The organism is Agarivorans aestuarii (genome assembly GCF_019670125.1).
GTDB classification, from domain to species: domain Bacteria; phylum Pseudomonadota; class Gammaproteobacteria; order Enterobacterales; family Celerinatantimonadaceae; genus Agarivorans; species Agarivorans aestuarii.
Map to the genome: position 1 here is coordinate 171,584 of NZ_AP023033.1, position 57,671 is coordinate 229,254.

The following is a 57,671-nucleotide window of genomic DNA, read 5'->3' on the forward strand; positions in this document are numbered from 1 at the left end:
AGCTGGTAGAAATTAAAGCGAGCTTGGCAGAAGTTGCCCAACCAATGGTGTTTTTAGAAGTAGACGAAGTGCTAGTCGCCGAAGTTATTGCCGATTGGACTGGTATACCACTGGGTCGCATGCAATCAGACGAAGTGGAAACCATTTTAAGTTTGCCGCAAAAAATGGGCGAGCGAATTGTTGGTCAAGACCACGCACTAGAACTCATTAGTAAAGTGGTGCAAACAGCGCGTGCTCAGCTAAGTGATGAGCGCAAGCCAAACGGTGTGTTTTTGCTAACCGGACCAAGTGGTACTGGTAAAACAGAAACAGCGTTAACCCTAGCCGAGCAAGTATACGGCAGCGAAGATAACTTAACGGTTATCAATATGTCGGAGTTTAAAGAGGAGCATAAAGTTTCTCTGTTGGTGGGTTCACCTCCTGGCTACGTAGGTTATGGTGAAGGTGGTGTTCTAACTGAAGCCGTGCGCCGTAAGCCATACAGCGTAGTACTACTAGACGAAATGGAAAAAGCCCATCCGGGCGTGCAAGACATTTTTTATCAAGTGTTCGATAAAGGCACCATTAAAGATGGCGAAGGTCGAGACATCGACTTTAAAAATACCATCATCATCATGACTTCTAACGTGGGTACCGAAACTACCACCGGTTTATTTGAAGATGAAGAAACAGCTCCTGATATCGAAGGCCTAAAACACGCTCTAAGTGATGATTTACTCGCAGTATTTAAGCCAGCCTTTATTGGTCGCCTAAATCTTATCCCATTTGTGCCACTTAACCGCGACACGCTAAATCAAATTGTGCGTTTACAGCTAGGTAGAGTTGAGCAGCGATTTGCTCGAAATTACCAAGCAGAATTAAGTTTTTCTGAAGCGGTCATCGAACACCTAAACAGCCAGTCTCAAAATGCTGATGTTGGCGCAAGGGCAATTCAAAATAATATTCAAAATGAATTGTTGCCTGTGATCTCTAATAAGGTATTAGAAGCCATATCTCAGCGCCTTAATATAGAGAAAATTAGCGTAGATTTAGTTGAAGATGCTTATTGTGTCGAAATGTTGTAATTAGTGTTTTCACTATTGATCAAAATATTTATAATGTACCACTTAATTGGGTTGTGATTGTTATTCAGTTTTTGATGTTTTTGACATTTATTAAATTGTTTTACGGTTTCGACTAATAAAATTGCGCGTGTTAAAACGCTGCATTAAAACATACCCATTAGGGTTATTTTTACTTAATTAGCTAAAGGAAATTAGCATGCAAGCGAATACTTATTTGAAGTACGGCGATATCAAGGGTGAAGCGACAGCTGAACAGTACAAAGACTTAATTACTCTTTTGTCTGTAGATTGGTCAGTAGCACGTGAAATCTCTTCTCACACTGGTACTGCTCAAGATCGTGAAGCGAGTGCAACGCGTTTATGTGACATCAACATCACTAAAATGCAAGATAAAGCTTCTCCAGATCTTTTCAAAGAAGCCACTATTGGTAAGGGTAAGCCAGCGGTTTTCCACATTACTAAGCAAGGTGAGAAAATCGAAGAAATCATGAAAATTGAACTGACTGACGCAATGATTTCTAGCTACTCAGTATCAATTCAAGATGACCGCCCAGTTGAAAACATCACTATTTCTTACACAGAAATGATGATGACTGTTACACCTACCGATGACCAAAACAATGTTCAAGCTCCGCTTGTTTACGGTTACAGCGGTGTTAAAGGCCAACAAATGTAATTGGCTTTCTGCGGGGTAGTTAATCTATCCCGCTTATTTTTTTAACTAGCGTGAACATGAAGCATATGGAAAAGGCAAGTCAAAGTAAGAATATCATTCAAATAGAAACGCCATTGGGTAAAGATGTATTACATCTTACTCAGTTTGATATTCAGGAAGGTATATCTTCACCTTTCTCTATTAATGTTTCTTGTTATACAAATGGACAGATAATATCTGAGTCCGACGTTATTGGAAAACCGGTTACCATTAATTTAGATTATCTAAAAGGTAAAGCCAGTGTTACCCGTTTTTTTAATGGCGTTGTTGCCAGTATTACTTCTCTAGGTAGTCGTGTTCCTAGTGAAGCTGAAGGCGAAAAATACCAAGATTACCAACTACAGATCGTGTCGAATTTACACTTTCTTAAGCAGCGTAGTAATTGCCGAATTTTTCAAAGCTTAACCGCTGACGAAATCGTAAAAAAGATTTTTGCAGAACACGGCGTGCAAGTAAAAAGTGAACTTAAGGGAAGTTACCCAACTTTGGGTTACAAAGTTCAATATAACGAAAGTGATTTTGCCTTTGTGCATCGTTTGCTTGAAGAAGCAGGCATCTTTTACATTATTGAACACAGCAAGGCCAAGCACAGTGTTGTATTGGCTGATGCTTTGAGTGCCTACCGCGAAGCAGAAGAAAGCAAAGTAGCCTTTACCACCGGCTCATTGTCAGAATCACACGTGTTCTCTTGGAGTGGTAACCTAAACATCACTCCGGGTATTGCGAGTAAAGGCGGTTACGACTTTATAAAACCAAGCGCAAAACCAAAGGGTGAACAGCAAAATACGGCGTTAACCAAACAACAGCAAAATGGCGAAGTGTTTGAGTATTATGCCGGTTCTGAATTTAACCCTGCTTTGCAAAATGCTGCCAACGTAGCTTTAGAAGCAATGCAGCGAGATGCCTTAGTGTGCCGAGGTGGCAGTACTTGCGCTACTTTTAGCGCTGGTCAGTACTTTGGTTTTAAATCACATGAAGATCCCGCTCAGGTAGGGAAAAGCTACTTAATTACTCAACTTAGTTTGAGTGTTGCCATTACCAGCCAAACTGGCGCAGCTAAAAACAGCGGCCAAGTGCTACACAATCAGTTCTCTTGCATCCCGGCTGACGTATTGTTCAGACCATCCCAAACCACGGCTCGGCCGGTGATTCATGGCGCCCAAACAGCCTTGGTGACGGGTGATCCGGGTGAAGAGATCCATGTAGATAAATATGGCCGTATTAAGGTGCTATTCCACTGGGATCGTGAAGGCAAAAGTGACAGTAACAGCTCGTGTTGGATTCGGGTTTCGCAAAACTGGGCTGGCAGCCGTTACGGCGCATTCTTCTTGCCAAGAGTGGGCCAGGAAGTACTGGTTAGCTTTTTAGAAGGCGACCCTGACCAACCGGTGATTACAGGCGCGCTATACAACGGCGACCAAATGCCACCTTATGGCTTACCCAGTAAAAAATCGCAGTCTGGAATAAAGACTCGCTCAACCAAAGGCGGTGGCGAGAGCAATTTTAACGAAATTCGTTTTGATGACGATGCTGGTAAAGAGCTGCTTTACATGCAGGCAGAGAAAGATCTGCAAACCGAAATCAAACAAAACCAAACTGAAAAAATTGGTAAAGATCTTAGCATTGACGTTGCCGAAAACCAGTCTGAGAAAGTAGGTAAGAACCTAGTAATAGATGTTGGCAAAAATATCGATTTAGTGGCTGGCAGCAAAATCACCATTAAAGCGGGTGGCGCTTCTATCACCCTTTCAAGTGGCGGCAATATTGATATCAAAGGTACCTCGGTATCGATTAACGGCACCTCTATCGCGCTTAAAGCGCCAGCTATTTCACTGAACTAAGGGACATAATGGGTAAGCCAGTAGCAATGCTTGGGTCATTTCACGTATGTCCTAAAGTGCAAAATAAAGTACCGCATGTTGGTGGCCCGGTGGTTGGCGGCAACGGTACGGTAACCGCTGGCGGAATGCCGGTTGCTTGCGTGGGCGATAAGTTGGTGTGCATTGGACCGCCAGATACGATTAAGTCGGGTTCCTCTTCGGTTACGGTTGGTGGTAAAGCAGTAGCGCGATTAGGCGATTCAACCGCCCATGGCGGCAAAATTGTAGTAGGTAACCCTACGGTGTTAATAGGCTAGGCATGAACTTGCAGCTAGACATTGAGGCTCTGCAGCTTGGTGAATACAGCGATTCAAACGCTATTTTTGGTTTAAGCGATGATGAGATTGCTGCAACCGTAAGCATTAAGGGCGAGCAGGCTCTACGTCACTACAGCTTTAATGAAGCAGGTCGAGCCGAGCTAGCCAAGCTAAAAGTCGATGCTGATGCGGTGTTTGTATTGCTGCCTGAAGCGCCTCTAGAGCAGGCAAAAAGCCAAGTTTATCAAGATACTTTGGCATTGGTGCCTCAGTTAGCGCACAGCAAAAAAGTGTATTTGTTTCCCTATGGTCGCTGCGCCATGCAATTAGCGCTGCGCCAAGCGCTTAAGTTATTTAATCAGCAGTTGGCGGGCTCAATTCAGGTGCTGGCTTATCATCAAGATGAGCGTTTAGCTGCAACGCAAGCGCTTGAGCAAACCGCTAGCATTGCTAGTGAGTGTTTCATCGCTGCTCGGTTACAGCCAGCTAAGCGTGGTTTTGCTGTGCCTTGGGCCAGCTATGAGGTGCAAACCTCAGATAAAAGCATTGCTGCAACAGTGGCGGCGTTAATCCAACGTTATCGTGGCCAGTGCGGGCAAGAGCTAACTCAGTGCTATATGCCAAGTGCCTTAAGCAGTGAGTTAATGGATGGCTGGTTAGCGGCTTTTCAATGTTTTGAAAATAGCGTTGGTTCGCGCAGCCAAGTGATATTTGCTGACGCCAGAGTCGGGGACTTAGCGGCCTGTACTGGTTTGTTTAATTTGTGTCATTTATTTACTCACTATCAGCAGCAAAAACATGCTGGTTTGAGTTTTCAACTGGATATTTCTGATCAGACCTACCGCAGTGCAATGATGCTCGCGTGGGTCGCCTAGTGGTGTAAAACAGCAGTATGGATGGAACCCAAAAAGAAGTAGTCACAGGAATTGACGGCTTTGCTTATGACTTTTTTACCGGCAAACGTAATGTGGGTAACAAGCCTGCGTTTAGTGATGCCGAAAAAGCAGCAGCATTTTTAACTAACTTTGCAGGTGCTGCTGATAGCAACGGCAAAGGTTTACGCCGTTTATACCGTTTGGTCACTACCACGCCGGCTGGCGATCCGCATCAGAAATTAATTACCGCGTTAACGAATGGTGAGGTGTGGTTTCAGCGCCAAGCTGAAAAAGCTATTCCTCAACATTCTCCAGCTTCGAGGCCCTCTTGGAGTTCATCCGTCCCAAATGAACCCAAAGCTCCAGGAGGGCGCTCGAAGACCCAACAGCAAGGTAAAAACCAAAATAGCAGTGATGACGTCGCTCAAGCTGTTGACCACCCCGATACCCAAACTTGCGGTGATCCCATTGTAATGAGCAGCGGTGAAGAAGTGCTGCAATTAGACGATGTATGCTTGCAAGGTCATCGTGAGTTAGTTTGGCAGCGCACTTATCGCTCAAGTCTTTCGCATCAAGATGTGGGTTTAGGTTTAGGCTGGCGAAGTAATTTTCACTACAGTTTGGAACAGTTACAGGGTGAGCAAGCAGGTTGGTTGTTTACAGATGCACTAGGGCATCTGCAGCATTTTCCTTATGTGGTCGTTGGTGCTAAAAGTAGCCAGGTTAAATCGGGCATGGTGTTGCAACATCAGCTTGAAAACATTGTTATTAGCAGTGCCAATGGCAAAACTTTGCAGTTTTCTAAACAGCAAGAACAATGGTTGCTAACTAAAATAAGTGATGGTGTCGATACGCATTATCGACTTAGCTATTCTGTTGCGCCCCGCTTAACCCTTATTGAAATCAACCATAGCCAACAACTGTTCCTACGTTATAACCTAGAAGGTCGGCTGGTTGAATTACTCAGCTCTAAAGCCGAAACAGCGCAAAGCTATGCAAGTTATACCTATGATGAACAGGGGCATTTAAGTACTGCGACCAACCGTTTGGGTCAGCAAGAACAGTATCGTTATCAGCAAGGTTTATTGATTCAACGAACCCGCGCTTCGGGGTTTTCTCACTACTTTTCTTGGGATGGCAGTGAGCAAAATGCGCGTTGTATAGAACAATGGGGTGATAACGAGCATTATCACTATCGATTTGAGTATGAGCTAGAGCAAGGCCTTAGCCGCAGCTTTGATAGTTACGGAAACTGTTGGACTTACTGGCATAATTCACAAGGTCAGATTCTTAAAAAAGTTTCGCCCGACGGTGCTTGTTGGTTATTTGAATACGATGAACTACAACGCAAAATTAGTGAAACAGACCCAAATGGCGCAACAACACGTTACCATTACAATGCGCACGGCCAGTTAGACGCTGAGCTAGCGCCAAATCAAAATCTTACTCGTTATAGCTATAATCGCTTGGGTTTTGTCACACAGGTTGACTATGCCGACGGCTCATCGCTTAAGCGTGAATACAACAGCCTTGGTTTGTTAACCACAGAAACCGATGTACAAGGTGTTGTAACCGAATACCGCTACGATGCGCAAAGCCGTTTGGTGAGTAAAACTGCTAGTAACCAGCCCAATCAACAATTTTGGTGGAATGAGCAAGGCTTGTTGAGCGCCAAGCAAGTAGGTGATGCGTTAATTCGCTATAGCTATAACGCCATTGGTGAGTGCAATGGCGAAGTAGATGGAAAGGGCTGGGTTGGCCAATACAAACGTGATGAACGTGGCAACATTGTTGAGGTCTTGTCTTATCATCAGGATTCGCCAGAGCAATGTCAGCGTAGGGCCTATAGCTATGACGATGCGGGGCGAGTGACTAAGGTGACCGACTCGCTAGGGCGCAGTACAAGCTACGAATATCAAGGCTTGTCGCAGCCAGCTAAACAGATTAACCCCGACGGTTCATGGTTAGCTTTTTGTTACGATAAAGAACGTAATCTTACCGCCATTTCACGCAGTGACGAGCAGGTTTATCAACTGGAATACGACAGTTGCGAGCGTATTAGCAAAACCATTGGTTTTGATGGCCGCGAGCAGCATTATCAATACAACCTAGCAGGTCAGCTTACTCAAGTTGCCGAAAATAGTGAGCGGCTGATTCAGCTAAAACGCAATTCTTTAGGTCAGGTAACCGAGCAGCGCAGCACCGCTAATGGCATTACCCTGATTAACGATTTTGCTTATGACTTACAAGGTACGTTGAGCCAAGCCAACAATGCTGCGCGCAAACTACGTTTTAGCTACTTCGCTAATGGCCAGTTGCAAGAAAACTGGCAAGACAATTGGAAATCTATTTATCAATTGAACTCACAAGGATTGCGCAGCCATACTCAGCTTCCCGACGGCAATGCCCTAACTTATCGCTACGATGAACAAGGGCGTTTATCTGCGATATGGTTTAACCAGCAGCCTGTGATAAGTCGCAGCTTTAACGCTGCTGGTGAAGAAGTAAGCCGCGAGCTAAGCAAGCGCCACCAACAGCATCATCACTATGATACACAAGGTCGTTTGTTAAGCCAGCAATGGCAGTTAGAACAACCTGAACAAGCGCCAAGCTGTATTGAGCGTCATTACCGTTTTGATGCGGGCGATCAACTTTTAGGCGTGAGCGACAGCGAGCTGGGCGATAATAACTACAGTTATGATGCACTTAGCCAACTTACTAAAGCCACTAGCCACAATGCCAATAACCAGCAATTTGAGCTGGATAGTTTTGCCAACCCCAAACAAGCCGACATGTTGGGTGACAAGCTGCTGGGTGATGACCAGTGTAGCTACCGTTATGACCGCTACGGTAACCAAGTACTCGCCAGCCAAAGTAAGGTGCGTCAGCAACGCGTATTTAACGGCTTAAACCAATTAGTTAGGCTTAGCCAAGGCCGCGATAATACCGTTTACCACTACGATGCTCTAGGTCGTCGCAGCTGCAAAATTACCGCCCAAGGGCAAACCGACTATTTATGGGAAGGTAATCAACTAATTGGTGAACATAGCCAAGGCCAATTTACCTGGTATGTGTACGAGCCCAATAGCCATCGCCCTATAGCGATGATTAAACAGGGTCAGGTTTATCACTACCACTTAGATCATATTGGTACGCCTATTCGCTTAAGCGACAAGCAAGGCAATATAGTATGGCAAGCCCATTACCAAGCTTATGGTTCGATAGAGCAATTAAGCGTTAAGCAAATAGACAACCCGCTGCGCTTTCAAGGCCAATACTTTGATGAAGAGAGCGGCCTGCACTATAACTTTCACCGCTACTACTGCCCGCAGCAGGGCAGGTACATACAACAAGACCCAATTGAATTGCTGGGTGGTTTAAACCTTTATCGATACACCCCAAGCCCAACTAACTGGGTAGACCCCTTAGGTTTAGCCTGTAAAGAGGGTAACAAAAACATTGGCCGAGTACGGAAGCCTAGCAAGCCTTATGCGCCAGGTGAAAGTCCCTTAGCTAAAGCAGGCCAAGCAATATTTGATGGCTTAGATGCGCTAGAAATAGAAGCCCTAAATGAGGTATTAGATGATGCGCTCGATGTTGCTGTTGAACATGGTGCTCAATACCCTGAAGGTAGCTTTGGTAGAGTAGCGACTGGCCTTGCTTATGCGAGTTTAGCGGCAGTGATGCCGACCAGTGCTTTAGATGTAGTACCCGGCGGTAAGGCCGCTAAGTTGCGTAAAGCGGCTAAAGCCGTTGATACGGGTGGTGATGCAGCACAACTAACAAGTAAAACAAGAAAGACTAGACGACCAAGAGACATTGCTCATCGGCCAGCCGATAGCCGTTCACCGGATTCATTTGCCGATGAGTTTAGTTCACTTAACCACCGAAAAGCGGCTTCGGGTGAGTATAATGCCCATGCCTTGTTGGTAGAAAAAGGTTATAAACCGCTTGGTAATACCAATGGTAAGTACACGCCGGGTAAGCAAGGTATTGATGGTATTTACCAACACCCCAACCCGCCGCCCGACTTTGTGATTACGGAAGCGAAGTACGGCAAGTCTCGCTTGGGTAAAACTAGTGATGGCAAGCAGATGAATGATAAGTGGGTGAATGATAAACGCTTGAAAGATGCAGGTATGGATGAAGATCAAATTGATGACATACTAGATGCTCTTGAATTTGAAGATGGTTCGGTTGAAAAATTATTAATCCGTAATAAGCCAGATGGTTCATTGGTGGTCAAACAACTAGATAAAAATGCAAGTATCGCTAGTAGCGGATTGCAACTGTAGGGAAATTTTTATGTTAAGAGATACTTTAAAGGATAAAACGTATTTTGATGAGCGTATTGATTTCAAAATTAATGCGATAGAAAAGAGAAAGGCTAAGCTACTCGCCTCACCACAGGTGAGAGCTTTTGTATCGTTGAAAGTTCATTTCACAATGGTTGATTACTCGATGTCTATAATGCACCTATGCTACTCGCGTGGTGATGAGCTCAATGAATTGAAGCTTCATTTAGAGAATGCTCTTGAATATCGTCGAAAACAAAAATATTTTGCTGATGCTTTGCCCCCCGAAGAGCAAAAGAACCGCATCGATTGGGAAGAGTTACATTTAAGTGACTTGGAACGCACTCTTAAATGGTTTGCTTTTGCCTACTGCCTAAACATGGGTCAAGCCTACTACCAAGAGGTCTTAGATTTAATTGGAAATCAAGGCCGAGACGCCTTGTTTGACCAAATCGCGGTTAAGCTGGGCGATACCGAGCGCGAAGTGGCAGAGAGTGTATTGTTTAAGCGCCGTTTCAATAAACTGTATAAAGTGATTGAGGCAGAGCCTGCGCAGCGCCCTCAGCTGATGTTGGCTTACTTAGAGGCGTGGTACAAGTTAGAAGGAAGTCCTGACTATCATCTAATGGATACTGATGCTTACGATGGTTACTGGTGCTGGGAAGCGGCTTTGTTCACTAAGCTTTATGAAATAGACGACAGCCTCTATATCGACCATCAGTACTACCCTAAGGATTTGGTTCACTGGAGCGAGCAGTGATTCGAGACCAACGCCGTGACGAAGCCTATTTTAGCGAGCTGATAAGCGATTTAGATGAAGCCTTAGCGGAAACTCAACAAGCTTTAGATAATGAGGTTTTTACCTCGCTGAGTGAACAAGTTGATGTTACCCAGCAACTCTACCAACTCGCGATAATGCGTGCAGTAGCGCATTACTCTTATGGTAGCGATATGGCCTCGCTTAAGTCATCGGTGTTGGCGATATTGACTTATCGTCAACAGCTAAGTGCTACTGCAGATAAACTGCCCGCAGCACACCAGTGTTACCGCCATGACTTTGAGCGTTTAGGTGGTGTGGGTGAAGCTTGCGGTTCGGCTAATGTTAATCGCTATGTTTATGTTTTATGGTGGTTAGCCTTGTTGGTTGCTGTAGGCGCAGAGCAAGCACATATTCAACAAGCTTTAGACATAATTGGTGAACAGGGAAATGATGCACTTTTAGATAGCATTGCCAGCAGGCTAGGTGATACAGACCGCCCCATGTCTCCCACACTTTATTACCCCACTGTTTATCAACCTTTATTGGATGCCATCAACAGTGATGGAGAGGTTCAGGCAGAGCATCTTAATGTGTTTATTCGACAGTGGTACGACAGCCTAGAAGATGCAGATTGGTATGATAATCATTTGTGCGATTGCGAATTTGAATATACCGACTATTACGTTGGTTACTGGTGCCTTGAAGCAAGCTTAGTTGCCTCGCTTTTCTGTATTCCAGAAGATGCTATTCGTGAGCATGTGATGGTGCCAGTTGAGCTAGTAAGTAACTAATTTTTAGATAACTAAGGAGATCTATATGTCGGCAGGAAGCTTTTCTTTTAAGAAGCCAAGTAGAAGCGTTCATTCAGTATTTTTGCATTGTAGCGCTTCAGATAACGCCGCTCATGATAACGTAAAAACGATGCAATCTTGGCACGTAAAACGTGGCTTTAGTGAAATTGGGTATCATTTCTTTATTAGTAAGAATGGAGATATTCATGAAGGACGCAGTATAGAAAAAGTACCTGCTGCACAGAAAGGTCATAACACTGGAAGTATTGCTATTTGTTTGCATGGTTTAGATGTAGCAAAATTTACCGAAGCTCAATTTTCTTCACTAAAGTCTTTATGCTCACAAATAGAGAGTAGCTATGGAGAAAAGAAAATAGTGTTCCGAGGACACTGTGAAGTGTCAGCTAAAACATGCCCTGTATTTGATTACAAAAAAGTATTGAGCCTAGATGAGAATGGCAAAATAACTAAGACTTCGGGAACCATCTCAAGTTACTTAAGTAGCCAATTTATCTTCAATGGTATTCTGGAGTTATTTGCGAAAGGACAAAAAGTTCAGGAGCTACAAACCTTCTTAAATGATGCTGGCTTTCCAACAAAAAAAGATGGTGTTTTTGGTCAAGCTACTCAGCAAAGTGTAGAAGCGTACCAGAAATCAGTAGGTTTAAAAGCTGATGGAATAGTAGGACCTAAAACTCTAGAAGCAATGGGGACTCTGAAAAAAGGCTGTAAAGGTAATGCGGTGAAGTTACTACAAAAACAACTAACCGTAAAAGGCTACAAACTGTTGGCGGACGGTAAATTCGGTCTTGGTACAGAAAAACAAGTTAAAGCATTTCAGTTAAGCAACAAGCTAAAGAATGATGGAATTGCAGGGAAGAAAACTAAAGAAAAGCTTTTTGGTCGTTCTGCTGGTCAACTAATTTAAGGTTTATAGTATGAGAAAAGTCGTATCTGTTCTAAGCACTTGTCTAGGACTTGTGGTCCTAAGCTTCATGGGAGTAGCGTCGTCGAGTGCGACCCAATTGCAATGCTTAGGTACTGAGCCTTTTTGGGGTTTAGATGTAGAAGATGGAGTGATTAAATATAGTGACATTGATGACAATATCACCATGTTTGAACTAAAGGAAAAGCTAGCTTCGATCAATCACACTAATCGTTGGATTATACAGGGTGCTGATTCTAAAGAAGGTAAAATTACAATTTCACTTAATAAAACAGAGCAGTGTTCAGATGATATGTCTGATTTTGCTTATGAGTATGATGTTACGTTTGTTATGGGCGAGAAAGCCTTTAGCGGTTGTTGTAATCGCATGAAATAACAATTGCCCTAGAGCAACAAGTAGTGGTTGCTCTAATTTGATTTTCAGTCAATATGCAAAAACTACAATTAGGCTTTAGCTTTAAGCTAAACAGCGCCTAAAGGCGCTCTACTGTTGGAATATTAAAGTAGGCATCGGGATCGCTTTCTCTTAGCTGCTTGAGTTGATTTTTGCGCTTGAGCCTTTCGCTAACGCTTTCACCAAATACCGCTTGGTGTTCTGATTCTATGATGGCGTTTGCTTGGTCTGCGGTAAGTAACCCCAGTAGCTTTGCCGCGTGAAATAGGCCTTCAACGCGGTACTTAAGTTTGTCATTTGGCTTACCTGCCTTGGTGTTTTCAAACACGCTACGCAGTTCTGCTTTACAAAATGCTAAGTAGTTTTCTTTGTCCATGTTTAGACCATTCCTAAAATTAATTAACAATCTAGGCCGCAGGCTACGCCGCTGGCCCATGCCCATTGGAAATTAAAGCCCCCCAGCCAACCGGTTACGTCCATTACTTCGCCAATAAAGTAGAGGCCTTCTACATTATTGGCTTGCATGGTTTTGGAGCTGAGTTCGTTGGTGTCTACGCCGCCTAGGGTCACTTCGGCGGTGCGGTAGCCCTCGGTGCCATTCATGGTGATTTGCCAATTGTTTAGCTTGGCAGCAATACTGTCGCGTTCGCCATGGCCTAGCTGATTAAGCGCTTTGGCTAGCGTTGTTTCGTCAAATAATGCTTCTACCAAGCGTTTAGGCAGCCATTGGCTCAAGGTGTTTTTTAGGCTTTGCTTGGGATGTTGCAATAATACCTGTTCGATTAAGGAGGCGGCATCTTGCTTGGGTAATAGGTTGATGCTTACCGCTTCACCGGGTTGCCAGTAGTTAGATATTTGCAATATAGCCGGGCCTGATAAGCCGCGGTGGGTAAATAATAGCGCTTCGCTAAATTGCTTGCCGTTAGCGGCAGTAATGCAACTTGGCACCGCGATACCCGAGAGGGCTTCAAAGCGCTCTTTTTGATCGCTATGCCAAGTAAATGGCACTAAACCGGCTCTAGTGGGCAGCACCCTTAGGCCAAACTGTTCTGCCAATTTGTAGCCAAATGGAGTGGCACCCAGTTTAGGCATAGAAAGCCCGCCAGTGGCGATTACCAAGGAGCTGGTTTGGTAACATTGACCGCCAGCGTGCACTTCAAACTGTTGTTCATCGAGCTGTTTTACGTATTTGATTTCGCTACGTAGGCTAATGGTAACGCCCGCCCAATCGCATTCGGTGAGCAGCATGTCTACGATGTCTTTAGCACTGTCGTTACAGAACAATTGGCCATGATCGCGCTCGTGGTATTCGATGCCGTGGCGTTCGACTAACTCTATAAAATTGCTTGAGGGGTAGCGTGCAAGAGCGGATTTAACAAAGTGCGGGTTACCACATAAGAAGTTGTCTGGGCTAACACTTTGATTAGTAAAGTTACAACGACCGCCGCCACTAATAAGGATTTTTCGGCCTGCTTTTTTGGCGTTATCAATCACTAATACCGAGCGCCCGCGATAGCCGGCGGTAGCCGCACACATTAAGCCTGCGGCGCCTGCACCAATAATGATAACGTCGAATTGCTGTGTCATAACCTGCCCCTGAAAAATCAGGGGCATTGTACCGCTAGCCTTGGTATTGAGCTAGCAAATGATGTGAGCTTAGTTTAACGCTCGTCCGGCTCCTTTGCTAAAGGCTTCTGCATGGAAGGTAATCCCGCTTACTGGCGCTGGCTGTGGTGCGTCTGGTTGCATGCTTGGGTTAAGTGGGTAACTTAGGCCGTCGAAGCGCAGTAAACGCAGACCTGGAGTGGCTCCGCCGCCAGATACTTCTAGTAGTAAGTCTTGCCAGCGAGCATTGCTAGACGTAGCCAAAAAGAAGGGGCTGTGCACCAGTGTGGTTTTGCTTAAGAAACGGTGATTGTTATCTTTGGCTTCAAATATCAATAAGCTACATCCGCCACTACCGCACCAGTCTACATAAGTAATGATTTCGTCTTTACCATCGCCATTTAGATCAAACTTCCACCATTGGTATTTGGTGCCATTTAGTTCGGTGCGGTGCAACTTAAAGTATTGTTTTAAGGCTGCTTCAACTTCAGGGGCGTAGTCGCTGCTGGCCATTAAGGTGGCAGGTTCAAAGGTACGTTGGTGGTAGACTTTTTTGCTGGTGCCTAAAGCTACTGCGGGGCCATCCATTTTCATCATGTTTAGCCCAGCACTGCCTTGCTGTTGTGATTCTGGATTACGTAAACGCAGTAGTCGTCCGTCCCAGTCAAATATCATGTCGCTTTTCACTTGCTGGTGGTTACTTTGGCTTAAGGTTAAGGCCAAGCTGGATTCATTAAGCGGGTACCAGTAGCCTTTCTCGCTAAAGGTTTTTTCTTCTTCAAGGTAGGTGTTTTGCAGTTCGGCACTAAAGTCGGCGTTTAGGCTTAAATCTACTACGCGACCAGAGCCAGATGCAGTGGGAAGCTTAACTTTGTAGTAGCCAGCAAGTTGCTCCACATTCTGTTGGAATGGGCGTCGTGCACAACCTTGGTAGATTTTGCCCTTATAAGTTAACTCGGCGCTATAGGAGTAAACACTGTCCGCCATGGTATCTAAACACTGTTGTTTAGAAACGCTGAGGTAGAGTTCGCTGCCGGCTTGCCAGTAGTGCAGGCCCTTATCAATGCCACTGCGAGTAATGGTTTTATTGGCTGCGCCCGACAGTGTGCTGAGTAACAACTTGTTGTCTTCAATATCTATTCGCCAGCCTGGCTCATTGCCCCAAGCACTAAGCTCGGCAATATCAAGCTTGCAGCCTGGGCCTTCAGAAGCTAAGTATTGCCATTCATCAGGGGTGATCTTGGCCAAGTAATCGGCTTGAGGCGCTTGCTTGCCCACGTTGGCAAAACGGCCCATCAGCTCTACGTAGATGCTTGCGTTGTTTGCAAAACGGCCAAGTACTTGTTTATCTGCTGAAGACAGCTCAACCCAGTATTGTTTATCCCCCTGACAAGGAGTGAAGATAGCGCCTGGTGCGCTTAGGGTGAGGTTCCCTTTTAGCGGAGTAAGCGGGTTAAGTTTTACTGGTACCTTAACGGGCTCTACTTTTTTTGGCGGTTCCGGCGGAGGCGTTTGGGAGCACCCTAACAATGTGATACAACTAAAAATTGCTAAGCTAAGTGTTTTAACAAGCCTCATTACCTTTCCTTAAGATGACAACTACAACTTAAAAGTGCCGATTAAATATTCAGCAACTCCATTTTCTTTGTTGCTAAGTGTTTGTTCTAAATGAGGTAAAGTCAACTTCAAACGGTCATGCGCGTTGGCCATGATCACACCTTTTCCTACTAGACTAAGCATTTCTTTATCATTAAGGCCGTCACCAAAGGCAATACAGTGCTCTGGCGCTATCGATTTCTGTGCCAGTACCGCTTTTAGCGCCTCGCCTTTATTGGCTTTTTGCGCCATTACTTCTAAGCAATCGGGTAGTGAAAAGGTGATATTTAGGCTATCGCCAAAGGCTTCGATGAAGTCTTTTTCTAGCTTGAGCAATACCTCGTGCTCGGCCACAAAAAACAACTTGCAAATATGTTGGTGTTCTAAGGTGGAGAAGTCGGTTAACTGATAATCAAAGCCAGAGTGTTGATTAAACGAGCGGACATATTCGTTTTCTTGTTCAACGTACCAGTTATCTTCATGGTAAATATTTCGATGTAGTGTGTATCGAGAAGAAATATCCAAAATGCGGTCGATTTCTTGTGAGTTTAAGTCGGCCCTAAATAGCACTTCACCTTGCTTATTGTGCACTCTGGCACCGTTAGAAGTGATTAAATACATCGGAAAATCAAACTGTTCGGCAATGGGGCGCACATCTATGTAATGGCGACCGGTGGCGATTAAAAATTTAACGTTTTGCTGATACAAACGGGTAATGGTTTGCAGCGTGTATTCTGAGATTTGGTGCTCGCCGTTGAGCAATGTGCCATCGAGGTCGGTGGCTATAAGCTGATACATAATGATGCTCCTTAGCTAGCCCGCAAAAGCGACCTAGCTCTTAATTAGCGTGCTGTTCGAAGAAGTTGAGAATACTGCTTAAAGCAGGGTTTCGCATCGAGTCGCTTTCGAACAGTATTTCGTGTTTTGCGCCAGCAATAATCTTGAATTGTGCCGATGCCGCGCTTGCAGGCCCTAGTGCTTGAAAAAAAGCGCGCTGGCCCACAGCGGTTACAATTTCATCTTGTTCTGCTTGTAATAATAGTAGTGGAACGCTGATCGTGTTGGCGCGTTCGATGATTTGTTGCATAGCGGTAAAGCTTTGATCTAACCAGCGATTGGTTGGTCCGCCTAGCTGAATTTTGGGATGGGCCAAGTACACGGCTTGCATCAGCTTAAAGCGCTGCTCACTGTGAGTTAAGTGGTTATTATTAAAGCTGCAGTGTTTGTAATCTGATTGGCCAACCGCATAGTAGGGGCCGCGTTTAAATTGCCGTTCAAGTTTGCTCATAATCGCTGCTAAGCTGGTGGCAATCGGCTTAGGTAGCATGCCTAGATTAATGCCAAACATTGGCGCAGATAGAGCGGCGGCAGTAAAGGTATTAGGAAATTGTTGTAAGTAATGAGCAGCGATAGCGCCGCCCATCGAGTGTGCCAATATAAACCGCTGTTGGTAATTAGCTAGCAAATCTTGTTGTTCAATAAGCGTGGCTAAATCATCAACGTAGTATTGAAAACTAGCTACATCACCGGGTTGCCAGCGGGCGCTTTCACGATCAGATAAACCTTGGCCGCGGTGGTCGATGATAAACACGTCGTAGCCTTGTTGGGCGAGATCGTAAGCTAGTTCATCGTATTTTAAATAGGCTTCGGTTCGCCCTGGTGAAACCACAATTACCTTGTTGTTGGGTTCGGCGGCCGTTAGTTTTAGATACTTTATGCTTAAGCCTTGCACGCCAACAAAACTGGCTTCGCTGGCATGTTTAGCCCAGTAAGGTTGAATTTTTTCTGGGTACACCGTGGCCAGCTCATGCTCTTGGCTGAGTTGATAATTGGATGTACTCATAGTGCTAACCCCTGCTGGCTAAATATCAGCATTTATCTATACAACAAGCGTATGAATAAGAACAGAAATATCTAGGGGCTGTTGCTCATTAGTGGTGTTTTGGTGGTGGCCAGTTGGTTCAAATACAAGCTAGCTTAAGCAGGGCTGCGGTGTTCTCGCAAGGTAACTAAAGAAGGCTCTTAGCTGCCAAAACCGGCACGTGCTAGCGTAACTAGCATTGGGATTAGTAACAATACACCTAGCTCAAGGCGAATTAACCAAATAACCGAGGAGTGTTGGCGATAGCTAATCATCGAGGGTTTGCCTTGTTTTAAGGCTTTGCGCCATCGATAAAAGGTGGCCGAAGGATAGAGTGACAGCAATACCACCACAAAAAACAACAGCATTTTCAGGGCGAAAAAGGGGTTATCGAGATAGGTATGGCTAGTGCTGTGGAATAAAAACAGGCGTAAAGAGCCGGTGATAAAAATCAATACTGTAGAAAAAGCGTGGGTGGCGTCGGCCAGCAGCAGCTTTTTCACATCATCTTGGGTCATTCCGCGGCGGAACAAGAAGGCTTCAGAGTACAGCGCACCTGCCAGCAAAATAATTGCTGTTACATGCAGTCCTGCATTAATCGCCTCTATTAGACTCATTGAACGTTATCCATGAAATAGTATTGTTTTAGAAAGCGCTACCGCGCGATGGCGGATAGTACTGCAAAAATCAGCCTGATGCTATACCCTAACAGCCCTAAGTCCCTGACGTCTAGGGTAGAAAAGGAAGGTTTTATGAAAGGAAAGCTACTGGCCTATGGCTTACTGGTTCTACCGCCACTATTCTGGGCCGGAAATTTTGTAACAGGTCGCTATATTTCTGATCAGGTCCCAGCCATGTCTTTGTCCTATTGGCGCTGGACTATAGCGATGTTGATTGCCATGCCCTTGCTCTATCGCAGCATGTGGCGTCAGCGAGAGGTGATTAGTCAACATTGGTTACGCATTTCAGTTCTAGCCTGCTTGGGTGTGGCAGGATTTAACTCCTGTGTTTACATTGGCTTGCAAAATACCACTGCCACTAATGCGCTAATTATTAACTCGATGATCCCGATATTTATTTTGCTGGTGAGCTGGGTGTGGCTGAAACAGAAAATCACGCTTCGGCAAATGGCTGGCATAGTGCTTTCTTTTATTGGCGTTTTAGCCTTACTGGTGAAAGGTCAATGGCAGCAACTAGCCTCGTTTAGCATTAACCAAGGAGATGGTTGGATTGTCTTGTCTTCGTTGGTTTGGGCGCTTTATTCCATTGGTTTACGCTTTAAACCTGCCGAGCTGGGCGGTGCAGCATTTTTGGGGTGCACTTTAGTGGTGGGGTCTTTGGTGCTAAGCCCGTTTTATTGGCTGAACTTACCAGAGGCCGCGTTTGAGCTGTCGAATGATGCGATTGCAGCATTGGCCTATGTGGCGATTTTTCCTTCTCTGCTGGCCTATTTAGCTTGGAACTATGGCGTTAAAAGCGTGGGGGCCAATATTGCTGGCCAATACATTCACCTAATGCCTTTATTTGGCGCCGTGCTTGGTGTGAGCTTTTTGGGTGAGCAGCTAGCGGCTTACCATGCTTTGGGGGCACTGCTTATTGCCGCTGGCTTACTGGTGGCGTTATTGCCCTTCGCTGCTATCCGCGGGCGGTTCGCCAGCTTCAAAACTCACTAGTCGGCTTCCTCGAATGGTGAGCTCGCCGATTAAATCTTGGGTAAGGTCTTGAAACTGTTTCCGTTTAATCTGAAAACGACGCGACTCGCCACCCTCTAGAGGAGTAAATTCAATGAAGTAGCGATAACGCTTATGCCTATCTTCATTTTCTTTACCGGGGCGAGTGATGGGGATCTCTTCACGTTTTGACACTGTTACCCACAGGCTGTGCAGCGGTTGGGCTGAGTCCCAGCGACGCTGCTGAACGTTACGCCATAATTGATAAACCACCATACCCACGATGATGATCATGACTAAAAACCACCACCAAGGCATTAGCGCTTCCTCCGACTTTGCTGTGTAATCATAGTTGCTTCCTGTTCTGCAGCCTTAGCTGCTGGTTTCACTAAGTTTTTGTCGGGTAGCACCGATTCGTCAAGCCCAAATGCTTATTGTGTTGTTTGTTTACTCGTTATTCCCTGCAAAAGCGCTTAGTATTCCTGCTAGAGATATAGCAAAAAAGGAATCTAGCTTGGAAGGCGCTTACCACAAGCCCCTGTTCTTGGGCTTCACTACACTGCTTAAGTTGAGCGTTTGGCTTTGCTTGGTGGTGGCTAGTGCCTGTTATGCTAATCCCAAATTGGAAGCCGCACTTGCCAATGGTGCTTGGGGAGCTTGCCCGCAGTTAACTATTGAGGGTCTTAGTGTCAGTAGCTTCCCCTTGTTACTGAATGTTGAAAGCTTGGATATCGACATAAGCTGCCTGCTTAAACAAACAGAGCAACAGAAAACAGGCTTTGAGCCAGCCCTTTGGCGAGCGCCAGTTAAGCTACTCTTTCAGCAACTCAAAAACATTCCAGCCGCCTTTAATGGCAGTCGAATAGCGGTTAAGCAGCTGAACATAAAACACGGCAAGCAGCTTCTAGCGCAGGGAGAGCTAAGCCTTAGTCAGCGCGGCCAACAGTGGCAGCTGAAATTTAGCAAAGAGCAGGGGAGCGACGTTGAGCTGTTAGTGGTGGCGCACACGCAGACCTTGCAGCTTAAAGGCCAACTAGCGCCGCTTCTGCTCAACACCTTAGCTCAGCAGTTTAAGCAAACTTGGTTAGCCGATGAGCGCTTGGCTAATCTGCAGTTTTCATTATCAGTTGATGTAGAGAAAGATTTATTAGTTAGCACTAATCTTAAATTTCCTGCCTTAACTGCAAGCCTTGATGCCCAGTTCAAAGGCTGGGAAAACTGGCAGTTAAGTGCTACTCATTCAGGCTTTGACCTTGATAGTTGGACAATTCCCACTGCTAATTGGCAGTTTCAACAAAAGTCTTGGAACGTAAATGTTGAAGAGTGGCAACTTAGTGGCTCTGGTACTTGGCAGCTGCAGCCAAAGTTAGCGATTCAAGGTAGCCTGAATAGTGATGATTTAATTCCCCTTCAACAGCATTTTTATACCTTGCCTAAACCAGCCAATCTCTTATCGGCTGCGGCAGACCTGCAATTTACTTGGCAAAATAACCTCTTAAGCGGCAAGCTCAAGGCGCAAGGCATTAATGCCTTGTGGGGAGAGTTACGCTTTGACGATGGTGCATTAAACAGTGAGTTTAGCTTTAAGCCGGAGCAGGGATTACAGCATTCGGGAAGCCTAGCCTTAGCCCAATGGGATATTGGTATTCCGTTAACTCAGCTCGCACTCAACTGGCTGCAAGCTGAATTTGCACCCCTAGCGCAGTGGCAAAGCTTAGTGATGCAAGATATTAACTTTAAGGTATTGGGCGGCTCCGCGCAGATTAAACAATTGCCTCTGGCCTTGCCAAATGTGGCCAAGCTCGAGCTCAATAAAGTGCAGTTAGCTGAGCTGGTTAAACTCTACCCCGAATTGGGGCTAACTATGCATGGTTCGGTATCGGGTAATTTGCCAGTGCATTTTAGTGAGCATGGCATTGCCATTGCCGATGGTAGCTTGGCGGTAGTAGAACCAAGCGGCCATATCGCGCTTACTCATCAATCCTTAGTAGCGATAAAGGCGCAGCACCCATCGCTAGATTTTGCGTTAAGCTTATTAGAAGACTTTGATTATGAAACACTTGCAGCTGAGGTCGATTTTGCCGAAGATGGGCAACTCGACATGCAGGTAAAACTTATTGGGCGCAATCAGCGAGTTAGCCCACGGTTGGTGACACTGAACTACCGTCACCAAGAAAACATTTATCAGCTACTACGTAGTTTACGTATTGGCGAACAACTGTCAGGACAACTGCAGCAATGGATAGACGATACTTCTTCTTCCCCCTAGTTTTGGTGTTAGGCCTTGCGGCTTGCACACCCAAAGTAGAGGTAGCGGTAGATAAGCCGATTACGGTCAATCTTAATGTAAAAATTGATCATGAAATTCGAGTTCGCGTAGATAAGCAACTTGATGATTTATTTAGCGACGAAAGCGGACTGTTTTAGGAGAGCATGATGAAAAGGAATAGTTGGATACTGGCCTTACTGTTAAGCCTGAGCTTTTCTGTAGCGGCCTTAGAACTTGGCGAAGCTAAGAGCAATGGTTGGGTGGGCGAGCAAACTAACGGCTTGCTTGGCGTTGTTAGTCATAACGCAGAAGTGAAAGCCCTCGTTGATGGCATTAATCAAAAACGCTTGGCCAAATATAAGCAAATTGCTAAAGAGAATGGTTTAAGCGAGCAACAAGTGGCAGCGCTGGCGGGTAAAAAGGCCATTGAACGCAGTGATAGTGGCGCTTATATTCAATCTCCCTCGGGCGATTGGGTGAAGAAACCTTAACTACGACATTTACAGCGTAGTTTAATGTTGCTTGAGGTAGTGAGTGATTTCAGTTACTACCTCAAGGTAGCAAGTTAAGCATTTTTCAAGATCTGCTTGCGGCTGTTCACTCTGTTTCAACTGCTTAACCCAAGTGCTAAGCGCTGGGCTACAAACCAAAGCGGCTATGCCTTGAAGCTGTTGTAATAAGGCGCTATTTACTTTGCCGTCTTCAATGGCTTGTCTAATCTGTCGAGCTTCTTGTTCGCTGCCATCAATAACATCTGCTAACCACACTTTAAGCAACTGTTCGTTGCCAAACTGCGCTTTTAGTTTAAACCAATCTATAGGGCTTTGTTGGCTCATGGTTTAGGCGTGTAAATGGCAGAAGGAAAGGGCGTTATGTTGCTGGCTTCATGGATTTTAGATTTACCTAGTTTGTCCACTTCATCAATTCGTAAGATGTTATGCATAGGTACCATGGTGCGATTTACTCCAGAGAACTCTGTCTTTAACTTTTCTTCGCTGGGGTCAACGACCAACTGGGCGCGAGCATCAAATACAAAGTCACCCACTTCAATAAAGCCAAATAAACTGGCTTGATTGACGTGTTTAGCATACAGCTCGTAGGTTTTGCCGTTACAGATGAAATTCACTCGATACAGCTGTGACATGAGATACCCGCTTTAATCCATTTAAAATCGAAGCATTGCTTAAAAATACCTACAAATAGGCAGAAATCTGAACGATTGTACCTGTAAAAACAAAAGCAAAGCTAGTGAAGAAGTGAGCTATTTACACTTATTTGCAAATTACGCTAAGACTATGTTGTAAAAGCCTTTTAAGTATAATTTTATTTAGTGATTGCTGAATTATTAGGCAGGGTATTAAGCGGTGTCATGAATGAAAAAGGCAGCTAACGCTGCCTTTTTTTTAATTTTCTTGTGAGTCTATTGGGTCTGCGGAACCAAATTCTGCCATTTCGTTAGGGTCTACGCCTAATTCTTGGCATGCATCTAAAAACGAGGCTCCTGTATGACACATTAATATGTCGATGGCAGGTAGCATATTGGGTGCTTCTGACATGGCCAGCTCCGGCATTTGTTAATAAAAAGATAAGATAGTGGCGACACTCTCCCACAGTTTAGCAGATCCCCCAAGAGAGCTAGATCACGTTATTGGTGATGAATTGCCGAATAAAACAGCAGTATAGCCGTTATGCTGTGACTATTATCCACTTATTCTTTTGTTAATCAGCTACCTAGATGATGTTGTAAATTTGTTATTCAAGAAAAGGTTTGTGGTATTAAATGCAAGTTAATACACTGGTCGGATTAAAAATTGCGAATACAGAAAGGATAAGCAATGCTCGAGTACTATCCAATGGTGAAACACCTGCATATGAGCTTGGCAATGCTAAGCATATTAGGCTTTATTTTTCGCTGGATTCTTGCCTTATTCGGTTCGTCATTACTCAAGCGCACTTGGTTAAAAGTGCTACCGCATATTATTGATACAGGCTTGCTCGTCGCGGCTATTTTGCTCTGCGTGATGCTACAACAATATCCAATAGCTCAAGATTGGCTGACAGCTAAAGTAGTGCTATTGGTGGTGTATATTGTATTAGGGATGTTTGCCCTTAAGCGAGCGCCAAATCAGCTAGTGAGATTATTGGCGGGTTTAGCTGCTATTGCTGTATTTGCTCAGCTCTTGGTAGTGGCTTTTAGTCGCTCACCCTTGGGTTTGTTTGCTTAGGTAATTTGTCATGCTACTTGGTGCCTTACGTTCATTGCTACTCACTTTGTGGCGTTTTTCTATCATCTATAGCTCGATAGTGATCGCCTGGCTGTATTGCCGAATTATGAACGTAGATTTTGAGATTGTGGATGCAGGCACCAATCAGCATAAAACCATCATTGTTGGCTTGTACTTGGTTTACCTTGGGCTGTGGTGGTGGTTAAATCCTTACGTAGTGCGTAATCGTCGCCACTAACGGTAACGCCAGTAAGCAGGTAAAAACAATACCAGCACAGTTAATACTTCTAGCCTTCCCAATAACATGCCTAAAGACAGCAGCCACTTGGCTGAATCTGGTAACAGATGAAAGTTATGGTCGGGCCCAATCACTCTGCCCAAGCCTGGACCTACGTTAGCTAAGGCGGTCATTGCCCCAGACAAAGCGGTTATTGGGTCTAAACCCAACAAGGCTAAGCCGCTAGCTAGCAAAATTAAAGTAAAGAAAAAGGCAAAGATAAAGGCCACCAGTGAGCGAATATGCTGCTCGCTTACCACCCGGCCGTTGTAGCGGTGTGGATAAATCCCGTTGGGATGAACCAGCTGTTTAAGTTGGCGCGAAAACAAACCGCTGGCCAGTTGAAAACGGAAGATTTTTATCCCCCCCGAAGTTGAACCTGAACAGGCCCCAACCAGCATTAGAAAGATAAACAATACCGTGGTGAAGCTCCCCCAGTGACTAAAGTCGGTTAAGCCATAACCGGTGGTAGTTACTATGGAAATGATATTAAAAATACTGATACGCAGCGCATCTAGCAGCGGAAAAGTGCCATGCAACCAAAGCCAGATACTCATCATGCCGCCAACAATCAAGATTAGGCTTACAAAGCCTCTTACTTGGGCATCTCGCCAAATATAGCGCGGATCTTTATGGCGAAGTGATTGTACTAACAGCAAAAAGGGCAGGCCGCCGAGTAACATAAATACACTGCCGACCCAATGGCTGGCATTACTAAAATGAGCCATCGACTCATCGGAGGTGGAATAGCCGCCGGTAGAGATGGTGGTCATTGCATGGTTAATTGCTTCAAACCAATCCATGCCCGTTAAGTGATAAGCGCCGGCACACAAAATGGATAGCAGCAGATACACCTTGAGCATGTTGCTGGCTACATTCTTGGTTTTGGGTGTATTTTTGTCTGACCAATCCGAGGATTCGGTTTGGAACAAGCGCATGCCGCCAACGTTCAGAAAGGGTAAAATCGCCACGCTTAAAACGATGAAACCAATTCCACCAATCCATTGCAGCATAGAGCGCCACAACAAGGCGCTTTTGGGCATGTCATCTAAACCGGCCAGCACCGTAGAGCCAGTAGTGGTAAGCCCTGACATGGTCTCAAAAAAGGCATCGGTGAAGCTAATATGGTCAATTCGATACAGTGGCAGCGCGCCAAAAATACAGGCAATTAACCACACCGTAGTGGTGAGTAAAAACATCCCCCGTACCGAGAGCTTAAAGTTGGGTTTTTTACCCCAGCGAATTAAGGCAAAAGCAACCGTCTGGGTGACGACAATCGTGTAGAAAAACTCAACGTAATCTGGCTCATCATAAGCCATGCCCAAGGCTAAAGGAGCAAGCATGAGCAGGCTGAGTTTAGACAATACTAAACCCGTTACAAACATGATGGGCCGAAGATCGGGGGCAATCATCATGTTAAAATTAGCCTATAAGAAGAAAGGGCTAGGCTGGAATAAGCGTTCTACTTCAGGGATAAACTTCTTATCCACTAAGAACATCACTACGTGGTCGTCTTGTTCAATTTTGGTATCGTCGTGAGCAATAATCACTTCGTTGCCACGCACAACCGCACCAATCGTGGTGCCTGGTGGCAACTTAAGTTCGCCAATGCTGCGGCCCACTACCTTAGAAGTATTTTTGTCACCATGGGCGATCGCTTCAATGGCTTCGGCAGCACCGCGACGCAGTGAGTAAACATTAACAATATCGGCCCGGCGAACGTGAGTAAGCAGGGCGGAGATAGTGGCTTGTTGTGGTGAGATAGCAATATCAATTGTACCGCCTTGCACCAGTTCCACATAAGCGCCTCGTTGAATCAGCACCATCACCTTTTTGGCACCCATTCGCTTGGCAAGCATGGCCGACATAATGTTGGCTTCGTCATCGTTGGTTACGGCAATAAATACGTCAACTTGTTCGATGTTTTCTTCGCTGAGCAACTCTTGATCGGAAGCATCGCCACAAAACACAATTGTATTGTTGAGCATTTCTGCCAGTTGCTCGGCGCGGCGTTGGTTACGTTCAATCAGTTTAACGCTGTATTGGCTCTCTAAACGCTTAGCTAGCGCTGCGCCAATGTTACCACCACCAACAATCATTAAGCGTCGGTAGGGCTTCTCAAGCTTCTGTAGCTCGGCCATTACTTTGCGAATGTGGTCACTGGCTGCAACAAAAAATACTTCGTCGTCGGCTTCAATCACCGTGGTGCCTTGTGGGCGAATGGCTCGGCCTTGACGGAAAATAGCCGCAACTCGCGTTTCGATATCGGGCATGTGGTCGCGCAATACCGACAAGGCATTGCCCACCAACGGGCCTCCGTAATAGGCTTTAATCGCCACCAAGCCAACCCGGCCTCGGGCAAATTGCATGACCTGCAATGCGCCTGGGTAATCAATTAAGCGGCTAATGTAGTCGGTAACCAGTTGCTCGGGAGCAATCAGATGGTCAAGCGGCACAGCTTCATTACAAAACAGCGCTTCTTTCTCGGCCAGTAACTCTTCCGAGCGAATTCGCGCAACCTTGTTGGGGGTATTGAAAAGGGTGTAAGCAATTTGGCAAGCGGCCATATTGGTTTCGTCGCTGTTAGTTACAGCAACCAGCATGTCGGCGTCGTGTGCCCCCGCTTCGCGTAATACGCTGGGGTGGGCGGCATGACCAAACACTACTTGTAAATCAAACTTATCTTGCAGCTCTCGTAGGCGGTCTTGATTAGTATCTACTAGGGTGATATCAGATTTTTCACCCACTAAGTTTTCCGCTAACGTGCCACCTACTTGGCCCGCTCCAAGAATAATGATTTTCATTTGCTAACAATACCTTAAGCGTTTATTGCTATTTTTTAGTGTTACTCTTGATGGCGCGAAAGGCAAGCCTAAGCGGTGGTTTTCCGAAGTCGAGCATAATAAAAACCATCCATGTTATTGTTGCCGGGTAAAAGTTGCCATCCAGGTTGAGCTGCTGTTTCATCTGGGTTAATTGGCATTAATTCAGCATCATCGGTTTGTTGCAAAAATGCCGCGATTTGTTGGCTATTTTCATCTGGCAATACCGAGCAGGTTGCGTAAAGCATCACGCCGCCAGGTTTTAGCTGTTGCCAAAGCGCCTCTAAAATCTCTTTCTGCAGTTTTACTAGTTCGGCAATGTCACTGTCACGGCGCAGCCACTTAATGTCTGGATGACGGCGAATAACACCGGTTGCCGAGCAAGGAGCGTCTAGCAAAATGCGGTCGAAAGCTTGGTCATTCCAGCGCTCTGGTTTACTGGCATCATTACAATGCAAAGTGGCCTTAAGGCCGATACGCTCTAAATTCTCGGTTACTCGATTTAAGCGTGTTTGTTCGGTATCGACCGCAACTAGTTCACTTAGTGAAGGTTGCAGTTCGAGGATGTGACAGGTTTTTCCGCCCGGTGCGGCGCAAGCATCTAATACTCGCTCTCCAGCTTGAGCGTCTAATAAGCTGGCCGCCATTTGCGCTGCGCCATCTTGTACTGAACTAGCGCCTTCGGCGAAGCGAGGTAATTTGTGTACGGGCTGCGCTTTATCTAAACACAAAGCTTGCTGCGCCAGTGTAGAGCTTTGGCTGGAGATCTCTAGAGCGGCTAATTCCGCTTGGTAAGCATCTCGTTCACCTTGAAGGGCGTTAACTCGTATCCACATTGGAGCGTGTTGGTTATTGGCCTCGAGTATTTGTGCCCATTGCTCGGGATAAGCCGCCTTTAAACGCTTGCTTATCCAGCTGGGGTGGCAATATTGCAAACTGTCGTTGGCAGTGAGTTGTGGCTCCAATTGCTCGCGCTGGCGTTCGGCATTGCGTAGTACACCGTTCACCAGTTTTTTAAGGCTATGTAGCTTTAACTGGCTGGTGGCTGATACGGTTTCAGACACAGCTGCGTGGGCCGGAACTCGCATATAAAATAGTTGGTATAAACCTACCATCAGCAAGAAGTGGCCGTTGCGAGTTTTACCCTTTAAGGGTTTATCCATCAGCTGTTGTAGTACCGCTTCAAAACGCGGTAACCAGCGTAGTACCCCAAAACACAACTCTTTTACTAGGGCATGATCGCGGGCGACAACTTGAGGCAATACCCGCGGCAACATTTGGCTAAGCGACTGACCTTGGTCCACCACTTGATACAAAATATTTGCAGCTGCGGCGCGGGCGTTAATCTGTTTGGTTTTTGGCTGCTCAGCCATTGGCGCTCTCCAGCTTAGAACCGAGTTCAAACCATTCTTTTCGAGCATTTAGCACATCGGCTGCGGCTAAGGCTTTTTTACCTGGGATCTGAATTTGCTCAAGGCGTAAAGCATCTTTACCTGTGGCCACCACAATGCCGTGTTTATCGGCTGCGATGATTGTGCCCGGCGTTTGCTGACCAGAGTGCTCAAGCACACTGGCTTGCCATACTTTGATATTTTTGTCGCCTAGGGTGAAGTAACTCACCGGCCAAGGATTAAAGGCGCGAATGCAGCGCTCGATAAACTCTGCGTCTTGTTGCCAATCGATACATGCTTCAGCTTTGCTCAGCTTTTTGGCGTAGTTAGCTTGGCTATCGTCTTGCGCTTCGGCACTAAGTTCACCCTTAGCTAAGCCGTCTAGCGCTTTAACCAGCGAGTGCGGGCCTACGTCCGCCAGCTTGTCGTAGAGTGAGGCGCTGGTTTCATCTTTGGCTATTTCTACTTCATCCAATAACAGCATGTCGCCGGTATCTAAGCCAATGTCCATTTGCATGATGGTTACGCCTGAGTGGCTATCACCCGCCCAAATTGAGCGTTGAATTGGCGCAGCACCTCGCCAACGAGGCAATAAAGAACCATGCACATTAATGCAGCCTAAACGCGGTGTATCTAGAATAACTTGTGGCAGCAGCAAACCGTAAGCCACTACCACCATTAAATCGGCGCTTAGCTCTGCCAACTGCTGTTGCGCTTCTCCACTCTTAAAGTTTTCTGGTTGGAAAACTGCAATGTTGTGCTCAAGTGCCAGCTGCTTTACGGGACTAGCTTGTAGTTTTTTACCCCGCCCAGCAGGACGATCTGGCTGGGTGTAGGCTGCAACCACTTGGTGGTCACTGGCAATTAATGCGCTTAGGTGGCGCGCCGCGAAGTCGGGCGTGCCGGCAAAGATGATCCGCAATGGCGTCATGCTGTGTATTACCTTAGTGGTGGCTTACTGGCGGCGAGCAAGTTTTTCGAGTTTAGTTTTTACTCGCTGGCGCTTAAGTGGCGACAAGTAATCGATAAATAACTTACCTTTAAGGTGGTCTAATTCATGTTGTACACAAATTGCCAATAGGCCCTCGGCTTCAAATACTTGCTCATTACCGTCGGCGTCTAAAGATTTTACGGTAATCTTTTCTGCTCTTGGCACTTGGGCGCGATACTCGGGAACCGATAAACAACCTTCTTCATTTAAGGCTTCACCATCAGTTTCGATGATTTCAGGGTTAATTAACGCAAGTCGTTGATCTCGCGTATCTGATACGTCAATCACTACAATTTGCTGGTGAATGTTGACCTGTGTCGCAGCTAGGCCAACTCCTTCCTCTTGATACATGGTTTCAAACATGTTTTCGATTATAGTTTTAACTTTATCGTCAATATTATTAACGGGTTGCGCTATAGTACGCAGGCGTTCATCAGGAAAACGCAATACTTCAAGTACAGCCATAACTTCTGTCTTCAATCAGGTTTTGGTAGATTGTCGGTAATTCTAGTCATTTATGTGACTAAAAAACAGCTTTGGATATAGGGATGTCGCTGGGAGACACTATGAAAGGGAAAAAATTAGTTTGGCTTTGGGCCTCTTTGTTGTTTTTAGTGGGAGGTGCTATTGCTGACACACTGAAACTAAAGGAGGATTTTCCCGAAGTCTATGTGGTGAAAAAAGGCGATACCTTATGGGATATCTCAGCCTTATATTTGCACTCTCCGTGGCTTTGGCCGCGCTTGTGGCAATTCAACCCGCAAGTTGAGAATCCTCACCTGATTTACCCAGGTGACCGCTTATCATTAGTATATGAAGACGGTGAGCCACGTTTAGTGCGTAAACGTATTGTAAAAGTTACACCTAAGGCGCGTATAGAGGAGAAGGCCAGCCCAATCCCAACGGTACCGCTGGCTTCAATTAGTGCCTTTTTGTCTCACGATCATATTGCCGACGACGATATGCTGAAAGGTGCACCTTACGTATTGGGCGACAATGATGCGCAGTCGCGTATTGCCATTGGCCGTGCAATGTATGCCCGTGGTGAGACTAAGCCTGGTCAATACTACGGCATCTACCGCATTGCTGATAAATACTATGATCCGGAAACTAAAGAAGAGCTAGGCCAGGTGCTTAACTTTATTGGTGTTGGGGTGTCAGAGCGTCAGCATGAAGACAACATCACCCAGTTTAAGGTGACCCAAGTATTAAAAGAAATTCGCCAAGGCGATATTATGCTGGAGTTGCCAGACCAAGATCGTTTACCGGCTTATTTCATTCCAAATAACAAACAGATGGAAAGCAGTGGCTACATTCTTTCTGCCGCTACCGATACCTCGGTAATGAGCCGTTACGATGTAGTGGTGATTAACAAAGGTACCCGCGATAACGTTGAACCAGGCGATATGTTTGCCATAGCGCAACCAGGTAAAGTGATGATTGATAAAGTAAGGCGTAAGTCTTACGAAGAAACTGCTAATCACTTCGACCGTGCTTTTAATAGTGACGATGAGAGAGTATCGCTACCTAACGAGAAAGTCGGTGAGCTGATGGTATTTAAGAGTTACGAAAAACTGAGCTATGCGATTATTACCGACAGCAAAGTGATTCTTCGCCCGCACTATTTGGTGGAGAACCTATAGTTGCTACCGAACTTATCGGTAGTTCAATATCTTACACTTGCAGGCGTGCCCCGTTTCTCGGTGGCGCGTTTGCAAGCTGCTTTAAGCCAATGCAGTGTCGAGCAGCTATTTGCTGCTGATGCCAGCCAATTGGCTGCTTGGCAATTTAGCCCTCCGCAAATTTCTGCACTACTGCAACCCAAACAGGCGCGCATTGAACAAGCACTAGCCTGGCTTGAACAAGACGATTGCCATTTATTGGGGTGTTTTGACCCGCGCTACCCCGAATGCTTACGCAATATCCAGCGTCCTCCTTTGTTGCTATTTGTGCGCGGTAATCCCGCACTGTTAGATAAACCTCAGTTAGCAATAGTCGGTAGTCGTCATGCTAGTGTTTCGGGTTTAAATCATGCCAAGCGTTTTGCTCAGCAAATCGCAGAGCAAGGAGTCACCATTACCAGTGGCATGGCTCTAGGGATTGATGCAGCGGCTCACAAAGGGGCGCTGTTAGCAAAACCTGATGCCACTATTGCCGTTGTGGCAACGGGTTTAGATAGGGTATATCCAAAGCGTCACCAGGCGCTAGCGCATCAAATTAGCGAGCAGGGCGCAATTGTGAGCGAGTTTTGGCCCGGTACAGCCGCCAAAGCCAATCATTTTCCACGGCGTAATCGCATTATCAGTGGCTTAAGTTTGGCAACCTTAGTGGTGCAAGCGGGGTTACCCAGTGGCTCTTTACTCACTGCGAATTACGCCGCTGAACAAGGCCGTGATGTATTTGCCATGCCGGGTTCTATTGATGATCCCCTGCATGCCGGTTGTCATCATTTGATTCAACAAGGAGCTAAATTGGTGACTTGTCCGGTCGATATAATAGAAGAGTTAGGCGCCTTTTCTGGTCAATCTGCTTTGCCGTTGCATGCGGTGGAGCAAAATATGCAAGAACAAGATTTGCCTTATCGGCAATTGTTGGATAACGTAGCTTATGAGACTACAACAATTGATGATTTAGTCTTAAGCACTCAACAACCTGTTGATGCTGTACTGGCTCAGTTAACTGAGTTAGAGATATTGGGTGTTGTGGCCGTTGTGCCAGGTGGTTACGTCAAGCTGAGGAGGAACTAACTATGTTTGATATCCTCATGTATCTGTTCGAAACCTACATTCATAGTGATGTAGAGCTGTTGATGGATCACGATGAGCTTACAGAAGAGCTCAGTCGCGCAGGGTTTCATAAAGAAGAAATCTATAAGGCACTAGATTGGTTGGAGCAGCTTGCAGCCTTGCAAGATAGCGACAAACAGCCTTATTTAAATCCTTCGGAGATTCCCTCATTACGGGTGTATACCGCACCAGAAATTGCCAAGTTGGATGTACCGTGCCGAGGCTTTTTACTGTTCTTAGAGCAGATGAAGGTACTTAACGCGGAAACCCGTGAAATGGTGATTGACCGCGTAATGGAACTTGATGGACCAGAGTTAGAACTGGAAGATTTAAAATGGGTCATCTTAATGGTGCTATTTAATGTTCCGGGCAGTGAGTCGGCTTATCAGCAAATGGAAGAGTTATTATTCGATTTGGGTGATGGTCCGCTGCACTAAATACTGACTCAACGATAAAAGGTGCGCTGCAATTAAGGCCGTGCACCGATTATTGCTTCGATAAAAGCGGTGCTTGCGTCGAATCAATAGCCTATTCGCGCCATTTTGTTATGCTTAGCAAAGTTTAACGAGGTGTCAGCATGTCTAAGATCGATCCAAAGTTATTTTCTGCCCACGAACACGCCTTAGAAAAAGAATACGACGTTTGCCCAAAATGTGGTGGCGAACTACAGCATCGCAACAGTAAATCTGGACCGTTTTTAGGTTGCAGCCAATATCCCAGTTGTGACTATAGCCGTGCCTTGCATCAGCAAGATCATTCTTTAGATAAAGTGCTGCCTGGGACCGAGTGTCCAGAATGTGGTGAAGAGTTAATGCTGCGCCAAGGACGTTACGGGATGTTCATTGGCTGTAGCGCTTTCCCTAGTTGTCAGCATATTGAATCGGCTCAACCGCAGGCGCAAAGCACACCTGAAATAAGCTGCCCCTCATGCAATAAAGGTAAGTTAGCGGCTAGGCAGTCGCGTTATGGCAAAACCTTTTATGCCTGCAACGCTTACCCTAAATGCTCCTATGCAGTGAATGATCAGCCTATCGCCAAGCCTTGCCCGGATTGTGGTTGGAAGTTATTAGTCTTAAAGAAAACAGCAGCTGGTAAGCGAGAAGTTTGTCCGCAAAAAGCCTGCAGTTATAAAAGCGCGCCTTTGGTGGAGGCTTAACAGCTGAAGTGCTATAAACTGCGCCCACAAAAAAGGAGAACTCACCGTTCTCCTTTTTTATTACCTGTCGTGTTCTAAGCCTCTACGTCTAACTCTTTGAGTTTACGGGTAAGGGTATTACGCCCCCAACCAAGCAGTCTGGCTGCTTCTTGCTTATGGCCATGGGTATGCTCTAAAGCGGTAGTTAGCATGATGCGCTCAAAGTCAGGCATCGCCTCACCGAGTATGTCGATTTGTCCAGAAACTAACTGCTGAGAAACCCAGCTCTTAAGCAGCGAACGCCAATTAGCATCGGCAGTTTCGCCGGTTTCTGTTACTACTGGTTGGCTTAACTCTGGCGGAAGATCTGCAGGTAGCACCTCTTGTCCACTGGCCATTACCGTTAACCAGCGACAGACGTTTTCTAACTGTCTTACGTTGCCAGGCCAGGCTAATTGCATCATAAAACGCTGAGTATCTTTGTGTAGCAATTTGCTTTCTACGTTTAACTCTTTTGCTGCTATCTCTAAGAAATGTTTGGCTAGTGCCGGAATGTCTTCACGGCGCTCACATAATGACGGCAGGTGAACGCGAATTACGTTTAGACGGTGGAATAAGTCTTCACGGAAGTCGCCTTCTGCTACTTTTTTCTCTAAATTTTGGTGAGTCGCTGCAATGATTCGCACATCAACCTGTACAGGAGAATGACCGCCTACGCGATAAAACTGCCCGTCGGCCAATACTCTTAACAAACGAGTTTGAATATCCAGTGGCATATCACCAATTTCATCCAAAAACAGAGTGCCGCCATTAGCTTGTTCAAAGCGGCCATGACGGATGTTATTGGCTCCAGTAAATGCGCCTTTCTCGTGACCAAATAGCTCTGATTCAATCAAATCTTTTGGAATCGCTGCCATGTTTAACGCGATGAAGCTGCCGCTGGCACGTGGGCTGTGTTTATGTAAAGCGTGGGCGACTAGCTCTTTACCGGTACCCGATTGGCCATTAATGAGTACTGAAATGCTTGAGCGAGATAAGCGGCCAATGGCGCGAAACACTTCCTGCATGGCGGGTGCTTCACCAATGATTTCTGGCGCAGGTGAGCTAGGTTTGTTGTTTGCTTTATTACCTTTCTGCTCGCGAGAAACAGTGACTGCACGCTCGGTTAGGGCTACTGCTTCATCGATATCAAAGGGTTTAGGTAAATACTCAAACGCGCCGCGCTGGTAAGCGTTTACCGCGCTATCTAAGTCTGAGTGGGCGGTCATAATAATAACCGGCATCTCTGGAAAGTGGTTTTGTATTTTTTCTAATAAGCTCAAACCGTCCATGCCTGGCATGCGAATGTCTGAGATCACTACGTCTGGTTGCTCATAATCCAGCTGCTGAAGCATCATTTCACCATCGGCAAAACTTAAGCAGTCGTAACCCGCAGTTTTTAAAGCTTTTTCTAACACCCACCGAATGGAGCTGTCGTCATCAACGACCCATATTGTTGCTGCCATGTTAGTACTTCCTTAACGTCTGAGAGGAAGGTGAATGGTAAATTCGGTATGACCTGGCCAACTGGCACATTCAATCTTCCCTTTATGCTGATTTATCAAATTTTGCGCAATAGACAAACCTAAACCAGTTCCGCCTTCTCGGCCTGTTACCATAGGGTAGAACAGCGTGTCGAGTAGCTCGGTTGGAATGCCTGGTCCATTGTCGATAATTCTAATTTCTGCGGCGAGCTTAAAGCGCTGGCCGGCGATAGTAGCTTGATGTGCAGTGCGCGTAATAATGTTGATATTACCGCCATTTTCGCCAAGTGCTTGCACTGCATTTTGTACAATATTGAGAAATGCCTGCAGCAGCTGTTCATGATCCATTTCAAAGTCAGGAATACTTGGATCGTAGTCACGCTCAACACTAATGCCTTCGGGCAAATCAAGCTTAACTAGTTGTCTAACTTTCTCGAGTACTGAATGAACATTGTGCAGCTCATGTAAACCCGGTCGCTGTGGGCCAAGCAATCGGTCAACCAATTTTCTTAAGCGGTCAGCTTGCTCAATAATGATGCCAGTGAATTCTTTTAGCTCTGGATTCACCAACTCTTTTTCGAGTAATTGGGCTGCGCCTCGCAAACCGCCAAGCGGGTTTTTAATTTCGTGGGCCAAGCCACGCACCAATTCTTTGGCTGCTTGTTGTTGAGCATGTTGATAGAGCTCTTGGGATATTTTCTTTTGCTGGCCAATGGCACGCATTTCTAGCATCAATAAACTTCGATTTTGGATGCGTGTGGCTGATAGCTCTACCAGCGCATGGTGGCTATCAAAAACTAAGGTCACTTCATTGTCAGTGAAGCTTTGCCCAGAACGACATACAGTATCGAGTTTACCGAGATCCAGTGAGCTATGTTTCACTTGAGTCGCTAGCGGCTCATCAATAAGCCGCTTAGCACTTTGGCCGAGTAGTTGTTCTGCTGAGGCATTAACGTATTGAATCTTTAGTTCTGCATCAAGTAACACAATGGCGGTAACTTGATTTTCCAATACCAAGCGCTCTAGCCCAGAAATCTCTAACACTACTCTCTCCTGAATGATGCGCACCAACTTGGTGCCCTTGCACTGAGTTTAAGCTCAAAAAGCAGAGAGTGGCTAATTAGCCTCCCCCCGCTGCGGCCGCTCCAGCGCCAAATGCGTTAGCGCGGTGCAAGAATACGGTTATGGGCTTAGACGATGCAATTTCCTTGCCTGAATCATCAACTAGCTGCACCTGAATTGTATGAGCACCGCGATCAATGTTGGTGAGCTGGAAGCTACCCATTTTAGTGATTTGCCCCTGCGGTACGCCATCAAGCACCAATTTGTAGCCCATGCTGTTTAAGGGAAGTGGGGTAGAGCTGGCACTAATTGAGATTTTGCCTTCGTTATCACGAATAGTTTGCTCGTGGCTTGGGCTGGTAATGTTAACTTGATACTGAATGGGTTTTTGTTTCTTTTTCAGTGGGGTACGCGGTGTGACAATAGGGCCGTCGGTGGCTGGCGGAGCTACATCGACTTTTAGTTCAGTGGCGCCAACTTGAGGGCGGTCAGAGAAATGAGTCACGCCATTTTCATCCACCCATTGGTAAATTTTGTCAGCCGCTTGGACGCCAAAGATTGCGCCACTGATTAATAAAGCTATAGCAAACCATTTGCTCATTGATAATTCCTCCATTCAACTAGCTAAAGGTGGGCAAAAACGTATTGAAAAGCAATAAAAAAACCCGCTTTAAAGCGGGTTTTTTAAGCCGTGTAACGTTTTGTTTATACGCTGTAGTACAATTCAAACTCAACAGGGTGAGTTGTCATGTTGATGCGCTCAACGTCAGCAGATTTCAATGCGATGTAAGAATCGATGTAATCGTTGCTGAATACGCCGCCAGCTGTTAAGAAATCACGGTCTGCGTCTAGGCAAGCTAGTGCATTTTCAAGTGAAGTTGCCACTTGTGGGATTTCAGCTGCTTCTTCTGCAGGTAGGTCGTATAAATCCTTGTCCATAGCATCGCCAGGGTGGATTTTGTTTTTGATCCCGTCAAGGCCAGCCATCAACATTGCAGAGAATGCTAGGTAAGGGTTAGCTGTTGGGTCAGGGAAACGTACTTCAATACGACGCGCTTTAGGCGATGGTACTACTGGAATACGGATAGAAGCTGAACGGTTACGTGCTGAGTAAGCAAGCATAACAGGTGCTTCGAAACCAGGTACTAGACGCTTGTAAGAGTTAGTAGAAGCGTTAGCAAAAGCGTTAATTGCTTTAGCGTGCTTGATGATACCGCCAATGTAGAACAATGCAGTTTCAGATAGGCCGCCGTATAGGTCGCCAGCAAATAAGTTTTCGCCGTCTTTCCAAATTGATTGGTGAACGTGCATACCGCTACCGTTATCACCAACAACTGGCTTAGGCATAAAGGTTGCTGTTTTACCGTAAGCGTGAGCTACGTTGTGTACAACATACTTAAGAACCTGAGTTTCATCAGCTTTTTCAACGATAGAGTTGAATAAAGTTGCGATTTCGTTCTGACCAGCAGTTGCTACTTCGTGGTGGTGAGCTTCAACAGTTTGACCCATTTCTTCAAGAACTAGACACATTGCTGAGCGTAGGTCTTGTGAAGAGTCAACTGGAGCTACTGGGAAGTAACCGCCTTTAACGCCAGGACGGTGACCAGTGTTACCATCTTCGAAGTGTTTGTCTGAGTTCCAAGATGCTTCATCAGCATCAATTTTGTACATAGAACCTGACATGTCAGTTTTGTATTTAACATCGTCAAACAAGAAGAATTCTGGTTCTGGACCGAAATATGCTGCATCAGCAATACCAGTAGAACGCATGTACTCTTCAGCGCGCTTAGCTACAGAACGTGGGTCACGGTCGTAACCTTGCATTGTAGAAGGCTCAAGAATGTCACAACGAATGTTTAAAGTAACTTCTTCTGTGAATGGGTCTAATACAGCAGTAGCGGCGTCAGGCATCAATACCATGTCTGATTCGTTAATGCCTTTCCAACCTGAGATTGAAGAGCCATCAAACATTTTACCGTCTGAGAAGAAATCTTCGTCAACTTGGTGAGATGGAATAGATACGTGTTGCTCTTTACCTTTAGTATCAGTAAAGCGTAGGTCAACAAATTTAACTTCTTGCTCTTTAAGCAAAGCTAAAACTTCTGCAGACATGTTTTTAACCTCCAGTGTCATCAAAATTGATGGTTCAATCGATTTAATAGTTATTTATACGAATAATCGTGGTTGTGTTGCATCAAGCTAAAACTATGCCAACACATAAGGTGCTGATTTTAATGGCCAAAAAATGATAAGGCCTCAATTTAGTGCAGAGTGTTGCACTTAGTTGGTGCCATTATTGTCCATTTTGGTGCAGTGAGTTTTTGGCCCTAGCTATCATACCCTAATTGGGTAGCGGGAAAACCGTGATCAACTTAAAACTATGAGAATTTGCCGTTTATATGTACAATAGCCCACTTTTTGATTTTACCTCAATATATAAAGGGCTAAACGCCGTGCTAGATAAGTTAAGAAACATCGCCATTATTGCTCACGTCGACCACGGGAAAACCACCCTGGTAGACAAACTGTTGCAGCAATCAGGAACACTAACCACCCGTGGCGATGCTGAAGAGCGAGTCATGGACTCTAACGATATTGAAAAAGAGCGTGGTATTACTATTCTTGCGAAGAATACTGCGATCGAGTGGCAGGATTACCACATCAACATTGTTGATACTCCCGGACACGCCGACTTTGGCGGCGAAGTAGAACGTGTAATGTCTATGGCAGACTCTGTATTGCTATTGGTTGACGCACAAGAAGGTCCTATGCCACAAACACGCTTTGTAACTCAAAAAGCGTTTGCTCAAGGTTTAAAACCTATTCTGGTTATCAATAAAATCGACAAGCCCGGCGCTCGTCCTGATTGGGTTATGGATCAAGTTTTTGATTTGTTTGATAACCTAGGCGCAACTGATGATCAGCTAGACTTTAAGGTTGTGTATGCATCAGCCATTAATGGTTGGGCGACTATGGATTTAGACGAGCCATCAGACAACATGGAACCTTTATTCCAAGCGATTGTTGATAATGTTGCCCCTCCTGTAGCAGATCCAAGCGGCGATTTCCAAATGCAAATCTCTCAGCTTGATTACAACTCATACGTAGGTGTTATCGGTGTAGGCCGTATTACTCGCGGTAGTGTTGTGCCTAACCAACAAGTTACCGTAGTGGGAGCTGATGGTAAGACACGTAACGGTAAAGTTGGCCTAGTACTAAGTTACTTAGGTTTAGAGCGTCAAGAAACGCAAAAAGCTGAAGCCGGTAACATCATCGCGATCACTGGCTTAGGTGAGCTGAAAATCTCAGACACGGTGTGTGATACTAATAACGTTGAAGCTTTGACACCGCTTAGTGTTGACGAACCTACAGTTAACATGACTTTCCAAGTAAACAACTCTCCGTTTGCTGGTAAAGAAGGTAAATTTGTTACCTCTCGAAACATTCTTGAGCGTCTACAAAAAGAGATGGTTCATAACGTTGCTTTACGTGTTGAAGAGATGGACGATCCGGATAAATTCCGTGTATCTGGCCGTGGTGAGCTTCACCTTGGTATTCTTATCGAAAATATGCGCCGTGAAGGTTTCGAGCTTGCTGTATCACGTCCAGAAGTAATTCTGCGTACTGTTGATGGTAAGCTTGAAGAACCGTACGAAACAGTAACCATTGATGTTGAAGAAGCGCATCAGGGTAGTGTTATGGAGCAAATGGGCTTACGTAAGGGTGACCTTACAGATATGGCGCCAGATGGTAAAGGCCGTGTTCGCATGGACTTCTTGATGCCAAGCCGTGGTCTAATGGGCTTCCAAACTGAATTTATGACCTTAACTTCAGGGTCTGGTTTGATTTACCATACTTTTGAACGTTATGGCCCACATAAGGGCGGTACTATTGGTCAACGTCAAAACGGCGTACTGATCTCAAATGCTACCGGTAAAGCACTAACGTACTCTTTGTATAACCTACAAGATCGTGGTCGTTTGTTTACTCAACACGCCGACGAAGTATACGAAGGACAAATCGTGGGTATTCACAGCCGTGATAACGATCTAACAGTAAACTGTTTGAAAGGTAAACAGTTAACTAACGTACGTTCTTCAGGTACTGATGAAGCACAGGTACTAACACCACCGATTCTTATGACTCTTGAGCAAGCGCTAGAGTTCATTGATGATGACGAGCTAGTAGAAGTGACTCCTGAAAGCATTCGTATTCGTAAACGTTTGTTAACCGAAAACGAACGTAAGCGTGCTGGTCGTCCGCCTAAATCTTAATTTTGATTTAGCGTTAAAAGGCAGCCTAGGCTGCCTTTTTTATTGCCTAAAATTTAGCGGCAATGTCTAAATTTCTGTAAGCAAAGAACTTAGCTGGGTATTGCCTGCGAGTAGTGCCGGACTAGGTTGAACGGTTTGTTTTATTAGCTCGAACAAGGGCTGGTAAAGCATCGGTAAATGCTCTTGAAAGCGCTCTAGGGTAATATGGTAAGCCGCGCGAATGCCGTGATAATCAATATTAGGCCCAATCCGAGTCATCTTAATGCCAAACATAGACAGGCTGCGGGCAAGTTTTGGCTCAACCATCACGTAGGCGTGCTTTATCCCACATTGCTCGGCAACGATTGAAGCAGCTAAATATAAACTCATGGTGATATAGGGAAAGGTACGTAGCTCTTTTTGACTAAATTCGTTTAAGCCTGCTCCTGCTGGAGTCGCGCCATTTTTACGATCAATTTTTCGCCGGCGAAACTGGGTATCTAAGGCTACGCGAGAGACTTCGCAAATACTCTCTTTGGCAAAGTTTTCTGGGTGAAGCTCTTGATGGCTAATGGCGGATTTACAAGTATCTAGTAAGGGAATGCTTTGCTGCTTATTAGGGCTGACCATTCTTAGGCAACCAGCATCTAAGCCAGAGTTTAGGTGCTGCACTCGGCAGTAATGCGAGTAGCCGTCATAAACATCTCGCTCCATTTGTAGCTGATTACTTGGTTCAAATTGAAATTCTTCGCAATACACGCGGTGGCGCAATTGGTAGATCTTAGCTACTTCTTCATCATTGCTAGCAATACTGGCTTGGAAGTAACGTTGATAGCGTTGGGCGAGCTCGTCAGCTTGATGTTGTACTGAAAGTTGCTTGACTGAAGATGCAGACAACTGCAACTTACGAGGCGCCATGGTGCTGGGTTGTTGATTACTCACTGGAAAACCTAATTAATCCCTTAAATGTCTAGCAGTGCTAGTTAATCTCAATAATTACAATGCCATCAATTAGAGGTTTTTTAAGGGATTTAGTCACTTAAATTAGATACTTATTGTATGAAACTGTGCTCTAACTCATGTTGGTCACTGTGAAAACCTTATTCATGCTATCTGCGGAGTGGTCTTTTGGTATTGCATATACTGGTGCTTTGTCAGGTCGGTAGTTTGCTAAATGTTGAGGGGGAAGTTTAAACAGGATTTTAAGGTGGTGAATAAAGATTCATTATTAAACGAGAGTACCTAAGATTCTCTCGTTTAAATAGCCGCTAGGTTTAGTCCTGTGTTTGTGCTCTTTGGGCCGCAAGAGTTGCTGCTTGCACAGTAGTATGTGGTTGTGCTGTTTGTAATGCGTCAATAACTTCGAATTCAGTCATGGTTTTGTTGAAGTCGTAACGAGACACCTCTACTACGCCCATATCTTTACAAACTACTTGGTATTCAGGCAGTTCTTCTTGGTAAGTTATAGCAATACAGTCATCTGATTGTACGTATCCATTATCAAAACTCAGCTTTCCTAATAACGCGAAACTGGCGTGAGAGGTATACATATGGTTGTAGCCATCTCGAACTTGCTGGTCGTAGTTTTCAACTTTTTGAATTTTGCCATATACAGAGTTGATGTAAGCCGTTTCAGGTAACTCAAGCAACGAATCTACTTTAACAATGCGTCTTCCCAAAATCTCATCTTCAGAAGGACCGCTTTCTGAAGTGTAGCCATCTTCAGTCGGAATTTCTTTGTGATACCATAGGTATTCGCCTGCTAGGCTCAGAACATCGAACTGAAACTGACCATTGTTATAAAAGGTCAATATATGGGTTTCTTTTGACCAATCAGAGCGCCATAAGGAATTTGCTTCAAAGGTTTGTTTAATGCCACTTACAAAGTAATCTGAAAAATTAATGCTGTCGGCAGAAGGGGGCGGCGTTACATCACTTCCGTTACCGACAAAATTTCCCTCGTTATCAATCACTACATTGCCATTTACTTTTATTTCGCCATGTACATCAAGGCTAGCTGCATTTGCCGTTACTGAAAATAGCGCTGCAATGGTTGAGGCTAATACTACTGTTTTCATCCGTGTTTCCTATTTAATAACTAAGTCGCCTTTGACTGTAAGGCTTTGGCTTTCTTTCAATGACATTTCACCCACTACGGTGGTGCTGGTATCCTCGCGTAACACTAAGTCACCGCCACCTTCGGTGATGGCATCTTCAATGGCGTCTGAGCTAACTGTTTGGTCGTCTTGGTCTGGATCAAACTCGTCACTCACGTTAGTACTGTTGTCACTGCCGCCACAAGCGGTTAGTGCGAGTGTTAACAGTCCTAAACATATCGACTTTCTCAATGTGCTTCTCCTTCGTTAATCAATCAAGTCACGCATTGTAGTCGCTCATTTTTTACTAGTGTAATCAAGTATATATAAAGACTGATTAACTATTGGTTAGGATTTTGCGCGGATAACAAACAAGGATGTAAAGTAAATATTAGAGTTAGAATTGTATTGTGATCTTGCTAATTTTGGTGCGCGTTAAATCTGCAAGTTTATAAAAAATTTGGCTCAGGGAGTGAGTTCATTTTGATGTGATTTAGCTCTCAAATTGCTACTTATGATTAACTGACTAGTCAGCTACTTAGTTCTTCGACTACAGGAGAGGGCTAAAAATATGAATGATATTTTCTAATAAACGCCGGTAAATGGGTCGCTTCCGCCAAGCAATTGGGTTGATACGAGCACTTTGCTCTAAATAGCGTTGCATGATTCTATTCAAGTCTTCCGCATACAATTTGTCATCAATGATCGAGGTGACTTCAAAATTAAGCCACAGGCTGCGCATATCTAAATTTACCGTCCCCACTAGGGCCACTTGCTGGTCTATGAGTAGGCTTTTGGTATGTAACAAACCGCCATTAAATTTGTAGATATTTACGCCTGCATCTAATAGCTGCTGGTAGAAGGAGTGGCTGGCATACCGGACTAAAAATGAATCATTCCTCGCCGGCAAAATGAGGTTCACTTCTACTCCTCTGCTGGCAGCTGTGACTAGCGCCATTTGCAAGCTTTCGTCTGGCACAAAGTAGGGACTGGTTAATACAATTTGCTGTTTAGCCAGGTATAAGGAGCTAAGCAGTAATTGAATTATGTGGTCACCAAATATGCCTGGGCCAGATGGCATAATTTGCATCCGCTGCTGACCAACTGGCTCGGTGGCTGCGAGTAAATCAAGTTGCTCAATCAGGGCTTCGCCGGTTTCCATTTCTATGTCGTAGGCAACCACTGCTTGTAAGTTTAAAGCAGCAGGGCCCTCTACCCTTAGCATTAAGTCTACCCACTGCCCCACGCCACGTTGTTGGTTAAAAAAACGTGGGTCAACTAAGTTCATCGAGCCGGTGTAGGCTAGCTGCTGATCAATCGCTACGATTTTGCGGTGCAGGCGTAAATCGATGCGTTGTAGCAGCATTCGCACTGGATTGGCATGCAGCGCTTCTACCAACTTAACTCCAGCCTTAGCTAACTGTGTTGACGCGCTAGACTTGAGGAATCCACTAGAACCCACTGAATCAACCAGTAAGTAAACACTCACCTTTCGCTTGGCCGCATCAGCTAATGCCTCAAGCAAAGGCTCTACCAAACCGCCTTGTTGAACGATGTAAAATTCCATGTAAATCGTAGATTCAGCTTGCTGTATATCAGCGGTGAGCTGCTTTAGGGTTTCTAGAGAGTCTTCGAAATTGTGCAGTTTGTTGCCACTTAATATAGGCAGACCCAATAGTCGACGAGTGAGTTTGTTGAGCGGCTCGGCAACATCGGAACAAGACTGTTTTACCACGTGAGGTGACTGGTTAAAAAGGTGAACGCTTTGTTTATATTTGGCCTCCATTAGCCGCGCGCGCTTTGCTCGCAGCCTACCTAGGTAGCGTTCTCCAAATAGCTGATAACAAATAATGCCTACCAATGGCAGAACAAAAATAAGTAACAGCCAAGTGAGGGTTACGCCAACCGGGCGACGTTTTAACATTACTTGCAGTGCCACCGCTATGATAAGCAGAGCATAGATGAGAAGACCTAAGTCAGAGAGAAAGGTATCGAGCACCCGTTGGCCTTTAAACGACAAAGATAGTTTTAATCTAGCACGAAGGGCTCAAAAAAGCCGCTAACTCAAACGAGTAGCGGCTATTAGATGTTTTACTGTGGCGCTTATAAGCTGCGCAGCTAGCTAAGGGTTACTTAGTTATCTAGCGTATCGGTGGCAACTTTATAACTTGGATCTTCAATTAAGTTCACTTCTACTGCGCTTCCTGCCTTAGTGAGTAGCTTGCGACACTCTGGGCTAAGGTGTTTAAGGTGAAGTGTTTTACCGGCTTTTTCATATCGCTCTGCCAGGGTATCAATCGCTTCAATAGCGGAGTGATCACTTACCCGAGACTTAGCAAAATCAATCACTACATCTTTAGGGTCGTTAGCAGGGTTGAACAGCTCTAAGAAGTTAGCGGTAGAACCAAAGAACAACGGACCGTCTAGCTCATAAACTTTATGTTCTTCATCTACGCTAGTGGTAGTCACGTAAATGTGTTTGGCGTGATTCCAAGCAAATACCAAGGCCGATACGATTACACCAATCACAACAGCTACCGCTAAATCGGTGAATACCGTGACCACTGATACTAGAACAATCACAAAGAAATCAGCTTTTGGCACTTTGTTTATCATGCGTAAGCTGGCCCACTCAAAGGTGCCAAGCACTACCATGAACATCACACCCACTAGAGCGGCTAGCGGAATCATCTCGATTAGCGATGAACCAAATAAAATGAAACCTAATAGCGCTAAAGCGGCAGAAATACCCGATAAACGACCACGACCACCGGAGCGAATATTAATCATGCTCTGGCCAATCATGGCACAACCACCCATTCCACCAAAGAAGCCAGTGGTTACGTTAGCAACACCTTGGCCAATACATTCTTTGTTACCGTGTCCACGAGTGCCGGTCATTTCGTCCACTACGGTGAGTGTTAGTAGCGATTCAATCAAACCGATTGCCGCCAATACGATGGCATAAGGGAAGATGATTTTTAGTGTTTCTAGGTTTAAAGGCACACTTGGAATAGAGAAACTTGGCAAACCGCCAGCAATAGTGGCGTTGGCGTCACCGGTCATACCGCGAACAAAATCAACTACTGTACGGGTATCTAAGTTAAGTACGTGCACGGCCGCGGTAACACCTACAATAGCCACTAGCGAGGCTGGAATAGCGCTGGTAAGTTTTGGCAAGAAGTGAATCACTGCCATGGTGATGGCAACTAAACCAAGCATGATCCAAAGCTGGCTACCTTGCATCCACTCTAACTCGCCAAAAGCATTAGGCACTTTAAACTGACCAAGTTGGGCTAAGAAAATCACAATGGCCAAGCCGTTTACAAAGCCTAGCATCACTGGATGCGGCACCATGCGGATAAATTTACCCAAATGGAAGACTCCAGCTAAAACCTGCAAAATCCCCATTAATACTACGGTGGCAAATAAATACTCCACGCCGTGGTCGGCGACTAAGGCCACCATTACAACCGCTAGAGCGCCCGTTGCGCCAGAGATCATTCCTGGGCGACCACCAATTACTGCAGTAATTAAACCCACCATAAATGCTGCATATAAACCTACTAAAGGTTCTACGCCAGCAACAAAGGCAAAGGCCACAGCTTCAGGAACTAAAGCGAGTGCAACCGTTAAACCGGAAAGTAAGTCATTTTTGACTGTAGCTCCCCGAAATTTTGGAAATTCAAACATGTTCTTAGGATCCAATAAAGAACGAAAGGAAATGGGGCGGGAGTCTAGCACTTAATGTGATTCAGTTCAAAAAAACATCAGCTTTTGTTCAGCTTTTTTTAGCCAAGTTTGCCGCTTAAACCCTTGTTAAACTTGAGTTGCATCATTAACTAGTTCATCCTTTAGCGAGATAATGCAAAGGAGTGAAATGAATCATGAGCGGGCAGCAAAAAACGCCTAATTGGCAAGCGCTTTTCCAGCAAAAAACGCCTAATTGGCAAGCGCTTTTCCAGCAAAGTAAAGCCTTTGCACTTTTCTTGTTTGAGCGGATAAAACAAGAAAAACTGACTATGATCGCCGGCTCATTAGCTTACGTTACCTTACTCTCCTTGGTGCCTTTAGTAGCAGTTACCTTTTCAATTATTAGTGCCTTCCCGGTATTTTCTGGCTTTCAAACCTTAATCGAAGATTTTGTGTTTAGTAACTTTGTTCCGGCCTCTGGTGAGGTGGTGAAGCAGAGCTTGCGCGGCTTTGTGGAAAACGCCTCAAAAATGACTGCGGTTGGTATCGCAGCTTTAGCCGTAGTGGCCTTAATGCTCATTTCGGCGATTGATAATAGCTTGAATATTATTTGGCGGGTTAAAGAAAAGCGCCGCTGGAGTAGTGCCTTTCCAATGTATTGGATGATTCTAACCTTGGGACCTTTGTTAATGGGTGGCAGCTTAGCGTTGAGTTCCTATATTTTTTCAATGCAGCTATTTGCCGATGAGACGCTGCTGGGCATTTGGAATCAAATACTGCGCATGGTGCCTTTATTGTTTTCAATAGGTGCCTTTTGCTTGTTGTATTTATTGGTGCCAAATAAGTCGATTCGTTTTGTCCATGGTTTAAGTGGTGCTGTAGTGGCAGCTTTGTTGTTTGAATTGGGTAAACGAGGTTTTGCTTTCTATGTTGCCTCATTCCCTTCCTACCAAGTTATTTATGGTGCACTAGCTACCATACCTATTTTGTTTGTATGGGTTTATGTAAGTTGGATAGTGGTGTTAATTGGCGCCGAGATTACCGCCGCTTTAGGCGAATTTAGCGAAGACCAACAAGCACAAGAGAGCAGTAGTATCATTGAGGAGTCTGAATGATTGCGTTGATTCAACGGGTGACACAAGCCAGCGTGAGTGTGTCTGATCAAATTATTGGTGAAATAGGACCTGGCTTATTAGTGCTGTTAGGCGTAGAGCAAGGTGATGACCAAGCAAAGGCCACCAAGCTTTGTGAAAAAGTGATTAAGTACCGCATTTTTGCTGACCAACAAGGCAAAACCAATCTTAACGTGCAGCAAGCTGGCGGCAGTTTATTGGTGGTATCTCAGTTCACTTTGGTGGCTGATACCGATAAAGGCTTACGGCCTGGTTTCTCTAAAGGCGCAAGCCCCGAGCAGGCAAAACATCTTTATGAATACTTTGTTAGCGCCTGTCGCGACCGTGGAATGGCCACCGAAACGGGTGAGTTTGCAGCCGATATGCAGGTCTCTTTGGTCAACGACGGTCCTATGACTTTTTGGCTGCAGATTTAATTTTCATCAATAAAATCGAAACTTTGCGGCGGCTCACATATCAGATTTGCTGCCTATAAAGGCAATTGACACAAATGACTTTAATCGGTCATATTAAGAGAAAGCGCTTTCACGGATAAACTTAAAATCTGACTGTGCCCAGAAAGGTTTTGTGTGAGAGCGCTTACAAATACAGAGAGGCTATAGTAATAATGGCAACAATCAAGGAAGTCTCTGATCTAGCGGGTGTTTCGCAAGCAACCGTATCCAGAGTAATGAACGGTAATAACAAGGTTTCCGATGTTAATCGCGAGCGAGTTATGGCCGCTATGGACAAATTGGGTTATCAACCTAACTCTTTTGCGCAGGCTCTGGCTACCAACCGTTCTTACAGTGTTGGGATTGTAGTAGGTACCTTATCGGGCCCATTTTTTGGTCCGATGATGCACAGTATCGAATCGGTATTGCGTAAAGAAGGTCAGCACCTTATTGCCACTAGTGGGCACGACAATATTGAGCAAGAGCGTGAAGCGATTCGTTTTCTTAATTCGCGCCGTGTTGATGCCATATTGCTGGTGGTTCAAGCCATGAGCGATGACGAACTGATTGAGCTGTGCACCCGTAACCCGAATGTATTTGTATTAAACCGTTATGTGCCAGAACTAGCGCACCGTTGTATTTATTTGAACAACGAGTTGGGTGGCTATTTGGCCACCAAGCATTTAATTGATTTAGGCCATACTCGTATTGCATCGATTACCGGTCCATTAGTGCACTTTGATGCTCGAGAGCGTCTACAAGGTTATCGAAATGCGCTGAGTGAAGCGGGCATAGAATACGATCCTCAACTTATTGTTGAAGGTTTGTATCAAGAAGATGGTGGTACCAAAGCGGCGGCTAAGCTGTTTCAGCGTGGTATCGATTTTACTGGTGTGGTGTGTGGCAACGATAACATCGCTATTAGTGTTTATGACATTCTGTCGCAAGATAACGAATCTCCGGCAGAGCGCATTTCAGTGGTGGGCTACGATGATATGTTTTACTCGCGCTACTTGCGACCAAAGCTCACCACCATTCGTTTCCCGATTGAAGAAATGGGCACTATTGCTGCCAATATGGTGCTGCAAAATTTAGCCGACAAAAATTTAGTAAACGGTGTGCAGTTAGAGCCCTCGCTTATTGTGCGTGAATCTACCGCCCCACCAGTTAGTTAATAAGCATATCTATATGTAAGGAGTTTGAATGTGATTATTCCCCCCCAGCATTAAACGACTCCTTGCTTGGTGTTAGCTATAGGCTTCTACAAGTTTATAGCTAACATCGATCGCCAGTGAAAACTGGTCGTCTTTTTAATCCCATAATATATGTAACATGCGGCCCATTGGGCACAGTTTGAGGTTGTTGTATGTCTTTTGATTTTCCAAAGTCGTCTCCGTTTCGCCGTTCTGATTTTATTTTTGGTGTAGCAACCGCTGCCTTCCAAATTGAAGGTGCTAACCAAGAAGATGAGCGCTGCGAATCTATATGGGATCGCTTTTGTGCGACCCCAGGAAAAGTAGCCAACGGGGATGATGGCACCGTAGCTTGCGATCATTACCACCGTTGGGAAGATGATTTGGAAATGATTGCAGAGCTTGGCGTAGACGCTTATCGCTTATCGATTGCTTGGCCTCGGATTATGCCGGTAGAAGGCCAGGTAAATGATAAGGGCATCGCCTTTTACCAACAGCTCATTGCTAAACTTAAACAGCTGGGCATTAAGCCATTTGTTACCCTGTATCACTGGGATTTACCTCAATATCTCGAAGACCGAGGTGGTTGGTTAAGTCGTGAAACAGCATATAAATTCGCCGAATTTGCCGACATCATGACCAAAGCACTTGGTGATGATGTTTATAGCTATGCCACGTTTAATGAGCCCTTATGTAGTGCCTTTTTAGGTTACCGCTTTGGCCAACATGCGCCAGGTTTAACCGAAGATAAGTTTGGTTTTCAGGCTGCCCACCATATTCTGCTAGCACATGGTTTAGCTCTGTCTAAGATGCGTGAAAATGCGCCAAATGCTGAGCACGGCATCGTGCTTAATTTCACGCCTGCTTACCCTGCAGATCCGAACAATGCAGCAGATGTATTAGCTGCCGATTTTGATGAACAGCAAGGCATTCACTGGTTTTTGCAGCCAATCATCGAAGGACAATACCCTGAGGCTATTCGCCAACAGCAGCCGCTTTGGTGGCCAACCATTCTGCCGGGTGATTTAGAGCTAATAAAACAGCCCATCGATTACTTGGGCATCAACTACTATACCCGCCATGTGATTAAAGCCACCGATAATGGCCCTAAACAGGTGATCTTAGAGGGCGTAGAGCGCACCGACATGGGCTGGGAAGTATGTCCACAAGCCTTAACAGACTTGCTGACTAAGCTAAACGAGCGTTATGCACTGCCACCAATTTTTATTACCGAAAATGGTATGGCCGGTGCAGATACCATAGAGGATGGCAAGGTTATTGACCAGCAACGCTGTGATTACTACCAGTCGCACCTTAACGCTCTGGCCGATGCCATTGAGCAAGGGGTTGAGCTAAAAGGTTATTTTGCTTGGAGCTTAATGGATAACTTCGAGTGGGCCTTTGGTTACGAAAAGCGTTTTGGCATCGTCTATGTAGATTACGAAACCCAGCAACGGATACCTAAACAAAGTGCGACTTACTTTCAGCAGTTTCTAAAACAACGCGCAGGAGCATAATTATGGCGTCACTGTCATTTAAAGATCTTCGTAAGAGCTACGGTAAGGTCGAAATCGTAAAAGGTTTCGACATAGAGATGAGTGATGGTGAATTTGTTGTATTACTCGGTGCGTCGGGTTGTGGTAAGTCAACCATCTTAAGGATGGTGGCCGGCTTGGAAACCATCACTTCGGGTCAAATCAAAATGGGCGATAAGTGCCTGAATGATGTTGACCCGAAGGATCGCGATTTAGCCATGGTATTCCAAAGCTACGCGCTTTACCCGCATATGACTGTGTACGAGAACATTGCCTTTGCGCTTAAGGTTCAAGGAGTTAAGAAAGAAGAGATTAAGAAATCGGTAGAGTGGGCCGTCGAGATGCTGCAGCTAACGGATTACCTTAATCGTAAACCCAAACAGTTGTCTGGCGGTCAGCGTCAGAGGGTAGCGATGGGGCGCGCCATGGTGCGCACGCCTAAGCTGTTTTTGTTTGATGAACCGCTGTCCAATCTAGACGCTAAATTGCGCGGCAAAATGCGTGCAGAAATAAAAGATATGCACAATAAGTTGGGCGTCACCACCTTGTACGTGACTCACGACCAAGTAGAGGCAATGACCCTTGCTGATCGCATTGTGGTAATGAATAAAGGGGTTACCGCACAAATCGGCACGCCTTACCAAGTATTTACCCAGCCAACAAACCAATTTGTTGCTGGTTTTATCGGCTCTCCGTCGATGAATATGATTCCAGCTAAGGCCAAGCAGGTGCAGGGTGAGTGGCTACTGGAGTTAGCAGGCCAAGAGATTAAAGCTCCTGAGAAGTTTGTTGGAAAATTGCAAGAAGGCCAAGAGCTAACCTTGGGCATTCGTCCTAACGATATTCATTTGCATGAAAAGCAGCTAGAGCCTAGCCATGTGATTGCTGCTAAGGCTACTTTCACCGACAGTGAATTACTGGGGGCTACTATGCATGTTAAAGCAGAGTTCGGTGGGCAAAGCATTATTATTGAAGCACCGGCTGAGCACAGCAAATTACCCAGTGCATTAGACATTTTTTTAGATGCCACCTTTGTGCACCTGTTTGATGGTGAAACCCAAGAGTCTTTAGCTAAGCCTTAGTATTCTCTAAGCTATGACACAAAATAAAAAAGCCAGCATTACGCTGGCTTTTTTGTGTTTGTTGCGAGGCTTAGCCTAGCACGACTTCTACTTGATGTTCACCATCGTTAAATACCGGAAGCACCTTACCGCTAATTGCTTCACCGTTAACTTTAATGCTTGCTACGCCTGAGCTAACACCTTGAGGGTTACTCACAGTGATATTGTACTGGGCGCCACGGTAGCGACGTTTCACGCTAAAGCTTGGCCACGCTTTTGGAATACATGGGTCAACTTCTAAGCCTGCTAGGGTTGGTTTAATACCTAGTATGTATTGGGTACCCGCCACATAAGTCCAAGCTGAGGTACCAGATAACCAAGCATTGCGCCCCATACCAAATTGCTTGTGTTCTGCACCTAGTATGTTTTGTGGGTAACAGTAAGGTTCTGATTGGAACACATCCAAGTTGTCGTTATGGAAAGCCGGGTTAATTTGGTTGTAGTATTCAAAGGCTCGGTCACCGTTGCCAGCAATGGTTTCAGCCATCATTACCCAAGGGTTAGAGTGTAGGAAAATGCCGCCATTTTCTTTTGCTCCAGGTGGGTAAGTACTTACCCCACCAAGCTGAGGATCAAAGCCGTTGTAGCCAGGACCCGATAGCATAATGCCGTACTTGGTATTGAGTTTGTGATTCACTGCATCCAAGCCGGCCAACATGCGGTCGCCTTCGGCAAAGCCTGAAATCACCGGCCAAGATTGGCCATTGGTATACAAGCTACCATGCTGGTTTTTATGAGAGCCAATAGGCTCGCCTTCATTGGTAAAGTAGCGTACCCACCATTCACCATCCCAGGCATGTTGATTAACCCGTTGCTTCATTTCTTGGTAGTAGCCATTTAGCAATTCAAGGTTAGCTTTATCGTCGATGGCTGTAGCAATGTCGATTAGCTCTTTAAGCGCCTTACCAAATAGGTTGGCAACAAATAAAGACTCCGCGCCACTTGGTAGGTTAACCGTGTCATTCCAGTCGGCAAAACCTAATAGTGGTAGGCCATGTTCACCAATATTATTCCAAGTAAAATCAATGGATTTTAGTAGGTGTTCATAAACACTGCCTTGGCTGCGATCGGCTAGCTCTAAGGTTTTGCTGTAGTAAGTAATCGGTTTGTCTAAGAAGGCTAAATCGCCAGTTTCTTTTAGGTATTGCGCAACGGTAAGCACAATCCATAAGTGGTCATCACCGTAGTAATCTGGGCAATCGGGCTCTTCACGAGAGTCACCTTCGTTGGCTTCCATGGTGAGTGGGAAGTATTGGTGCATGGCTGAACCATTTTCCAGCTGTACCGACAGCAAGCGCTCAGCAAATTCGCGCGCTTCTTGCGGCATATGCGCCATTACGCCAATTAAATCTTGCGAGGAATCGCGGAAGCCAATACCACGAGCGCCATAACCCAGCTGGTAAAGCGACAAGTAGCGTGACCAGTTTTTAGTGGTATGACATTGACGTGGATTGTGCACGTTTAGCATAGAGTTCATGGCGTTGTCTGGGGTGTCTACCTGCATTACATCAAGGTAGTTTTCCCAAAAGCCGCTTAGCTCAGCAAATGCTTGATCAACGGCTTGTTCATTGCGGTATAAAGCAATATCTGCTTCGGCTTCTTGCAAGCTAGGCACTTGGCCAAGTTGAGTGATTACTCGCTCTGTTTGCCCTGGTGCCAGTTCGCCCAGTTTAACCAACAATGCGCCCACGTTATCGCCGCGGTCACACTCAGAATTACTTAAGCTTTCTTCTTGTAACGACAAAGGCTTAGACCAAGAACCAAATTCGTTGTCGCCTAAAAATGCCCGGCGATCACCTTCCCATGAATCAACAGGGCGGTTACAGCTTAGGTAGTTCACTGCGCTATCGCGTTTCATATAGGCGTATTGTTCTAACACTACATGGCCGCTGTCTTCAGCGTGCGCTTTCAAGGTCATGGTTTGTGGAACCCAGTCGGCGTTCACCAGCTGCTTTAATGCATCGAAGTGGGTGAATTCATACACCGGCGCTACATCTACAGCTTGCGTTTGCTGGCTAATGTTAGTCACCTTAATGTCTTGTAATAAGGTGCTAGAGCCTTGTGGTACAAAGATTTTTACATCAATTTGTAGGCCTTGTGCTTCCACAACCCAGCGGGTGTAAGACAAACCTACGCGACACTCAAACTTGTCCAAGGCTTCTAAACACGGGGTATAAAACGGAGAAAACAGCTGATAGCCCTGCTCAGTTTTACGACGTATGTAAATGGTTGAGCCTTTGAACTCAGACTGAGGCAGCTGAGCAATATACTTAGTGATACGGTTTAACGCCGGATCTTGCTTACATACTACGGTGCCACCAGTGGTATCAATTAAGCCACCAAAGTCTAAAGTTCCTACGTAGTTCGCCCATTTTATCGGCGTTTTTGGCGTAGTTAGAACGTATTCTTTGTTTTGGTCATCGAAGTAACCGTATTGCTTGTTCATATTTACCTCAAATTATTAAGCTGAATGCTGTTCAGATTTGGTTGTTGAGCTAACCAAAGGCAGTGAAAAGATCATTCCAGGGCGGAAGTAACGACCAGCGGTGTACTTCAATCCGGTATGGTGAAGGGCGTAAAACAGCGTTTGGCTGTCTAACTGAAATTGTTGACACACAGCGGCACTGCGCAGCTTAAATTCGCTGAGCTGGCGTGGAATATCAGCCGCGATTCGGCCATCGGCATAGAGTAAACCGAACTCGATAAGCGCTTTGCTAAGCTCGACTGCTGCCGGCTCATCTAGCTGGGCAAACTGCTTGGCGTCAAAGCGGCAACTGGCGTTAAAGCCCTCTGGTGCTGCAAAAGGAACGCGAGCATCTAGGTACAAGTTTCGGTAGCAGGCGCTGAGTAAATCCGCCGCTTGCTGTTGCATGCCCAAGGCGGCCATGGCGTTTACCAAAGAGTATTGCACCCCAATCCACACATCGTGAGCCTGAAAATTATCCCACTCTTTAGTCTCGCCGTAGCGGCTAACTAAATTGGCTGCTCCCACTCGCGCGCTGTTTATTCGGTAGTTGTGTTTATAAACGTACTCTAGGGCGCGGCGTTGTTGCTGTTCGCTAGAGACGGCGGGCAATTGCAACATCCGGCAGTAGCTATCGGCCAACAACTGATCGGCAAAGCTGTCGTCACTGTCTAGGCTTAGCTTATCTAACCATGAGGGTTGCCAAAAATCGCCCAAGGCAACTAGCGCCAATTTACGAAGTTGGCGGCATAATTTCGGATTTTCGGCGTCAATCGGCCAAATTTGGCTACTACGGTACTTAGCCCACAAGCGCTCAACGCTTGTTGTTAGCTCACCAAGTTCTAACAGTTCAGGAGTAGATAACCAGCGGTTAAGCGCTTCCACCAGTTCCACAGAGCAACTGTCTGGCTTTAGCTTTAACTGCTGAGAAAATGGACTGTTGAGTAAGCTGGTTATCAGTTGCTCGCGCTGGTTTTCTTTTATGTCACCAATTTGCAAAGGTGTAACATAAAAGTGGAAGTAACCGGCTTTTTCATCCCATAAACTAGCCTGAAATTGCTTACGAGCGCGACTGGCAAGGTAGCGGTATTCTTGTGGAATACTGGCTTTGTTTAGCAGTTCTGCAATGCAGGCGTAAGCTTCTAAGCTGGCTATCCACAATGAACCGCAATATACCGAAATACCGTGTGAAGACAGGTTATCAAAGGTGTCGTCGGTGCCACGCGTTAATGGGAAACATTGCCCAGGCTCAACCATTGCTTGTAGGTAATGCATGGCTGCTTGGCAGGCTTCCCAGCAATCTTGCAGCAAAGCCTTATCGCCGTGAAAGCGGTGATGGCGCAATAGCATTAAGATGTATTTAGGGGCTAAATCTTTCCACTCTTTAACGTTGTGCCAATCATAGGCATCGGGTTTAGCATCAAAGGGGCTGCCGAGATCATGAATCACCGCGCCGCGCACTGCGCGAGGACCTTCAGTTTTGCTATTGGGTAGGTCCGCATGCGGCAGGCCTACATACTCGTGGTGGCGGCGAACAATGTTGTTTTCCGCTAATACTGCCTGTGAGAAGTGGCGCATTACTGCCCCATCTAAGCGTGGGAAGCACTGTAACAGCGAGAATGAACCGTAAAAGTAAACATCTAAGGAATTGAAAAATGGATAGTCAGCACACTCTCGTACTAAGAATCGATCTTGTTCATCCCACACTGTAGCTTCAGCCAAAAATGACAAGGTGTTTAGCGCTAGCGTGCGGGTTTCGGCCTTGCCGCTGGTGGACATGGGCAGAGAATCCAAGCATGCATCGGGCATTAATTGTTGATTAACCGTCGCTAGGGCTGCTTGCACTTGTGGTTCTATTTCAATGGCGTGCTTACATATGGCTAAGGCGCGGCCTTGTGACTCAGGGTAGAACTGGCGGTACTTTTTCTGGCTGCTTAAGCCGGGTAATTGAATATGCGGGAAGTCGAGAACCAGCGAGAATAAGATCTCAACACTTTCGCCTGGGGCTAGCTCGCCGCTAACACATAAGGCGCTTGAGCTTAGTTCGCGCCCGCTATAAATGCCACGGTCAACCGCCTGCGCAAAGCGGCCACTGGCGAGTGCACCGGCAATCTGTTGGGCACTGGTGTCGCTATAAAAATAAGGTTTTGCACTCACGCAACACTGCGTTGGCGCCGATACCGAGATACAGCTTTGGCCATCAAAGTCCACGCCAGGGCTAGCTTTACCGCTCATTTCTATGGCGTAGTGATGGTTGTCTTCTGTTTGCCAGCTGGTGGCATGGGCTTGCTGAGCATTGGCTGCTCTTACCAAACTACATGCCGCATCTTGAACCCCGGGGCGCTGTTTAATTGCCTGAAAACCAGAAAGGTTCTCTAGGCATCTCACTAGGCTAAAGCTTTGTCGCTGGTCGCTGCTATTGTGTAATACCACTCGGGTATAGCTTATTGGTAACGCTGCCCAATCTTCATGGTTTGGAATAACTGGGCTGTAGTGATATTTGCTCACTTGAATCGCTTGTTGGCCGCTAAACTGTTGTTTAGCCACCGGATACAGTGCGCTGTAGTCTATTTGTTCACAAGGCCAAGCCGCTACACCGTTGTATTGATCTGACTCCCAATCGCCAATTAAGGCCTGCTGTGATTGTTGCTGCAGGCCTAAGGCACCATCGTAAAAATCCAATAACCAGCTAATGTTTAGCTGCGTGCCGTGATTAGCCGCTGCAATCAGTTGTTGAGTCTTGCTGGATAACTCTACTTTCCAACGCTGTAAATTTTCGGCATTCCACTGATAAAACTCTGGTTCATCGAGCAGCTGCTGAAGAATGGTTAGCTGCTCCTCTACACTCATGTCGACGGTAAATAGCGGTGTTTGTTTAGCTTTACTTAAGGTAAAGAATTTTTGCTTTTGTTGAAAATCGCTGAGGTTAACAATAATCAGCTGTTGTTGGTCGGCCTCGGTTTGGCTTAAGTAGAAGTCTTCCAAACGCAGGCTATCACGCTGTTGGTCGCTTAAATGTAGGCCGGGCAGCATATGTAATAAAGGCGTTGTACCCGCTGGCGTAAAGGTATAAGCACTGCCTATGCCACCTAAGGCAATACCAGTATCTGCAGGCGTAGTACTTAAAGGAACGTACCAAGGTTGAATAAACTCATCCGCTAACCCTGGGCTCATCAAGTGCTTAACTTGGCCGTGATAACTGGATTGGGCGGTGTAACGATGCAACATTGGTTCAACCTCTCTAAATACCTTGATGTGTAAGCGCTTTCACATGGCATATTAACAGTTGAGCTTTGCTTGTTTAGCACCTCAATTCGAAAAAGTGATCCGCTTCAATAAAAGATTTCGTAATAGGAAAGCCATGAAAGAAGCTGTCATTTTTCCTTAGATAATGTTGATTTCTCATACCTAAAAACGGGCTGTGAGCTAGGTTTTTTGGGGCCTCAAGGCTTGCGTGTGGAAGGCGGTTTCTCGTGTGAAAGTATTTACGAATGGCATTGGTACATTTGCTTAACCAAAAAAAACATTAGTTGAGTTGTCTCTTAGTTAACGCCACTCAGCAAGCGCCGGCTTACTGCTCGGATCTCTTATGGAAAAAAGTGGGCGCTCACATTTGTTTCATGTTTTCTCACAAAGTTCATGAACTTAAAACTTCAATAAAAATAAAGGTATGCCATGAAATGCCCAGCTAAAGCCGCTTGTTTAGCTTCATGGCAGCCTGTAGAAATGTATAAACGATCCCTTAGAAAAAAAATTTTGATACGCTTCACATAGTTCGTTTTTTGTAATGAACTTCTGGATGTGAAAAAACATCATTTGTTTCATGACTGTTTCATGACTGTTTCATGCCTTTATCTCTAGGTTATTTTTTACTTTTAATACAAAGCCTTATGCGTGTAAGTGCTTTCTTGAAATGATGTGGATTTCGAGAATATTTCATGAAACAGAATGTATGAAATTTGTATATTTTGTGATCGCCGCTATTTGCAAGCGTTTTCATTAGTGATGAAGGTCACTTATTTATCTTATTTTGAGCTCTATACTGCTAAACCATGGCTAGTTGGCCATATATAAAAAAAGCTTCCAATAAAATTTCAAGATTCACACGGAGTTGAACAAAATGAAAATGAAAGCGCTTACAATTGCAATTGCAGTCGCGTCTGCGGCAACCTCACTCAGCTCATTCGCTGGTACCCCTAATTTCTCTGGTTACGGCCGTTATGCTCAAGAAACTTCTGACGATGAAATCAGAATTATCAAAGGTGATTACGGTGTAATTAATGGTGTTGGCCGTCTAGGTAACGAAGGTAACTGGATGGAGTTCATGCTTTCTCAAGGTTTTGAGAATGGTGACGCGCAGTTTGACATGAATGTAATGTTAAACACTCCTGGTTACTCGCCAACTTGGGGCGATACCATTGGTCTAGCTCAGTTCTACGGTGGCGGTAAAGGTATCTTTGCTTCTCAACCAGATGCTTACGTATGGGCGGGTAAACGCTTCTACGGTCGTGAGCAAGGCGGCTTAAGTGATTACTTCATGATGAGTGCCGATGGTTCGG

General features: G+C 45.5%; 53 protein-coding genes (2 of these 53 running past the window's edge). 27 read left to right on the forward strand and 26 right to left on the reverse strand.

Annotated features, from left to right (window positions below; all coding sequences use genetic code 11):
• The 10 genes from tssH to K5609_RS00885 form a co-directional block, all read left to right on the forward strand.
• Window positions 1–1,064, forward strand: partial view of a type VI secretion system ATPase TssH gene (gene tssH, locus K5609_RS00840; RefSeq protein ID WP_221075569.1) — the end only. It extends 1,522 nt beyond the left edge of the window; the window shows 1,064 of its 2,586 coding nt (coding positions 1,523–2,586); its start codon lies off the left edge, out of view; the stop codon is at window positions 1,062–1,064.
• Between the two features lie 196 nt (window positions 1,065–1,260).
• On the forward strand, window positions 1,261–1,740 hold the full coding sequence (locus tag K5609_RS00845; RefSeq protein ID WP_016399934.1) for an Hcp family type VI secretion system effector: 480 nt from the start codon (window positions 1,261–1,263) through the stop codon (window positions 1,738–1,740).
• Window positions 1,741–1,805: 65 nt separating this feature from the next.
• Window positions 1,806–3,620 (forward strand): type VI secretion system Vgr family protein, encoded by a 1,815-nt coding sequence (locus K5609_RS00850; protein WP_221075570.1) that lies wholly within the window; start codon window positions 1,806–1,808, stop codon window positions 3,618–3,620.
• Window positions 3,621–3,628: 8 nt separating this feature from the next.
• Window positions 3,629–3,916: a PAAR domain-containing protein gene (locus K5609_RS00855; protein ID WP_016399932.1), complete on the forward strand. Its 288-nt coding sequence runs from the start codon at window positions 3,629–3,631 to the stop codon at window positions 3,914–3,916.
• Window positions 3,917–3,918: 2 nt separating this feature from the next.
• On the forward strand, window positions 3,919–4,791 hold the full coding sequence (locus tag K5609_RS00860; RefSeq protein WP_221075571.1) for a hypothetical protein: 873 nt from the start codon (window positions 3,919–3,921) through the stop codon (window positions 4,789–4,791).
• A 17-nt stretch (window positions 4,792–4,808) separates the two neighbouring features.
• Window positions 4,809–9,086: an RHS repeat-associated core domain-containing protein gene (locus K5609_RS00865; protein ID WP_221075572.1), complete on the forward strand. Its 4,278-nt coding sequence runs from the start codon at window positions 4,809–4,811 to the stop codon at window positions 9,084–9,086.
• Window positions 9,087–9,096: 10 nt separating this feature from the next.
• The gene (locus K5609_RS00870) at window positions 9,097–9,846 is read left to right on the forward strand and encodes a PoNe immunity protein domain-containing protein (protein ID WP_221075573.1); all 750 of its coding nucleotides are present in this window, start codon (window positions 9,097–9,099) and stop codon (window positions 9,844–9,846) included.
• Window positions 9,843–10,637: a PoNe immunity protein domain-containing protein gene (locus tag K5609_RS00875; RefSeq protein ID WP_221075574.1), complete on the forward strand. Its 795-nt coding sequence runs from the start codon at window positions 9,843–9,845 to the stop codon at window positions 10,635–10,637. The genes K5609_RS00870 and K5609_RS00875 overlap by 4 nt, the downstream gene beginning before the upstream one ends.
• 25 nt (window positions 10,638–10,662) lie before the next feature.
• On the forward strand, window positions 10,663–11,565 hold the full coding sequence (locus K5609_RS00880; protein ID WP_221075575.1) for a peptidoglycan recognition protein family protein: 903 nt from the start codon (window positions 10,663–10,665) through the stop codon (window positions 11,563–11,565).
• Window positions 11,566–11,575: 10 nt separating this feature from the next.
• Window positions 11,576–11,959, forward strand: a complete 384-nt coding sequence (locus K5609_RS00885) for a hypothetical protein (protein WP_221075576.1) — start codon at window positions 11,576–11,578, stop codon at window positions 11,957–11,959.
• 97 nt (window positions 11,960–12,056) lie between these two features.
• On the opposite strand, the gene K5609_RS00890 is transcribed toward K5609_RS00885, so the two are convergent.
• The 6 genes from K5609_RS00890 to K5609_RS00915 form a co-directional block, all read right to left on the reverse strand.
• Window positions 12,057–12,353, reverse strand: coding sequence for a hypothetical protein (locus K5609_RS00890; protein ID WP_221075577.1), 297 nt, complete (start codon window positions 12,351–12,353; stop codon window positions 12,057–12,059).
• A gap of 23 nt (window positions 12,354–12,376) precedes the next feature.
• The gene (locus tag K5609_RS00895; RefSeq protein ID WP_246611924.1) at window positions 12,377–13,564 is read right to left on the reverse strand and encodes a BaiN/RdsA family NAD(P)/FAD-dependent oxidoreductase; all 1,188 of its coding nucleotides are present in this window, start codon (window positions 13,562–13,564) and stop codon (window positions 12,377–12,379) included.
• Window positions 13,565–13,633: 69 nt separating this feature from the next.
• Window positions 13,634–15,160, reverse strand: a complete 1,527-nt coding sequence (locus tag K5609_RS00900) for a copper resistance protein NlpE N-terminal domain-containing protein (RefSeq protein ID WP_221075579.1) — start codon at window positions 15,158–15,160, stop codon at window positions 13,634–13,636.
• Window positions 15,161–15,181: 21 nt separating this feature from the next.
• A complete protein-coding gene (locus K5609_RS00905; protein ID WP_221075580.1) occupies window positions 15,182–15,976 on the reverse strand; it encodes a Cof-type HAD-IIB family hydrolase in 795 nt (264 codons plus the stop codon).
• A gap of 40 nt (window positions 15,977–16,016) precedes the next feature.
• The gene (locus K5609_RS00910; protein ID WP_221075581.1) at window positions 16,017–17,021 is read right to left on the reverse strand and encodes an alpha/beta fold hydrolase; all 1,005 of its coding nucleotides are present in this window, start codon (window positions 17,019–17,021) and stop codon (window positions 16,017–16,019) included.
• Between the two features lie 179 nt (window positions 17,022–17,200).
• Entirely contained in the window at window positions 17,201–17,656 is a 456-nt protein-coding gene (locus K5609_RS00915; RefSeq protein ID WP_221075582.1) for a DUF2214 family protein, read from the reverse strand.
• A 135-nt stretch (window positions 17,657–17,791) separates the two neighbouring features.
• Between K5609_RS00915 and K5609_RS00920 the strand changes: the two genes are divergently transcribed.
• Window positions 17,792–18,712: a DMT family transporter gene (locus K5609_RS00920; RefSeq protein WP_221075583.1), complete on the forward strand. Its 921-nt coding sequence runs from the start codon at window positions 17,792–17,794 to the stop codon at window positions 18,710–18,712.
• On the opposite strand, the gene K5609_RS00925 is transcribed toward K5609_RS00920, so the two are convergent.
• The gene (locus K5609_RS00925; RefSeq protein WP_221075584.1) at window positions 18,659–19,027 is read right to left on the reverse strand and encodes a DUF2500 family protein; all 369 of its coding nucleotides are present in this window, start codon (window positions 19,025–19,027) and stop codon (window positions 18,659–18,661) included. The two genes, K5609_RS00920 and K5609_RS00925, sit on opposite strands and share 54 nt — an antisense overlap.
• 196 nt (window positions 19,028–19,223) lie before the next feature.
• On the opposite strand from K5609_RS00925, the gene K5609_RS00930 reads away from it, so the two are divergent.
• Genes K5609_RS00930 through K5609_RS00940 form a run of 3 tightly spaced genes read left to right on the forward strand, consistent with a single transcriptional unit; the run spans window position 19,224 to window position 21,469 of the window.
• Window positions 19,224–20,978, forward strand: coding sequence for an intermembrane phospholipid transport protein YdbH family protein (locus K5609_RS00930; protein ID WP_221075585.1), 1,755 nt, complete (start codon window positions 19,224–19,226; stop codon window positions 20,976–20,978).
• A complete protein-coding gene (locus tag K5609_RS00935; protein WP_016399913.1) occupies window positions 20,948–21,136 on the forward strand; it encodes a YnbE family lipoprotein in 189 nt (62 codons plus the stop codon). The genes K5609_RS00930 and K5609_RS00935 overlap by 31 nt, the downstream gene beginning before the upstream one ends.
• 9 nt (window positions 21,137–21,145) lie before the next feature.
• Window positions 21,146–21,469, forward strand: coding sequence for a YdbL family probable chaperone protein (locus K5609_RS00940; protein ID WP_221075586.1), 324 nt, complete (start codon window positions 21,146–21,148; stop codon window positions 21,467–21,469).
• Window positions 21,470–21,490: 21 nt separating this feature from the next.
• Here K5609_RS00940 and K5609_RS00945 read toward each other — a convergent pair whose 3' ends face one another.
• The 3 genes from K5609_RS00945 to K5609_RS00955 form a co-directional block, all read right to left on the reverse strand.
• Window positions 21,491–21,814 carry a hypothetical protein gene (locus K5609_RS00945; protein ID WP_221075587.1) on the reverse strand — a complete coding sequence of 108 codons (324 nt, stop codon included), beginning with the start codon at window positions 21,812–21,814 and terminating at the stop codon, window positions 21,491–21,493.
• Window positions 21,811–22,122 (reverse strand): DUF1820 family protein, encoded by a 312-nt coding sequence (locus K5609_RS00950; protein ID WP_016399910.1) that lies wholly within the window; start codon window positions 22,120–22,122, stop codon window positions 21,811–21,813. Before K5609_RS00950 ends, K5609_RS00945 begins: the two co-directional genes overlap by 4 nt.
• Before the next feature lie 259 nt (window positions 22,123–22,381).
• Window positions 22,382–22,534: a hypothetical protein gene (locus tag K5609_RS00955; protein ID WP_016399909.1), complete on the reverse strand. Its 153-nt coding sequence runs from the start codon at window positions 22,532–22,534 to the stop codon at window positions 22,382–22,384.
• A 279-nt stretch (window positions 22,535–22,813) separates the two neighbouring features.
• Here K5609_RS00955 and K5609_RS00960 point away from each other — a divergent pair, with 279 nt between their 5' ends.
• Together K5609_RS00960 and K5609_RS00965 are read left to right on the forward strand one after the other, a co-directional pair.
• The gene (locus K5609_RS00960; RefSeq protein WP_221075588.1) at window positions 22,814–23,203 is read left to right on the forward strand and encodes a SirB2 family protein; all 390 of its coding nucleotides are present in this window, start codon (window positions 22,814–22,816) and stop codon (window positions 23,201–23,203) included.
• A gap of 10 nt (window positions 23,204–23,213) precedes the next feature.
• Window positions 23,214–23,441, forward strand: a complete 228-nt coding sequence (locus K5609_RS00965; protein ID WP_221075589.1) for a hypothetical protein — start codon at window positions 23,214–23,216, stop codon at window positions 23,439–23,441.
• Here K5609_RS00965 and K5609_RS00970 read toward each other — a convergent pair.
• From K5609_RS00970 to def, 5 genes are all read right to left on the reverse strand, one after another.
• Window positions 23,438–24,895 (reverse strand): TrkH family potassium uptake protein, encoded by a 1,458-nt coding sequence (locus tag K5609_RS00970; RefSeq protein ID WP_425514828.1) that lies wholly within the window; start codon window positions 24,893–24,895, stop codon window positions 23,438–23,440. The two genes, K5609_RS00965 and K5609_RS00970, sit on opposite strands and share 4 nt — an antisense overlap.
• A gap of 12 nt (window positions 24,896–24,907) precedes the next feature.
• A complete protein-coding gene (gene trkA, locus K5609_RS00975; protein ID WP_221075590.1) occupies window positions 24,908–26,284 on the reverse strand; it encodes a Trk system potassium transporter TrkA in 1,377 nt (458 codons plus the stop codon).
• A 68-nt stretch (window positions 26,285–26,352) separates the two neighbouring features.
• Entirely contained in the window at window positions 26,353–27,675 is a 1,323-nt protein-coding gene (gene rsmB / locus K5609_RS00980) for a 16S rRNA (cytosine(967)-C(5))-methyltransferase RsmB (protein ID WP_221075591.1), read from the reverse strand.
• On the reverse strand, window positions 27,668–28,624 hold the full coding sequence (gene fmt, locus K5609_RS00985) for a methionyl-tRNA formyltransferase (protein WP_221075592.1): 957 nt from the start codon (window positions 28,622–28,624) through the stop codon (window positions 27,668–27,670). Before fmt ends, rsmB begins: the two co-directional genes overlap by 8 nt.
• 24 nt (window positions 28,625–28,648) lie before the next feature.
• Window positions 28,649–29,149, reverse strand: a complete 501-nt coding sequence (def, locus tag K5609_RS00990) for a peptide deformylase (RefSeq protein WP_221075593.1) — start codon at window positions 29,147–29,149, stop codon at window positions 28,649–28,651.
• A gap of 101 nt (window positions 29,150–29,250) precedes the next feature.
• On the opposite strand from def, the gene K5609_RS00995 reads away from it, so the two are divergent.
• From K5609_RS00995 to K5609_RS01010, 4 genes are all read left to right on the forward strand, one after another.
• Window positions 29,251–30,327, forward strand: coding sequence for a LysM peptidoglycan-binding domain-containing protein (locus K5609_RS00995; protein WP_221075594.1), 1,077 nt, complete (start codon window positions 29,251–29,253; stop codon window positions 30,325–30,327).
• Window positions 30,328–31,431 carry a DNA-processing protein DprA gene (dprA, locus tag K5609_RS01000; RefSeq protein ID WP_221075595.1) on the forward strand — a complete coding sequence of 368 codons (1,104 nt, stop codon included), beginning with the start codon at window positions 30,328–30,330 and terminating at the stop codon, window positions 31,429–31,431. It begins immediately after the preceding gene.
• 2 nt (window positions 31,432–31,433) lie between these two features.
• Entirely contained in the window at window positions 31,434–31,907 is a 474-nt protein-coding gene (locus K5609_RS01005) for a DUF494 family protein (protein ID WP_016399899.1), read from the forward strand.
• Window positions 31,908–32,047: 140 nt separating this feature from the next.
• Window positions 32,048–32,626, forward strand: a complete 579-nt coding sequence (locus tag K5609_RS01010) for a DNA topoisomerase family protein (protein ID WP_221075596.1) — start codon at window positions 32,048–32,050, stop codon at window positions 32,624–32,626.
• A 74-nt stretch (window positions 32,627–32,700) separates the two neighbouring features.
• On the opposite strand, the gene glnG is transcribed toward K5609_RS01010, so the two are convergent.
• The 4 genes from glnG to glnA form a co-directional block, all read right to left on the reverse strand.
• Window positions 32,701–34,110, reverse strand: a complete 1,410-nt coding sequence (gene glnG / locus K5609_RS01015) for a nitrogen regulation protein NR(I) (RefSeq protein WP_221075597.1) — start codon at window positions 34,108–34,110, stop codon at window positions 32,701–32,703.
• Between the two features lie 12 nt (window positions 34,111–34,122).
• Window positions 34,123–35,172, reverse strand: a complete 1,050-nt coding sequence (glnL, locus tag K5609_RS01020; RefSeq protein WP_221075598.1) for a nitrogen regulation protein NR(II) — start codon at window positions 35,170–35,172, stop codon at window positions 34,123–34,125.
• Between the two features lie 76 nt (window positions 35,173–35,248).
• On the reverse strand, window positions 35,249–35,791 hold the full coding sequence (locus tag K5609_RS01025; RefSeq protein ID WP_221075599.1) for a DUF4124 domain-containing protein: 543 nt from the start codon (window positions 35,789–35,791) through the stop codon (window positions 35,249–35,251).
• A 104-nt stretch (window positions 35,792–35,895) separates the two neighbouring features.
• Window positions 35,896–37,302, reverse strand: a complete 1,407-nt coding sequence (gene glnA / locus K5609_RS01030; protein WP_163133875.1) for a glutamate--ammonia ligase — start codon at window positions 37,300–37,302, stop codon at window positions 35,896–35,898.
• Window positions 37,303–37,589: 287 nt separating this feature from the next.
• Here glnA and typA point away from each other — a divergent pair, with 287 nt between their 5' ends.
• Window positions 37,590–39,464 (forward strand): translational GTPase TypA, encoded by a 1,875-nt coding sequence (gene typA, locus K5609_RS01035; RefSeq protein ID WP_221075600.1) that lies wholly within the window; start codon window positions 37,590–37,592, stop codon window positions 39,462–39,464.
• 66 nt (window positions 39,465–39,530) lie between these two features.
• Here the strand turns inward: typA and K5609_RS01040 are convergent, their stop codons facing one another.
• The 5 genes from K5609_RS01040 to K5609_RS01060 all read right to left on the reverse strand — a co-directional run bounded on the left by K5609_RS01040 (window position 39,531) and on the right by K5609_RS01060 (window position 45,232).
• Entirely contained in the window at window positions 39,531–40,385 is an 855-nt protein-coding gene (locus tag K5609_RS01040) for a PEP-CTERM/exosortase system-associated acyltransferase (RefSeq protein ID WP_221075601.1), read from the reverse strand.
• Window positions 40,386–40,717: 332 nt separating this feature from the next.
• Window positions 40,718–41,521 (reverse strand): hypothetical protein, encoded by an 804-nt coding sequence (locus K5609_RS01045; protein WP_221075602.1) that lies wholly within the window; start codon window positions 41,519–41,521, stop codon window positions 40,718–40,720.
• A gap of 9 nt (window positions 41,522–41,530) precedes the next feature.
• The gene (locus tag K5609_RS01050) at window positions 41,531–41,791 is read right to left on the reverse strand and encodes a hypothetical protein (RefSeq protein WP_221075603.1); all 261 of its coding nucleotides are present in this window, start codon (window positions 41,789–41,791) and stop codon (window positions 41,531–41,533) included.
• Window positions 41,792–42,089: 298 nt separating this feature from the next.
• Window positions 42,090–43,538: a cardiolipin synthase gene (gene cls, locus K5609_RS01055; protein WP_221075604.1), complete on the reverse strand. Its 1,449-nt coding sequence runs from the start codon at window positions 43,536–43,538 to the stop codon at window positions 42,090–42,092.
• Between the two features lie 134 nt (window positions 43,539–43,672).
• Complete coding sequence (locus K5609_RS01060; RefSeq protein WP_163133881.1) at window positions 43,673–45,232, reverse strand: SulP family inorganic anion transporter; 1,560 nt, start codon at window positions 45,230–45,232, stop codon at window positions 43,673–43,675.
• Between the two features lie 194 nt (window positions 45,233–45,426).
• On the opposite strand from K5609_RS01060, the gene K5609_RS01065 reads away from it, so the two are divergent.
• The 5 genes from K5609_RS01065 (at window position 45,427) to K5609_RS01085 (ending at window position 50,609) form a co-directional block, all read left to right on the forward strand.
• Window positions 45,427–46,347 (forward strand): virulence factor BrkB family protein, encoded by a 921-nt coding sequence (locus K5609_RS01065; RefSeq protein ID WP_221075605.1) that lies wholly within the window; start codon window positions 45,427–45,429, stop codon window positions 46,345–46,347.
• Window positions 46,344–46,781: a D-aminoacyl-tRNA deacylase gene (gene dtd, locus K5609_RS01070; protein WP_221075606.1), complete on the forward strand. Its 438-nt coding sequence runs from the start codon at window positions 46,344–46,346 to the stop codon at window positions 46,779–46,781. The genes K5609_RS01065 and dtd overlap by 4 nt, the downstream gene beginning before the upstream one ends.
• 191 nt (window positions 46,782–46,972) lie before the next feature.
• Window positions 46,973–47,974: a LacI family DNA-binding transcriptional regulator gene (locus K5609_RS01075; RefSeq protein WP_221075607.1), complete on the forward strand. Its 1,002-nt coding sequence runs from the start codon at window positions 46,973–46,975 to the stop codon at window positions 47,972–47,974.
• Window positions 47,975–48,165: 191 nt separating this feature from the next.
• Window positions 48,166–49,509 (forward strand): GH1 family beta-glucosidase, encoded by a 1,344-nt coding sequence (locus K5609_RS01080; RefSeq protein WP_221075608.1) that lies wholly within the window; start codon window positions 48,166–48,168, stop codon window positions 49,507–49,509.
• 2 nt (window positions 49,510–49,511) lie between these two features.
• Complete coding sequence (locus K5609_RS01085) at window positions 49,512–50,609, forward strand: ABC transporter ATP-binding protein (protein WP_221075609.1); 1,098 nt, start codon at window positions 49,512–49,514, stop codon at window positions 50,607–50,609.
• Window positions 50,610–50,679: 70 nt separating this feature from the next.
• On the opposite strand, the gene K5609_RS01090 is transcribed toward K5609_RS01085, so the two are convergent.
• Together K5609_RS01090 and K5609_RS01095 are read right to left on the reverse strand one after the other, a co-directional pair.
• Window positions 50,680–53,094 carry a glycoside hydrolase family 94 protein gene (locus tag K5609_RS01090; protein ID WP_221075610.1) on the reverse strand — a complete coding sequence of 805 codons (2,415 nt, stop codon included), beginning with the start codon at window positions 53,092–53,094 and terminating at the stop codon, window positions 50,680–50,682.
• 15 nt (window positions 53,095–53,109) lie between these two features.
• Window positions 53,110–56,340, reverse strand: coding sequence for a GH116 family glycosyl hydrolase (locus K5609_RS01095; protein WP_221075611.1), 3,231 nt, complete (start codon window positions 56,338–56,340; stop codon window positions 53,110–53,112).
• Window positions 56,341–57,232: 892 nt separating this feature from the next.
• Here K5609_RS01095 and K5609_RS01100 point away from each other — a divergent pair.
• A protein-coding gene (locus K5609_RS01100) for a carbohydrate porin (RefSeq protein WP_221075612.1) crosses the window boundary here: on the forward strand, window positions 57,233–57,671 show its beginning. The gene runs 758 nt beyond the window's last position; 439 of the gene's 1,197 nt are visible here — the first part of the coding sequence; its start codon is at window positions 57,233–57,235; its stop codon lies off the right edge, out of view.

Bases quoted from the DNA above. Each gene is read 5' to 3' on its own strand.
- K5609_RS00895 (WP_246611924.1), bottom strand. From the start codon at position 13,564: ATGACACAGCAATTCGACGTTATCATTATTGGTGCAGGCGCCGCAGGC.
- dtd (WP_221075606.1), top strand. From the start codon at position 46,344: ATGATTGCGTTGATTCAACGGGTGACACAAGCCAGCGTGAGTGTGTCT.
- K5609_RS00940 (WP_221075586.1), top strand. From the start codon at position 21,146: ATGAAAAGGAATAGTTGGATACTGGCCTTACTGTTAAGCCTGAGCTTT.
- K5609_RS00970 (WP_425514828.1), bottom strand. From the start codon at position 24,895: ATGATGATTGCCCCCGATCTTCGGCCCATCATGTTTGTAACGGGTTTA.
- K5609_RS00935 (WP_016399913.1), top strand. From the start codon at position 20,948: ATGGATAGACGATACTTCTTCTTCCCCCTAGTTTTGGTGTTAGGCCTT.
- glnG (WP_221075597.1), bottom strand. From the start codon at position 34,110: ATGGCAGCAACAATATGGGTCGTTGATGACGACAGCTCCATTCGGTGG.
- glnA (WP_163133875.1), bottom strand. From the start codon at position 37,302: ATGTCTGCAGAAGTTTTAGCTTTGCTTAAAGAGCAAGAAGTTAAATTT.
- K5609_RS01065 (WP_221075605.1), top strand. From the start codon at position 45,427: ATGAGCGGGCAGCAAAAAACGCCTAATTGGCAAGCGCTTTTCCAGCAA.
- K5609_RS00965 (WP_221075589.1), top strand. From the start codon at position 23,214: ATGCTACTTGGTGCCTTACGTTCATTGCTACTCACTTTGTGGCGTTTT.
- K5609_RS00865 (WP_221075572.1), top strand. From the start codon at position 4,809: ATGGATGGAACCCAAAAAGAAGTAGTCACAGGAATTGACGGCTTTGCT.
- K5609_RS00915 (WP_221075582.1), bottom strand. From the start codon at position 17,656: ATGAGTCTAATAGAGGCGATTAATGCAGGACTGCATGTAACAGCAATT.
- K5609_RS00890 (WP_221075577.1), bottom strand. From the start codon at position 12,353: ATGGACAAAGAAAACTACTTAGCATTTTGTAAAGCAGAACTGCGTAGC.
- K5609_RS00955 (WP_016399909.1), bottom strand. From the start codon at position 22,534: ATGTCAGAAGCACCCAATATGCTACCTGCCATCGACATATTAATGTGT.
- K5609_RS00910 (WP_221075581.1), bottom strand. From the start codon at position 17,021: ATGAGTACATCCAATTATCAACTCAGCCAAGAGCATGAGCTGGCCACG.
- def (WP_221075593.1), bottom strand. From the start codon at position 29,149: ATGGCTGTACTTGAAGTATTGCGTTTTCCTGATGAACGCCTGCGTACT.
- K5609_RS01025 (WP_221075599.1), bottom strand. From the start codon at position 35,791: ATGAGCAAATGGTTTGCTATAGCTTTATTAATCAGTGGCGCAATCTTT.
- K5609_RS00900 (WP_221075579.1), bottom strand. From the start codon at position 15,160: ATGAGGCTTGTTAAAACACTTAGCTTAGCAATTTTTAGTTGTATCACA.
- K5609_RS00880 (WP_221075575.1), top strand. From the start codon at position 10,663: ATGTCGGCAGGAAGCTTTTCTTTTAAGAAGCCAAGTAGAAGCGTTCAT.
- K5609_RS00855 (WP_016399932.1), top strand. From the start codon at position 3,629: ATGGGTAAGCCAGTAGCAATGCTTGGGTCATTTCACGTATGTCCTAAA.
- K5609_RS01010 (WP_221075596.1), top strand. From the start codon at position 32,048: ATGTCTAAGATCGATCCAAAGTTATTTTCTGCCCACGAACACGCCTTA.
- K5609_RS00860 (WP_221075571.1), top strand. From the start codon at position 3,919: ATGAACTTGCAGCTAGACATTGAGGCTCTGCAGCTTGGTGAATACAGC.
- K5609_RS00870 (WP_221075573.1), top strand. From the start codon at position 9,097: ATGTTAAGAGATACTTTAAAGGATAAAACGTATTTTGATGAGCGTATT.
- K5609_RS00885 (WP_221075576.1), top strand. From the start codon at position 11,576: ATGAGAAAAGTCGTATCTGTTCTAAGCACTTGTCTAGGACTTGTGGTC.
- typA (WP_221075600.1), top strand. From the start codon at position 37,590: ATGTACAATAGCCCACTTTTTGATTTTACCTCAATATATAAAGGGCTA.
- K5609_RS00905 (WP_221075580.1), bottom strand. From the start codon at position 15,976: ATGTATCAGCTTATAGCCACCGACCTCGATGGCACATTGCTCAACGGC.
- K5609_RS00920 (WP_221075583.1), top strand. From the start codon at position 17,792: ATGAAAGGAAAGCTACTGGCCTATGGCTTACTGGTTCTACCGCCACTA.
- K5609_RS00845 (WP_016399934.1), top strand. From the start codon at position 1,261: ATGCAAGCGAATACTTATTTGAAGTACGGCGATATCAAGGGTGAAGCG.
- K5609_RS00995 (WP_221075594.1), top strand. From the start codon at position 29,251: ATGAAAGGGAAAAAATTAGTTTGGCTTTGGGCCTCTTTGTTGTTTTTA.
- K5609_RS01075 (WP_221075607.1), top strand. From the start codon at position 46,973: ATGGCAACAATCAAGGAAGTCTCTGATCTAGCGGGTGTTTCGCAAGCA.
- K5609_RS00850 (WP_221075570.1), top strand. From the start codon at position 1,806: ATGGAAAAGGCAAGTCAAAGTAAGAATATCATTCAAATAGAAACGCCA.
- K5609_RS01005 (WP_016399899.1), top strand. From the start codon at position 31,434: ATGTTTGATATCCTCATGTATCTGTTCGAAACCTACATTCATAGTGAT.
- K5609_RS00945 (WP_221075587.1), bottom strand. From the start codon at position 21,814: ATGAGCCAACAAAGCCCTATAGATTGGTTTAAACTAAAAGCGCAGTTT.
- K5609_RS01080 (WP_221075608.1), top strand. From the start codon at position 48,166: ATGTCTTTTGATTTTCCAAAGTCGTCTCCGTTTCGCCGTTCTGATTTT.
- K5609_RS00960 (WP_221075588.1), top strand. From the start codon at position 22,814: ATGCTCGAGTACTATCCAATGGTGAAACACCTGCATATGAGCTTGGCA.
- K5609_RS01085 (WP_221075609.1), top strand. From the start codon at position 49,512: ATGGCGTCACTGTCATTTAAAGATCTTCGTAAGAGCTACGGTAAGGTC.
- K5609_RS01060 (WP_163133881.1), bottom strand. From the start codon at position 45,232: ATGTTTGAATTTCCAAAATTTCGGGGAGCTACAGTCAAAAATGACTTA.
- K5609_RS00950 (WP_016399910.1), bottom strand. From the start codon at position 22,122: ATGTCACAGCTGTATCGAGTGAATTTCATCTGTAACGGCAAAACCTAC.
- K5609_RS01045 (WP_221075602.1), bottom strand. From the start codon at position 41,521: ATGAAAACAGTAGTATTAGCCTCAACCATTGCAGCGCTATTTTCAGTA.
- K5609_RS01090 (WP_221075610.1), bottom strand. From the start codon at position 53,094: ATGAACAAGCAATACGGTTACTTCGATGACCAAAACAAAGAATACGTT.
- fmt (WP_221075592.1), bottom strand. From the start codon at position 28,624: ATGACGCCATTGCGGATCATCTTTGCCGGCACGCCCGACTTCGCGGCG.
- K5609_RS01095 (WP_221075611.1), bottom strand. From the start codon at position 56,340: ATGTTGCATCGTTACACCGCCCAATCCAGTTATCACGGCCAAGTTAAG.
- K5609_RS00925 (WP_221075584.1), bottom strand. From the start codon at position 19,027: ATGCCTTGGTGGTGGTTTTTAGTCATGATCATCATCGTGGGTATGGTG.
- rsmB (WP_221075591.1), bottom strand. From the start codon at position 27,675: ATGGCTGAGCAGCCAAAAACCAAACAGATTAACGCCCGCGCCGCAGCT.
- trkA (WP_221075590.1), bottom strand. From the start codon at position 26,284: ATGAAAATCATTATTCTTGGAGCGGGCCAAGTAGGTGGCACGTTAGCG.